This window comes from Micromonospora sp. NPDC053740 (assembly GCF_040677775.1).
GTDB classification, from domain to species: domain Bacteria; phylum Actinomycetota; class Actinomycetes; order Mycobacteriales; family Micromonosporaceae; genus Micromonospora; species Micromonospora alfalfae.
This window is the reverse complement of record NZ_JBFASO010000002.1, coordinates 767102-823710: the sequence shown is the minus strand read 5'-3', so window position 1 is coordinate 823710 and position 56609 is coordinate 767102. Positions and strand designations below refer to the sequence as shown.

Sequence of the window (56609 nt, the reverse complement as noted above, 5' to 3'; positions counted from 1 at the left end):
AGCAGAGCACCACGCACAGGGCGGCCAGCACGGCGTTCTCGGCACTGACCAGGCCGGCCACGCCGAGGACCAGCCAGGCGGCGGCGAACACGGCTCCCACCACTGCCAACGCCCGGGTGCGGCTGCGCCCCTCGATCCGCCGGATGACCAGCAGTTGCGCGAGCACGATCATCACGGTGTTGGCCGCGAGTGCCCAGGCCACTACCCGCGGGTTCACCTCGGCCACCCGCACCGCGTACGCGGCGAAGCCCACCTCCACCTGCGCGTAGCCGCAGGTGGTGAGGATCAGCCCGAAGATCACCAGCCGCCGGAACGGGCGGTCGCGGAGCACGGTCAGGTAGCCACCGGCTGACGGTTCGTCGACGCCTCGACGTTTGCCGAGTCGGTGGCCCACCCCGGGCAGGGTGAGCAGGATCAGCGCCGGCATCAGGTAGGTCACCGCGTCCAGCAGGTAGATCGCCTGGAAGGTGCCGGGCCGGGCGGTGTCGACGATCGCGCCGGAGGTCATGCCACCGATGCCGATGCCGAGGTTGAGCAGGGCGAAGTTCAACCCGAAGACGCGTTGCCGCTCGTCGTCGTCGGTCAGCGACGCGAGGATGGTGTTCTGCCCGGACCAGATCGCCGAGCTGCCGATGGCGATCACCGTCATCACCAGCAGGGCCGAGCCGGTCGAGTGGACCAGCGCCAACGAGCCGGTGCCGATCGCCTCGATCACGAGACAGGGCACCACCACCCGGCGGGCGCCGATCCGGTCGATCAGCGTCCCGCCCAGCGGCGACAGGGCCAGGGTGACCACGCCGTACCAGCCGATGACGAGCCCGGCGCGGGTGTCGGTGAGCCCGCGTACGTCGGTCAGGTAGATGAACAGGAACGGCAGGGTCAGACCCCGCCCGACCGCCGACAGCAGGGTGCCGAGGAGGAGTCGGCGAGCTTCCGAACGGCGGGGCAGGGCACGACGCAGCATGCCGGCATTCTGTGCGGTGGGTCTGACGCCGCGCGAACCGTTTTGGCCACGCCTCGCGGTCACCGGGATCAACTGGTGACCAATCCCACGTTGATCCACTGGCTGTGATGGCTGTCGGTCGGTGTCCGCCGGGTCTGCGATGCTGGCGCGATGACCGGCACCTGGCGACATCTGCCCGCTACCGCCCGCGCCATCGCGGTGACCGCAACGACGGCCGTCGCCGCCGCCCAGGCACGCGACGGTCAGGCGTACGACGAGGCGGTCGGCGGTCTCGCCGCTGACGAGCGTTCCGGCCTGGTGCTCGGTGCGGTGGTCCGGTTGCTGTTGGAGGAGAGCCATCCGGACGGGTTGACCGGCGACGACATCCGCCAGGTGTTGACCCGCTGCGTGCAGGAGTCGACGCGGTGGCGAACGGATGTCGACCCGCACGTGGTGCTCGTCCTGCTGGCCGGCGCGTTGGGCGTGTACGACCCCGACGGCGACGAGTCACCGCCGGACGCGTCGGCGCTGGCCCGACACGCCCCGCTGCTGGTGGCCGACCTGTTGGCGGCGACAAGTGTGCCCTTGGACGACTACCTGGCAGCCGCGTTCGCGGAGATCGAGCGCACCGAGCGGCAGGACTGAGATCGAGCGCACCGAGCGGCAGGACTGAGATCGAGCGCACCGAGCGGCAGGACTGAGATCGAGCGCACCGAGCGGCAGGACTGATCGGCCCGCGCCACCTCGACACGACGTGGCGCGGACGTGCATCAGGCCGGGTCGGGTGTCCGCCGCGCCACGACCTCCAGGTACTCCGCCGGAATGCGGACCGTGGCGTCGGTGGCGAGGTTGTGGGTGCGGGCCAGCTCCACCAGATCGGCGTGCAGGTCCGGGCGTCGCTCCTCGGGCAGCGCCTCGAACGCCTTCAACGTCGGCCCATAGTTGACCCGGAAGAAGTCGGCGAACTCCTCCGGTGTGCCGAAGCGGAAGACGAACACCCGGCGTACCGCCCGAAGTTCACCCACTGCCGGGCCGAGCAGTTCGCGGACCCGGCCCTCGTCGCCCCACTCCACCGGCGGGCGCAGCCCCGCCGGTGGTGGCACATGCCGCCCCACAGTGCGGAACAGGTCGCCGATGAAGCCCTGAGGTGTCCACGACGCCAGCGCCACAGTGCCGCCAGGCCGGCATACCCGGACCAGCTCGGACGCCGCCCGCTCCTGGTCCGGCGCGAACATCACCCCGACGACGGAGAGGACCGCGTCGAAGGACCCGTCGGCGTACGCCAGGCGCTCCGCGTCGCCGGCCACGAACGTGACCGGAAGTCGTTCCGCGGCGGCGCGGGCCTGGCCGCGTTCCAACAGTTCGGGTACGTAGTCGACCCCGGTCACGACGCAGCCGCAGCGGGCGGCGGCGATGGCGGCGTTGCCGGACCCGGTCGCCACGTCGAGTACGCGGGCGCCAGCGGAGAGGTCGGCGGCGCTCACCAGAAGCTCGGAGATCGGATGGATGAGCGCGGCGACCGCGCCGTAGTCACCGCTGGCCCACGTCACCTGCTGGCGTGCCTTCACGGCGATGAGATCGGGTGCGATGGTCATCGGTGGTCTCCCTCGGACAGTGTGGTGTGCCACTGACGTTAGGGGCGGCAGACCCTCGGGGGATCGGTAGAAACACCTATACCAGCAGGTGAAGGCTGTCGGTGCGTGTCCGAAAGGCGTCACCGCGCCAACGGTCACCTCGGACGCGGTCACTTCTCGTTCCAGCTGTCGAAACTGGCCTAGGGGCATCGAGGCGGTGCCAGGTCCCCAGGCCCGCTCGACGTCCTGTGGTCGCCGTTGGAACTGTGAGGGACATGGCGCCGCTGCGGACCGTGAATATGCGAGAGGGCACATCCATGAATCGGATGTGCCCTCTTACCTCTGGTCGGGGTGGCCGGATTCGAACCGACGACCTCTTCGTCCCGAACGAAGCGCGCTACCAAGCTGCGCCACACCCCGAGGCGTGCCGACAAATAGTAGCCCACCCGCCCCGATGGTCAAACTCGGTACCCCCGCCGCCCCGACAGTGCCGGAGAGGCCAAGATCCGCACAACTTCCGGGATGTTGCTGCCTCACGACGCGCCGAGGCAGCAACATCCCTGATGGTGCGCGAATCTCAAGCGGCCGGGGGGCCGGGCGGCCGGGCAAGCAGCGGGGCGCTGCGGTCAGCGGGGGATGAGGGTCAGGATGCTGGCCTCCGGGGGGCAGGCGAAACGGATCGGGGCGGTCGGGTGGGTGCCGAGGCCGGCGGAGACGTGCAGCCAGGAGTCCGAGCCCGGCCACCGGTGCAGGCCGCGCGCCATCGAGCGGGGCAGGCCGCAGTTGGTCACCAGCGCCCCGAAGCCGGGTACGCAGACCTGCCCGCCGTGGGTGTGCCCGGCCAGCAGCAGCCCGAAGCCGTCCGCCGCCATCTGGTCGAGCACCCGTGGCTCGGGTGAGTGCGTCAGCGCGATGGAGAGGTCTGCCGAGGACGACACCGCGCCGGCAACGGAGGGGTAGTCGTCGCGGTCGATGTGCGGGTCGTCGACGCCGACCAGGTCGAGCTGCCGACCGCCGGCCTTCAGCATGGTCCGGGCGTTGTTGAGGTCCGCCCAGCCGGCGCCGGTGAAGACCTGACGCAACTCTTCGTAGGGCAGGTCGACGCCCTCGGTGTACTCCCGGTCGGGCAGGAAGTAGGTGAAGGGGTTCTTCAGCACCGGCCCGGTGTAGTCGTTGGAGCCGAACACGAACGCGCCGGGGTAGTCCAGCAGTGGTTGCAGGGCCCGCAGCACCCCGGGCACCGCGCCTGGGTGCGCCATGTTGTCGCCGGTGACTACCACCAGGTCGGGGTCGAGGGCGGCCAGCGATGCCACCCAGCGCTGCTTGCGCGCCTGGTCGGGCATCATGTGCAGGTCCGACAGGTGCAGCACGCGCAGCGGCTCCGCGTCGGCCGGAAGCACCGGCACGTCGTACCGCCGGAGGGTGAACATGTTGCGCTCGATGAGCGACGCGTACGCGAGGGTGGCCGCGCCGATCGTGGCGGTTCCGGCGGCGAGCCGGAATAGTGTGCGCTTTCGCATGGCGTTCAGGGTAGTTTGACCGTCCATGAGCACGCTGAAGGACCGCCTCACTGCCGACATGCGTTCCGCGCTCAAGGCGCGCGACGAGCTGACCACCTCCACGCTGCGGATGGCCCTGGCCGCCGTCGGCACCGCCGAGGTCGCCGGCAAGGCCAAGCGCGAGCTCACCGATGACGAGGTGCTCGCGGTGCTGACCAAGGAAGCCAAGAAGCGTCGGGAGGCGGCCACCGCGTTCGCCGACGCCGGGCGCGCCGAGCAGGCCGCGAAGGAGAGCGCCGAGGGTGAGGTGTTGGACCGCTACCTGCCCAAGCAGCTCTCGGACGCCGAGCTGGCCGAGCTGGTGTCGGGGGCACTCGCCGCCGGCGGCTTCACCGGCAAGGCCCAGATGGGCCCGGCGATGAAGGCGGCCCAGGCCGCGGTGGCGGGCCAGGCCGAGGGTGGCCGGGTGGCAGCCGAGGTACGCCGACAGCTCGGTCTCTGACCCAGGAGGGTCAGCGGCACGCCGGGACGGTTGTCGCAGCGCTCGCTGGTCCGGACAGACGGAACGGGCGGGCACCCGAGGAGGGTGCCCGCCCGTTGTGTCCTACCGGTCGACTCAGCCGTTCGGACGGCCGTTGCCGGGGCGTCCGGGTTGGTTGCCGGGTTGGCCGCCCGGCGTGCCGTTGGTGTTGCCCGGCGTGCCGCCGCCGCTGCTGACCTGGATGGTGACCACGCCACCCTTGATCGTGCGTCCGTCCGGGCTGGTGCCGGCCGCGTCGCCCGCCTTGCAGGAGGACGGCACCTTCGCGCTGGAGACGACCGGCTCGAAGCCGGCGCCCTTGAGCCGGGACTTCGCCTGATCCACCGAAACGCACTTCACGTCGGGGATGCTGCGCTGGTCACCCTCGGAGATCTTCTGGCCCGGCGCCTCGAACTGGATCCGCGGTTTGCCCTTCATGGCATCCCGCAGGGTCTCGTACACCGGCGGGTTGATGCCGTCCTTCTCCTTGTGCTTCATCTTGACGTTCGTCTGCGGCCAGTCCGGGTCGGCCATGATGCCGGCCACCGAGTACTGCTTGGTCATGGCGACCAGGGCGGCCGTCTTCTCCGAGTCGGTGGTGCCGGACTTACCGGCCACCGGCGCGTCGACGATGCCCTTCACGACGGCGGCCGTACGGCTGCTACCGCACTTGCTGGTGCTGGAGTTGTCGCCGACCGGGCAACGGGCGGCGTCCACGGCGGCCCGGGCCACCTCGGTGCTGAACCGCTTCTCGCAGCGCGGGTTGGCGATGTCCAGCTTGTTGCCCTCCGGGTCCCGGATTTCCTGCACTGGGATCGGCTCGCAGTACTTGCCGTCGGCTGCCAGGGTCGCGTACGCGTTGGCCAGGTCGAGCGGGGTGGTGGAGGAGACACCCAGGGTGAAGGCGCCCCACTGGTGGGCATCGTTCTTGGTCGCGGCGAACTTGGCGTCGTTGCTCGCCCGGAACTGGATGCCGGCCCGCCGGGCGGCGTCGACCACGTTCTCCGCGCCGACCTGCTGCTGCAGTGGGACGAAGTAGGTGTTGACCGACTGGGCGAACGCGCTCCACATGTTCTGCACGCCGCCGGCCTTGAGGCCGGAGTTGGTCGGGCAGTAGAAGTGGGTGCCCTTGCAGGCCGCCGGGCTGCTGCTGTCGATGATGTATTCCGACTTGAACTGCTGCGGGGCGTTGAAGGTGTAGCTGAGCGGGATGCCCTTCTCCAGGGCGGCGACGATGCTGAAGATCTTGAAGGTCGAGCCGGCCTGGTAGCCGGTGATGCCGTTGCCGCCGGTGAGCAGCGGGTTGACCGTCGCCGGGTAGTTGCCCCGGATGCCCTTCCTGCTCTTCGCCGGATCGCTGGAGATCTTGTTCTTAGGGTTCTTCGGGTCGTCGAGCTTGAACTGCCTGTTGACCGCGAGCGCCCGCACCCGACCGGTGCCCGGCTCGACGACCGCGACCATGGCCGCTTCCTTGCTGTTCACGCTCTTGGCCTTACGGACCGCCTTGTCCGCGCCGCGCTGTGCCTGGACGTCGATCGAGGTCACGACGGTGTAGCCGCCGCTCTTCAGCCGGCGCTCCCGGTCGTACGTGGTCGAGCCGAACGTCTCCTGATCCATCCACCAGCGGTAGAAGTAGTCGCAGAAGAAGCCCCACTCGTTGACGTTGGCGGCGACGCAGCCGTTGGGGGTGCGCTTGTCCTTCACCACCAGCTTGGTCGCCTTGGCGACGTCCGCCTCCTGCTGGGTGATGGCCTTGATGTCGACCATGTTCTGGATGACGTAGTTGCGCCGATCCAGCGCCAGCGGGTAACCGGCCTCGGTGGTCGGGTCGTTCGTCGTCGGCGCCTTGACCATGCCGGCCAGCAACGCCGCTTCCTCGATCTTCAGCTTGCTCGGCGGCTTACCGAAGTAGACCTGGCTGGCGGCGTAGATGCCGTACGCGCCGTTGCCGAACGAGGCGAGGTTGAGGTAGCGGGTGAGGATCTCGTCCTTGGAGAACTCCTTGTCGACCTGGAGGGCCAACCGCATCTCGCGCAACTTGCGCGCGCTGGTGTCCTCGGTGGCCGCGACGACGTCTGCCGGGTGGGTGGCCGAGTAGGCGATGGCCAGCCGGACGTACTGCATCGTCAGCGTCGAGGCGCCCTGCCGGCCGGAGCCTTCGCTCTGGTTGTTGACGAACGCGCGGGCGACACCGTTGATGTCGACGCCGTTGTGTTTGTAGAAGTCATGGTCTTCGGCCGCGATGATGGCCTTCTGCATGGGCACCGAGATGTCGGGGAGCTTCACGTCCCGTCGGTTCTCGTCGTACATCGTCGCGAGCGGTGTCTTGCCGTCCGAGGCCAGCAGGTAGCTGATCTGTGGCGCGCGGGCCACCGTCAGCTCCGTGGGCAGGGCACCGAATGTCTCGGCGCCGGCCTTCGCGGCCAGGCCGGACATCGCTACCGCAGGGAAGGCCGCCGCAGCGACCACCACGCCGGCCAGCAGGCCACACACGGCTAGCGATGCGGCGTTGGTCAGCACATTGTGGTCACGTTTCCGCATCCAGGTCACCTCAGCAGGGTACGCGAGTAGGGAACGAGGGGCGCTGGGGCGTTCTTTCCCCATTTCCTGCGCGCGCTGCCCTCGTTGTGCTAAACGCACGACCCCCGGTGCTTGGTTGCGTGTGACCTGGCGTGAGTCTCCTCCGATTCAGTGAGGCGGCGCAGCGTTATCGCTGACCTCGGCGGGGTAACCGGCGGTCGAAGGCCCGGGAAGCCGGGAGTGTCCGGAATGATGGATTTCGTCGACAACGTTGCGTAATCAGTCGACTACAGAGCATGATGGGGGCGGCGACAGCGCCACATGTCGTCCGCGCCGCCTTGGGGAAGGCAGGCCGGGCGATCGGGGGGAATTGCCGGCTGACGTGCATAGACGAGGTCGGTAGGTACTGCAAGGGGGGACGTGTACACATGGGCATGATCACTGACTGGCCGTCACTGGCGGCATGTCAGAACGGGGACCCGGACGCGTTGTTCGTACAGGGTGCCGAACAGAACGTGGCGAAGCGGATCTGCCGGAGCTGCCCAGTTCGGTACGAGTGCCTGGCCGACGCGCTGGACAACCGGATCGAGTTCGGTGTGTGGGGCGGCATGACCGAACGCGAACGGCGGGCGCTACTGCGTCGTCATCCTCAGGTGACGAGCTGGCGCAAGATGTTCGAGGCCGCGATGAAGAAGAACAGCAAGGACAAGGCCGGCAAGGACAAGATTCTCGTCAGCGCGGCCAACTGACGCCGGTCACGGCCGGCTGATCGCCGCGCCGATCGTCCGCAGCCCGTCGACGTCGTGCACGTCGGCGGGCTGCGCAGTGACCGAAACCGCCGGCACGGCAGGGAACGCCTCGGTGAAGCGCGCGGCGACCTGCTGCTCGCGTACCGCCTGACGAGCCAACGCCGCGTGCGCCCGCAGCACGTCGGCGGTGGCCTCATGCCCACCCAGCTGGGTCAGCCGCTCTGCGGCGACCCGGCTCTGCTCGGCGTCCAGCTCAGGGACCGCCGGACGGTGCACCCGGTTGAGCACCAGGCCGGCCAGCGGCATCCGCTCGTCCCGCAGCCGGCCCGCGAAGTAGGCGGCCTCCCGGACCGCGTCCGGCTCCGGCGTCGCTACCAGGAGGAAGGCCGTCTCCCGCGCCTGCAGGATGCGGTACGTCTGCTCGGCGCGCTGCCGGAAACCACCGAACATCGAATCCAGTGCCGCCACGAAGCCGGACAGGTCGGTGAGCAGCTGCGCTCCGAGCACCTTCTGCACCACCTTCGAGAACATCCCGAACGAGGCCGTGACCAGGCTGAACATGCTCCGCCCGCCGCTGCGCGCCGGGGCCAGCAGCAGTCGCAGCATCCGGCCGTCGAGGAAACGGGAGAGCCGAGCCGGCGCGTCCAGGAAGTCCAGTGCCGAGCGGGACGGTGGGGTGTCCACCACGATCAGGTCCCACTCGCCCCGGGCATGCAACTGGCCCAGCTTCTCCATTGCCATGTATTCCTGCGTGCCGGCGAAGGTCGAGCTCATCGCCTGGTAGAACGGGTTCGCGAAGATCTCCGCGGCCTTCGTCGGGTCGGTGTGCTGCAACACCACGTCGTCGAAGGTGCGCTTCATGTCCAGCATCATGGCGTGCAGCTCGCCGCCGCTGCTCTCGACGTCGATCCCCTTGACCTGGCGCGGGGTGTTGTCCAGCTCGGTCAGGCCCAGCGACTGGGCCAGCCGGCGGGCCGGGTCGATGGTGAGCACCACAGTGCGCCGGCCGTGCTGCTCGGCGGCCCGCAGCGCCAGCGCCGCGGCGGTGGTCGTCTTTCCCACTCCGCCGGCACCGCAGCACACGACGATCCGCACGCCTGGGTCGGCGAGGATCTGGTCGACGTCCAGCTGCGGCGCCGCGTCTTCGGAAGGCACCAATCGAGCGTATCGGGCCGGTGGGTCCGTGCGCCCGTGCTGAGCTCAGGTGTGAGTCATTCGGCGCGGACGAGGGCCTGGGCCAGCGTCGCGAGCCCCGCCCGATCCACCCCGTCGGGCAGCAACGGCAGCTCGATCATCGGCAGCCCCAACTCCACCAGGTCGGCGCGGAGCGAATCTTCCAGTTCGCGTCGGATGAGCTGGTCACGCGCCTCATCGTGCAACCCGGCCACCATGTCCCGATCGGCCGACAGCCCGGCCGCGACCAGCCCGCGCTTCAACTCGGCGGCGGTGACCGCCGCTCCGGCGGGCAGCGGAGGTCGGACTCCGTTGACGAGCACCTTCCCGACACCGAAGCCGAGGGCGGTCAGGTCGGCGATCGCGTCGACCGTCTCCTGGATCGGCATCTCCTCCAGCAACGTCACCACGTGCACCGCCGTCATCGGGGACCGCAGCAACGCGGCGACCCCCTCGCTCTGGGTCTTGATCGGGCCCACCTTGGCCAGCCGGGCGGTCTCCGCCGTCACGTTGAGGAACCGGCCGATCCGCCCGGTCGGCGGGGCGTCCAGCACCACCGCGTCGTATGCGCGCCGCTGTCCGGTGGTGCGGGTGGTGGCCTCCTTCACCTTGCCGGTGAGGAGGACGTCGCGCAGGCCGGGCGCGATGGTGGTGGCGAAGTCGATGGCGCCGAGCTTGCGCAGTGCCCGGCCCGCCGCGCCCAGCTTGTAGAACATGTCCAGGTACTCGAGCAGCGCCTCCTCGGCGTCCACAGCGAGCGCGCGCACCTCACCGCCGTCCGGCGCGTCGGCCAGGTGCCGCTCCTCGTAGGGCAGCGGCTCGATGCCGAACAGCTGGGCGATGCCCTGCCGCCCCTCGACCTCGACCAGCAGGGTGCGCCGGCCGCCGGCGGCGAGCGCCAGGGCCAGCGCCGCCGCCACGCTGGTCTTACCGGTGCCGCCCTTGCCGGTCACCACGTGGAGGCGGGCGGGCCATCCGGTACCGGCCGGGTCGATCGGACGCTCAGCTGCACACACCAGTCGAGCCTATCCAGGCTTGACGGTCAGGCGACCTCGCAGACCCACCAACCCGTCTTCTGCACCACAGTGAAGCGCAACTCCTGGTCGGCCACCTTCTCGTCCGCGGTGGTCATGGTGAGCCGGGTGGAGACGGTGGCCCGTTCCCCGGTCTGGTTGTCCACCTTCGGGGTGGTCCACCGGAAGCGCGGGTTCTGGTAGGTGGAGGCGTACTTCTCCACCTCGGCCACCTTCGCGGCGATCTTGTCCTCGTCCCGGGAAGCGGCGCAGACGCGATCGGCAGCCTTTGTCGCGTCGCGATCCTTGTAGACCGCGGTGAGGAACTCGTCGACGGCGACCGCCGGCTCCTTGGCGCCCTCGCCGGTCTCGGCATTGCGCAGGGTCAGGAAGGCCACCACCCCGCCGCCCACGCAGAGCACCATGATCACGACCAGGGCGATCGCCGCGATCAGCAGACCGCGCTTCTTCTTCGGCGCGGCCGTGCCCGGGTAGGGCGGGTAGGCCGGTGGGGGCGGGGGGATCGACGAGGGGTTCGGGGTGCCCGGCTGCGTCGGTGCGGCGGACGAGCCGGGGCCGCCAGGCCCTTCCGGCTGGCCGGGGCCGCTGGGCTGGCCGGGGCCGCTGGGCTGGCCGGGGCCGCCGGACTGGCCGGGGAAGGCCGGTGAGGTGGGGGCGGCGGAGAGTGCCGGCTGGGTGGGGGAGGCGGGGAGGGCGAGCTGCCCGGACGGCGGAGCGGGGGTCGGCTGGCTGGGGATGGTCGGCGCGGGCTGACCGGCGGGATCCGGGTGGGTCGGCGGGTGAGCGGGTGTGCCGGCCTGGTCGCCGCTGGGCGGGTGGGTCATGTCGTTCCCCCAGGGGTGCGGCGCCCGCCGCCACCCCTGGCGCCGAGCGTGATCGAGCGGGCGGCCGGGCGCTGCGCGACCGTCCGACCGGAAGGGTAGCGGTCGATGACCGGATCGGTGTCGCCCCTGCCTGTCGAGCGGTCCAGCGATCCGGTGAGCGGTACCCGCGTCGGTTTCGGTGTCGGCCCCCCGACCTGCAGTGTGTCGCATATGTGACTGTTGGTGACCTCTTGTGCGCGTCCTGTTGGCGGGACCGCAGCCACAGACCTACCTTCGTCCCGGTGCGGGGGCCGGAACGGACGAATGGGTCCGGGCCGGAAGCATGGTCCGAGAGGTACGACCGGAGGCAGTGCATGCGCGACGCGGACAACATCCCTCGCACCCAGTTCCCGACGAACGACCGGCCCCGCCGGAGCGGGTCAGTGGTCGAGGCCGGCGGGCAGTTCACCAGCCAGCCGATCAACGAACGGTCGTACCGCCGGCAGCCGGAGCAGGCGGAGACGGCCCGGGTGCCGAGCCAGCCCGCCGAGCGGGCCCGCGAGGACGACGAGCCGGGCTTCGTCATCCACCTGCCGATCCGGGTGCCCAATCTGGCGGCGGCGACCGTGCTGGCCGGCCGGGTCGCGGTGTCGCTGGGCTTCCTGCCCGAGTTGGACGCCGGGGAGACAACAGTCTCCAACGCCGACGATCAGAACAACCGGCACCGGGTCTTCTGTGACCTGCTGCTGCCCGACCGGTCCCGCTGCCCCCAGGGGTACGAGCACGAAGGGCGCTGCGGGGAGCTGCCGGCCGCGCCGGAGCAGCGTCCCGTACCCCGTCCGGCCAGCGGACCGTAGGCTGTCCCTCGAACAATTCCGCACCGAGAGGGAGCCCTTCAGCGATGCAGAAGTGGGAATACTCCACGGTCCCGCTGCTGGTCCACGCGACCAAGCAGATCCTCGACAACTGGGGCGAGGACGGGTGGGAGCTCGTCGCCGTGGTCCCCGGCCCGAACCCGGACCAGCTGGTCGCCTACCTGAAGCGGCCCAAGGCGTGAGCAACGGTCCGCACGCGAAGCTCGCCGAGCTGGGTCTCGAACTGCCCGAGGTCGTGCCGCCGGTGGCCAGTTACGTCCCGGCCGTGCAGTCCGGGCAGCACGTCTACGTTTCCGGTCAGTTGCCGATGGCCGAGGGCAAGCTGCTCGCGACCGGCAAGGTCGGCGCGGGCATCTCCGCCGAGCAGGCGAAGGATCTGGCCCAGCGGTGTGCGCTCAACGCGCTGGCCGCTGTCGACTCGCTGGTCGGCCTGGAGAACGTGATCAAGGTGGTCAAGGTGACCGGTTTCGTGGCCTCCGCGCCCGGCTTCACCGGTCAGCCCGCCGTGATCAACGGTGCTTCCGACCTCTTCGGCACCGTCTTCGGGGAGGCTGGTCGGCACGCGCGCAGCGCCGTGGGTGTGGCCGAGCTGCCCCTGGATGCCCCGGTGGAGATCGAGCTGATCGTCGAGGTCGCCTGACGCGTCCCCATCGCCCCGCGATCTTGCACCTTCCGCTCGGACGAAAGCCCTGAACGGGGATGAATCAGGGGCCGCAAGTGCAAGATCGTGGGGTGTGGCGGGCGGGGTCGTACGATCGCAGCCATGAGCGGGCACGTGACGGGGGCGGTGGCGGCGCTTGCCGACAAGTTGCCCCGCTGGGTTTCACTGCTGCGTGCGCCGAACCCGGGGCCGATGACCCTCGACGGCACCAACACCTGGGTGCTGCGCGCCCCGGCAGCCGAGTACGCCGTCGTGGTCGACCCTGGGCCGGCGGACGAGGGGCACCTGACCGGGATCGCCGAGCACGGCCCGATCGGGCTGATCCTGATCACCCACGGCCACCCCGACCACACCGAGGGCGCGGCCCGGCTGAGTGAGCTGCTCGGCGGCGTGCACGTCCTGGCCGTCGACCCGGCGCACACCATCGGTGGCGAGCCGCTGACCGAACCGGGCGAGCACTTCGGCGGCTTCGGTCTGCACATCAGTCTGTTGCAGACGCCAGGGCACACCGCCGACTCGGTCTGCTTCCTGGTCGAGCACGGCGACGAGCGGGTGGTGCTCACCGGTGACACCATCCTCGGCCGGGGCACCACGGTGGTCGCCCACCCCGACGGCCACCTCGGCGACTACCTGAGCAGCCTCGAGCTGCTGTCCGCGTACCGGGGGATCCCGGCGCTGCCTGGACACGGCCCGGCACTGGCCGACTGCGCCGCCGCCGCCGACTTCTACCTCGCCCACCGCCGGGCCCGGCTCGACCAGGTCCGGGCGGCGGTGGTCGCCGGCGCCCACACCCCCGCCGACGTGGTGGCGACCGTCTACGCGGACGTGGACCGCTCACTCTGGTGGGCGGCCGAATGGTCGGTCCGGGCCCAGTTGGAGTATCTGGGCGTCGACACCGGGGAATCCGCGCCCGGGGTCAGTGGGTTGGAGCACATGTGACCTGCCCCGTGTGTGGAACCGTTGCCGTTCCCGGCGCGCGGTTCTGCCACAACTGCGGTGCCGCGCTGCCGGCCGCCGCAACGTTGCCGGCGGCCGAGCGTCGGGTGGTCACAGTGCTCTTCGGTGACCTCTCCGAGTTCACCTCCTGGTCGGAGGATCTCGACCCGGAACGCGTCGGCGCTGTCACCGACCGGGTGCTCGCCGCCCTCGCCGGTGCGGTGAAGACGTTCGGCGGGCACGTCGACAAGCTGACGGGGGACGGCATCATGGCCGTCTTCGGTGCCCCCGTTGCGCACGAGGACGACGCCGAACGCGCCGTCCGGGCCGCGTTGTCCATGCAACGGGCCGTCCGCCGGGTGCTCGACGACGAGCGGGGTGGCGGCGCGCCGCTCGGGCTGCGGGTCGGGCTGAACACCGGCGACGTCATCGCGGGCATCCAGGCCGCCATCGAGTACACGGTCATCGGCGACACGGTGAACACCGCGGCCCGGCTCGCCGACGCCGCAGCGGTCGGGGCCGTCTATGCCGGTGGACGCACCGCGGCGGCCACCAGGCACGTCGCTTCCTGGCGGGCGCTGCGCCCGCTGCGGCTCAAGGGCAAGCGTGAGCCGGTCGAGGCGTACGAGCTGCTGGGTCTGCTGGACGCGCCGGGCACCCGCTCGGGGCTCGGCGACGAGGCGCCGTACGTCGGTCGGGAGACTGAGATCGGCCGGGTCGCCGGCCGGCTCGCCGAGGTGATCGACCAGGGTGACCCACGGGTGCTGCTGATGACCGCCGAGGCGGGTATCGGCAAGTCCCGGTTCGCCGCCGAGGTGGAGCGCCTCGCCGCCGGTTACGACGTCGGTGCCGGCCGGTACGCGGCGCACACCGGAGCCCGGGTGCTCTCGGTGCGCTGTGCCGCGTTCGGGGAGCGGCGACGGCTCGCCCCACTGGCCGATCTGGTGCGGGCCGCCGTCGGTCTTCCCAGCGACGCGTCCACCGCGTTGACCCGCCCGGCCGTCGAGGAGCGGCTGCGCCGGCTCGGGCAGCGGCTCGCCCGCTCCGCTGCGGAGACCGCGCCGATCGCCACCGAGCAGCTGCTCGCCCTGCTCGGCTACGCCGAACTCCCGGCGCACGGCGGCACCGACAGCGGCGAGTGGGGCGGGTCGGGCACTCCGGCCGCCGATGCGGAGGTGGTGCCGAACGCGGTCGCCGACCTGCTCAGCGGGCTGGCCTCGGAGGCACCGCTGGTGATCGTTGTGGACGACCTGCACGATGCCACCGCCGAGACGATCAGTGCCCTTGGGTTGACCCTGTCCAGGCTCACCGGTCCGGTGCTGGTGCTGCTGCTCGGCCGCCCCGAGTTGGTGCGTACCGCCGGTGCGCTGACCCGGGTCGCGGACGCCGAGGTGCACTCGCTGCCGCCGCTGCGCGGTGCCGACGCGGCCCGGCTGCTCACCAGTTACCTCGGCGGCGGCAAGCTGCCACAGGCCGACGCCGACCGGTTGCTCGCCACCGCGCAGGGCAATCCGTTCTACCTGGCTGAGCTGGTCACCCTGCTGATCGAGCGGGGCGCGCTCACCACCGAGTCGGTGCGCGGTGCCGCGTCAGCGCGGGGTGCCGCGGCGGAGCGGCCCGGCTCCGGCGAGCGGGAGCAGAGCGGGGGGTCGGCGGGCTGGCGTCTGGTGCCGGGTTCGCTGGGCAGCCGGCTGCTCTCCCGGGACCTCGCCGCCGTGCTCGCGGCCCGGATCGACGCGCTGCCGCCGGACGCCCGTTCGGTGCTGCGCGACGCGGCGGTCACCGGTGACACGGTGCCGACCGGCGCCCTGGAGGCGATGCGGGAGCAGCGCGGTGGCCGCGACGGGCGGCCGTCGGCAGTGGTCGCCGTCGAGCTCGACCGGGCGGTCGAGGAGTTGCTGCAACGCCGGATGCTGCACCGCTCGCGTGCCGGCTACGCGTTCGCGACACCGCTCATGCGGGAGGCCGCGTACGCCGGGGTGAGCAAGGCCGAGTTGGCCGAGCGGCACGCCGCGCTGGCCCGCTGGGCGGCGCCGGTGGACGAGACCACTGTCAGCACTGTGGGCGGGTTCACCGACGAGGCCCGGGACGACTTCGTGGCGACGCACGTCGAGCGGGCCGCCACGCTCGCCGACGCGGTGAAGCTGCGCCCGGACGCGCCGGCCCGGGCTGTGGTTCCGCTCGGCATCGCCGCGCTCGGTCGGGCCGCCCGCCGGTCGCTGTCCGCCGGTGAGCCGGCAATGGCCGTCGAGTACGCCGAGCGCGCCACCGAACTGGCCCGCGACGGGGTGCCGGCAGCCGATCGGGTGGTGCACGCTCGGGCGTTGCTCCAGGTCGGCCGGGTCGGCGACGCTTTGGCGTACGCCGAGAAGATCGCCGCGAACGCGGGGGACGAGGCCACCCGGGTCAGTGCTCTGCTGCTGGCTGGGCAGGCCCAGGAGACCCTCGGTGACCAGGGCCGGGCGGTGACCGCCTGGCAGGAGGCGTTGCAGGTGGCCACCGAGGGTCGGCTGCCCACACAGCGCGCCACGGCGATGCGCCGACTCGGCATGGCCGATTTCGTGGCGGGGCGGCTGAGTCAGGCGAGCAGCCGGTTGGCGGCCGCGTACCAGGTCAGCCTCGGCGCGCAGGATCGACGCGGGCAGGCGTGGTCCCTGCAGAACCTGGCCTGGGTGACCACCACCCGGGGTGACTTCGCCGGCACCGACGCGGTGCTCGGCCGGGCCGCCCGGCTCTTCGCCGAGCTGAAGGACCCGTACGGGCGGGCCTGGCTGCGCGGCACGACGGCGTTCGCCCGGCTGCTCGCCGGCCGACTGCGCGAGGCGTGTCGGATGGCGCAGGTGTTCCTGCCGTTCGGCGAGCGGGTCGGTGAGGCGTGGGCGGTGGGCACGTTGCGCGCTGTGGCGGCGTTCGCCACGGCCGAGCTGGGTGACCTGGCCGAGGCGGACCGGGAGGCCCGGCGGGCGTACCGGGAGTTCGCCGCCGCCTCCGACGACTGGGGGCGCGGGTTCGCCCTGGTGGTCCGGGCGGTGGTTGCGCGCGGCCTGGGCGAGCCGGAGCACGCGGCGGACCTGCTCACCGACGCCCTGGCGTACGCGGAGCGCACCTCGCATCCGCTGCTCACCGGGATGGCCGGCACACTGCGTGGCTTCGTCGCGTTGGACATGGGCGACTGCGAGACGGCCGAGCGGATGGCCCGCTCGGTGCTGACCGCTGTGGAGCCGCACAACCCGCAGGCCCCGGCGCAGGTGGCGCCCCGGGTGTTGTTGGCGACGGCCCGTCTCGCCGTCGGCGACTCGGCGACAGCGGTCGGGCTGCTCGCCCCGGTGGCCACTGCCGCCGCGAACGCACCCTCGCTGCTCTTCTCCCGCCGCCAGACGATGGCCCAGTACGCTGCGGCGCTGCTCGCCCACGGTCAGCGGGAGCAGGCGTTGGACTGGGCCCGTCGAGCGGTCACCGCACCGGCCGAGGACGTGCGTAGTCAGGTGATCGCGGCGAGTGTGCTGGCCGAGGCGTTGGCCGCCTGCGGTCGTCCGGCGGAGGCGCTGTCCTGCGCGCAGGAGGCGGTCCGTCTGGCGTACGCCACCGAGCAACGCAGCGAACGCGCCGCAGCCGACGCCCTCCACGCCCGCCTGACCGCCCTGGTCTGACCCCCTTCGTCGCCGTTGATCATGAAGTTATTGCCTCGACACGCCGACGTGCAGGGCAATAACTTCATGATCAACGGGTTTGTGGCAGGGGGTGCAGGGTTTTGCCGGTTCCGGGGATGTGGTGGTCTCGGGGAGCGGCTAGCGTGTCACCACCGCGTACGGGTCCACAGTGGTGACCGTCGCCGTGCCTGGGGAGGCCCTTCATGAAGCTGCCGCGATCCATCGCGGGCTGGACCATCGCGGTCTTCGGCGTGTTGGCGCTGGTGATGGGCGCGGTCGGGCTGCTCTGGCCGGAGGCGCAGCTGCGCATGCTCGGCTTCGAGGTGCCGGCGACGCGGGCCGTCGGTGATCACACCGGGACGTTCCTGCTGGCGTCCTCGATGGCGGCGTTCAACATGGGCGTCTACTACCTGCTCGCCACTGTGACCGAGTGGCGGGCGTTCTACCGGTTCACAGTGGTCTTCCGGCTGGTCACGTTCACCGTGTTCACCATCGCGGTGCTGGCCGACATCGCTCCCGACCGGTTCTTCGGTGTGGCGGCGTGGGAAGGGCTGGGGGCCGTGGCCACCGCCATCGGCCTGCGTCTGGATGCCCGGCGGGGCATCCCGGCCGGCGGGGTCGGATCGTCCGAGGGTGCCGGGACGACTGCGGTCGCCGAGGAGGGTACCGGTCCCGCCGGTGCGGCTCCGGCGGACGCGGTGCGCTGAGCCATCGGTCGGGTTGGGTATTTTCGAGCGGTGACCGACACCCCGACCGGCGGCCTGCCAGTGCCGATCGTGCCCGGCCTGACTGATTTGCGGGTCTTTGCCCGGGGCGGGTACGCGACCGTCTACCAGGCCACCCAGATCTCCGTGGGTCGCGAGGTCGCCGTCAAAGTGGAGAACCGGACGCTGGACAGCGAGCGCGATCAGGCCCGCTTCCTGCGCGAGGCGCGGGCGGCCGGCCGGATGTCGTCCCACCCGCACGTGGTGGACCTCTTCGACGTGGGGGTCACAGTCGATCAGCACCCCTACCTGATCATGGAGCTGTGCGACGGCTCGTACGCCGAACGGATGCGCACCTCGCCGCTGGGCCCGGTGGAGGCCCGCGACCTCGGCATCAAGATCGCCGACGCGCTGGCCCACTCACACGCCGCCGGGGTGCTGCACCGGGACGTGAAACCGGCAAACATCCTCCACTCGCACTTCAACTCGGCGGTGCTCGCCGACTTCGGGCTCGCCGTCCTCGCCGAGCACCGGGACGCCTCGGTCACCCTGGAGGTGCTCACCCCGGCGTACGCGCCGCCGGAGATGTTCAGCCACAGCCCACCGTCACCGGCCGTCGACGTGTACGCGCTCTGCGCCACCCTCTACGCGGTGATGCACGGCCGGCCACCGCGCTGGCAGTCCGAGCGCAACCCGAGCCTGGTCACAGTGCTGGAGATGTTCAACCAGCCGCTCCCCGCCCTGCCCGGGGTGCCGGACGAGCTCATCGACGTGCTGCGCGTCGGCATGGCAAACGATCCGGGAGAGCGTCCCTCCGCCCTGGAATTGCACGACCTGCTCACCAATCTGCCACTCGGCTCGCCGACGGCACCTGTCAGCGGCGCTCCGGTCAGCGGTGCCGCGACCCTCTCCGGCCCGTACGCGGCCAGCCAGCCGGTGCCCCGAGCGCCCATCGAGGACACTCAGCGAACCCTCCCCGCCGGTCGTCGGTGGCGGCGCTGGCTCTTCGGTGGCGCCGGGGTGCTCGCGCTCGCTGCCTCCGCGACCGCCGGGGCCTGGGTCGCCGACCGGGCGCCACCACCCACCCCGTACCCGTCGGCCACCCAGATCGCCGCACCGGCGACCGGGCCGTTGCCCGGCTGCGCGACCGGCACCGGTGCGCCCACCGCCCTGCCCGAGGGTGCCCGGTGCCTGCCCGAGCTGGAGTGCTTCGGCCCGATGCGGATCCGCGGCAGCCGCGCCGAAGCGGCTCGGCTGTCCTGCGCCGGCCGACACACCTGGGAGACGTACGCCGAGGGCATCCTGCCGGTGTCGCTGGTCGGCGCCGACTACGACGAGGTGGCCGCCGCTGAGCCGGTGCGGCAGGTGTGCAGCGCCAGGACGTTCCGGTTGACCACCGGCATCGCCGAGGCGACCGGCTGGCACCTGGAGGTGCTACCGCCGGTCGACGGCAGCATCGACCGGACCTACCGGTGTCTGGCGGGGCGCGGTGCGGACGCGCTCTCCGCGCCCACGCTCACCGGCCGCTGAGCCCGTTCGACCCGCGGCGGCGGTCACGCACCGCACGCAACGCGTCCCGGGGGTCCAGGGCGTCGAGGGTGTCCGCGTCGATCCCGTACGGCATCAGCTCGGGCGGCCCGATGACTGCCGACCGGTCCGCCGGCTCCGGATCGTCGACCTGACGGGCGGCGGAGACCGCGACCCCGGCGACCATCGTCATTAGCACGCAGAGCAGCGCGAGGACCACGCCGAGGAGGTCCTGTCGGCGCCACACGACCAGCATGACCAGCGGCGCAAGGGCTCCCAGCGCCGCGAGCACCGCCACCGTGCGCGCATCGGGTCTGGACAATCGGCTCACCCGTCCAGCATGTCGTGACTAGGCCGGCTGTCAACCGCAGAGCCGACCGCCGCGCCGATCGACGTCGATCCGAGCCCCGCATTCGACAGGCCCCACCGCACGCACACGGATTGGACAAGAACCGCTACTCTCGGTGTTCCGCAGGCCCTTCCGGTAGCGAGGTCGCCCATGAACCCAGGCAGTTCGCAGTCCCGGCTCCGCTCGGTCGCGTCGACGCTGGCCGTCGCTCTGACTCTCGTGCTCGCCGCCGCGGCCGGTTGCGACAGCAGGCAGGAACCGGCCCTGTCCTCCGTGCAGGAGAAGATGCGTGAGACACACATCTACGGTCAGTCGAAGCTGCGGATCGGTGTCGCCACGAACGAGCCGCTGATGGGTGAGTTGCGAAACGGTCAGCACGTCGGGTTCGACGTCGAGATCGCCAGGTACATTGCGGCCTCCCTCGGCTACGAGGGGGAACAGCGGCTGGAGTTCGTGTCCGTCGCCACCGAGGACCGCATCCCGTCGCTGCAAGGCGGCACCGTCGACCTGGTGGTGTCCAGCTTCTCCATGACCGAAGACCGGAAGCAGTTGGTGAGCTTCGCCGGGCCGTACTTCGTCACCACGCAGGAGGTGATGGTGCCGGTGCGACTCAAGGACAAGATCCGCACCATTGAGGATCTGCGCGACCCGGCGTACAAGGTCTGCACCAGCGGCGGATCCACCACCGAGGCTGAGTTGGAGAAACACCAGGTCAAGACGTTCGTCGTCAAGAACGTCGGCGACTGCGTCGATGGCATCCGGAAGGGGCGGTACGACGCGGTCAGCTCCGACGAGTCGATCCTTGCCGGTTTCCTGGCCAGCTTCCCCAAGGAGTTCGAGATCGTGGACATGCCGTTCGGCACCAGCGAGTTGCTGGGCATCGGCGTGCCGATCGGTGATCCCGCGCTGCGCGACCTGGTCGCGTTCTTCCTGCAGAAGAGCTATGTGCAGGGGCGCGACGGAGATGCCAGCCCCTGGCAGACCGCGTACAACCGGACCCTGGGCCCCTGGCTGAAGGCCGAGAAGCGCCAGCCGCAGCCGCTGGAGGTGCCGAAGCTTGTCGACTTCGACGACAAGGCGCCCGCGAAGTGAGCGCGGCACCGACCGCCACCAGCGGCGACGGGCCGGTCCCGCCGCCGCGCACGTCAGTGCCCGCCGCCGACTCGCCGACAGTCGACGGCACGGCGGCCGGCGCGGGAGGTGAGGTTGCCTGGCCGGCCGCAGTGCCGGTCGCCGAACCGGCCGAACCGGTCGTCGCCGAGGTCGAGCCGGGGCGGGTCCGCTGGGATCCGGCGGAGCGGCGCGCCCGCGCCAGCCAGTCGTTCTGGACGGCAGTGGTGGGCGTGCCGGCGATCTTCTCGGTGCTCCGCCTCGGCGTGGAGGCCGGCGGGGAACTCCAGACCACGCTGCTGCTGGTGGCCAACGTGGGGCCGGTCAACCTGCTAGCCGGCTTCCTGACCACCGCCGCCCGGCTGCTCTCCACCGGGCTGGTCGCCGTCTTCGCGCTCGGCGCGGTACTGGCCGTCAGCGCGGATCGACTTCCACCGGGCACCCGTCGCCGCCCGCTCTTCGCCCGCTGGGCCGACATCACCCCGGCCTGGGTGGTGCTGGCCAGCTTCCTGCTCGCCCTGATCACCTGGCCGTTGCTCTACCTGCCGTTGCTGTTGCCGGCGTTCGTGGCGGCGTTCCAACTGCGCCCGGCGCGACTGCACGAGCGGGTCGTGCCTCGGCTGCTGCTTATCGGCGCGCTGCTCGCCGGGTACGGCTGGCTGATGCTGCCGACGATGCGCGACGCGATGCGGCAGGGCGACGAGTGGCTGGTGCTGGCGCTCATCGTGGTGCCCCCACTGCTGGCCCTGTTCATCGCGGGGCCGCTGCCGGGCCTGGTGATCCGGCCGCTGGCGTCGGTGACCGAGGTGGCGGTGCTCGCCACCCTGATCTGGGCCGCGGTGCCGGTGATCACCACACCGGTGTTGCCGCTGACCGTCACCACAGTGGGCCCGGAGAGCGGGCCCACCGAGGACGTACGCGGGCACGTGGTCACCACCGACGACGTCAACATGGTGATCCTTCAGGAACGGGGCGGCGTCCGGTACGTCCCGGTCGACCTGGTCCGCGCCCAGGTGCTCTGCCCCAGCGAGGAGGAGTTGCCCCGCCACCAACTGCGCATTCACGACTTCCACGTCGAGGATTCCCTGTTGGAGGGGATGGGTCGCCGGGTCCGTCCGGTCCACCGCATCGACGCTGCCTGCCGTACCCCAGCCTGATGCCGCAGGGGAACGGTTCCCGTATATACAGTCGCGCGGTATATGCTGTGGCGATGGCGAAGGCTTCCATGCACGAGTCCACCTATCTGATCCTCACCGCGCTCGTCGAGGCCCCACGGCACGGGTACGCGCTCCTCGACGAGGTCCGTCGAATCTCCGACGGGCGTGTCGACCTGCGCGCCGGCACCCTCTACGCAGCCCTCGACCGGCTACGAACCGAGGGCCTCGTCGACATCGATCGCGAGGAGCAGGTGCAGTCCAGATTGCGCCGGTACTACCGACTCACCGCCTCCGGGGCGCAACGGCTCGCCGAGGAATCCGCGCGTCTGCGCAGCAACGCCGACGCGGCGAGCGTGCGACTGCGCCGTGCCGGTCTCATCGTCGACGGCGGTGCGGCATGACGCTGGAACACGGTTACCGGTGGCTGCTGGCCTGCTATCCCCGCGCCTACCGCCGGCAGTACGAGGACGAGATGGTCGGCGTGTTGCTGGACGACGCGGCCCCGGGCCAACGCAGGCCCGCCGCGCGAGACGTGCTCGCCCTGCTCGGCGGGGCGTTCCGGGCGCATGCCCGCCAGGCGGGTGCGCGATTCTCGGCCGACGCGTGGCGGGAGGCGGCGCAGGCGCTCGCACTGATCGCCGCGCTGATGTTGTTCGTGCGCGCTGCCCGCGTACCGGTGCTGCACCTTGCCATGCTCGCGCAGAGCTACCCCGGCGGGATCGGGGAGCCGGTCGTCCTCTGGCCGGGTGGCCCGGTGGCGGTGCTGTGGCTCATCGTGGCGGTGTTGGCCGTGGTCGGCTGGGCCCGGGCGGCAGCCGCGGTCGCCGTTTGCGGAGCGACGTTCGAGGTGGTTCGGGTCGCTGCGGACTACGGACAATATTCGACTGTGTTCCATCTGTGGCCCGCCGTGCTCGCTGCGATGGTCCCGCTGGCGCTCGTGGTCCGCCCTCCCCGGTCCGCCGGGGCGGCCCTCGCGCGCTGGCAGCTTGGCACACTGGTGGCAGCGACGCTGGTCAGCGTTGCTGCTCCGAGTGTCGCCTTGGTGACGGGTGCTGATAACGCGACGGCCCCCATCTACGGCACGTGGATCTTCACCGCCGGTGTCGGCCGGATCGAGGCGATCCTGCTGACGGCGGGATACCTGCTCTTCGCCCTTGCCATCCTGTCGACGCCGGTGGTGCTGCGGCGGCGCCTGCTCGCACTGGTGGTTCCGGTGGGTGTCACGCTGCTGCTCACCCGGGTGGGCTTCGGCTCCACGGGGACGTTCCGGGAGCGTTCCACCCACGACGGTGTCCTCGCCGCGCTCACCCCGACGCAGTGGCTGGTGCTGGCACTGGTGCCCACGCTGTTCTTCGCGGTGGCCGTGGCGATCCTGCACCACCAGGAGCGGCCGGCCGGTCGAGGAGCGTGAGGCCGCATAGCCTCGGCAGAGATCGACTCGGTTTTCAGGAAGTCGGGGGGTTGTTGGTCCTTGGACCCCCGGATTCAAGAAGACCGAGTCGATCTTGCGGCAGGCCAGCAGGCCGGGCGGCGTCAGTACGACTTGTCCTGGCCGAGGACGTGTTGGGCCACGAAGTTGAGGATCATCTCGCGGCTGACCGGTGCGATCCGGCCGGCCCGGACCGCGCCGAGCAGGGTCGCCACCCCGTACTCGGTGGTCATGCCGGCCCCGCCGAGCACCTGCACCGCGGTGTCCACGGCGAGCGCGGCGGCCTCCCCGGCCGCGTACTTGGCCATGTTGCCGGCCACCCCGGCCTCCAGGTCGCGACCGGCGTCGTACAGGGTGGCCGCCTTCTGGATCATCAGGCGGGCCAGTTCCACCTGCACCGCCGCGTGTGCCAGCGGATGCGACACCCCCTGGTGCGAACCGATGCTCCGACCACCCCAGACCTTGCGGGTGGCGGTGTACTCACTGGCCCGCTCGATGGCGTACCGGCCGGTGCCGGCGCCCATCGCGGCCACAGTGATCCGCTCCGGGTTGAGCCCGGCGAAGAGCGCCGGCAGCCCGGCGTCCAGCGACTCACCGAGCAGCGCGTCGGCGGGCACCCGCACGTCGTCCAGGTAGAGCAGGAACTGGTTCTCCGGGGACACGATCTCCATGTCCAGCTTGGAGCGGGTCAACCCGGCCGCATCGGTCGGCACCAGGAACAACGCCGGCTTGAGCTTCTGCGGAGACGCATCCGCTGAACCGGCTGGGCCGTCATCGACGGCGACACGGGCCACCACCAGCACGTGACCGGCCTCGTCGACTCCGGAGATGTAGCACTTGCGGCCGTTGAGCAGCCAGCCGTCGCCGTCGCGGCGAGCCACAGTGCCGAGTCGGTGGAAGTTGGAACCGGCCTCCGGCTCGGTGATCGCGAAAACGATCTTCTGGGAGCCGTCGGCGAGGCCCGGCAGGTGCCGCTTGCGCTGGTCCTCGGTGCCGTGCCGACTCAGCACTGTCGCCGCGATGGCGGGGGAGACCACCAGCAGCAGCAACGGGCAACCCGCCGCCGCCAGCTCCTCGCAGACGATGGCCAGCTCGGTGATGCCGCCGCCCCCGCCGCCGTACTCGGTGGGGATGTTGACCCCCAGGTAGCCGAGCCGTCCGGCCTCCGCCCAGAGTTCGGTGGTGTGTTCGCCGGCCCTCGCCTTCTCGACGAAGTAGGAGTGACCGTAGCGGCGGCCCAACGCCCGCACGGCGTCGCGCAGCTGGTCCTGCTCGGGGGTGAGGTCGAAGGTCATCGGGGGTCCTTTTCGTCGACAACTGCCAACACGGCGCCCGTCTGCACCTGACCGCCGGTCGGCACCGGCAGTTCGGCGACGATGCCGTCGATCGGGGCGAGCACGGGATGTTCCAGCTTCATCGCTTCCAACGTGAGCAGCGGATCGCCGGCCGCGACCCACTGGCCGACCTGGACGTGCACCCGGGTCACCATGCCGGGCAGCGGCGCGAGCAGCGACCCGGCCGCCACCGCCGCGGTGGGCAGCGGGAGACGCGGCAACTCGGCCAGGCTCGCCGCGCCGTCCGGGCCGTCCACGAAGACAGCCGACCCCACCCGGTGTACGCGGTACGCGCGCCGAAGCCCGTCGACGTCGAGCACCACCCGCTCCGGGGTGGCCTCCACCAGCGCCACTGCCGGCGGCTTCGCCTCCGACGCCGCCGGGTCGCCGGGCAGCGCCGCTGACCAGTCGGCGAGTCCACCGGTCCGGTCCAGGCGGTAGCGGACCTCGATCTCGTCGCCGTTCGGCCCGGTCAAGCGGCTGACCTGCGCGACGGCGGGCACGTTGCGCCAGCCGGAGGGGAGCCCACCCAGCACCGGCGCGGTCGCTCGGCGCTGGGCCGCACCCGCCAGCGCGGCGGCCAGGGCGGTCAGCGGAAGCTGGTCGGCGGGCAGCAGTGGCGCGAAGACCTCCGGGTGCCGGTCCAGGAATCCGGTGTCGATCTGCGCAGCCGCGAACTCCGGGCTGCGCAGCACCCGGACCAGGAGGTCGCGATTGGTGGCCACCCCGTGCAGCTCGGCTCGGGTCAGCGCGCCTGCCAGGGCCCGGGCCGCCTCGCCCCGGGTCGGCGCCCAGGCGATCAGCTTGGCGAGCATGGAGTCGTAGTGCACGCTCACCTCGGATCCCGTCTCGACGCCGGAGTCCAGCCGCAGGCCAGCGCGTTGGAGGCCACCGAACTCCCGGTCGACCCCCGGAATCGCGAACCGGCTCAGCACGCCGGTCGCGGGCAGCCAGCCCTGCGCCGGGTCCTCGGCGCACAACCGCACCTCGATCGCGTAGCCGCGTGCGCCCGGCTCGTGCAGGTGCTCCAGCAGTGGTACGCCCTCGGCGACCAGCAGTTGCCACCGGACCAGGTCGAGACCGACGGGGACGGTCAGCTCGGTGACCGGGTGCTCCACCTGCAGCCGGGTGTTCATCTCCAGGAAGAAGAACTCACCGGTCGGGGCCAGCAGGAACTCCACGGTGCCAGCGCCCACGTAGTCGACGGCACGCCCGGCGGAGACCGCCGCCTCGTTGAGCGCCGGGCGCAGCTCCCCCGGGAGCACCCCGGGGGCCTCCTCGATGATCTTCTGGTGTCGGCGCTGGATCGAGCACTCGCGCACCCCGAGGGCGGCCACCGTGCCGTGCGAGTCGCCGAGGATCTGCACCTCGACGTGCCGGCCACGCTCGACGTACCGCTCGATGAAGACAGTGCCGTCGCCGAACGCGGCAGCCGCCTCCCGGCTGGCGCTGGCGACGGCCTCGGCCAGCTCGTCAGCGTCCCGCACGATCCGCATGCCCCGGCCACCACCGCCGGCGGACGCCTTGACCAGCACCGGGAAGTCGGTGACCTCGTCGGGGTCGGTCCAACTCGGCAGCATCGGCACGCCCGCCTCGGCGAGCAGCGCCTTCGCCGCCAGCTTGTCGCCCATCGCGGCGATCACAGCCGCCGGCGGCCCGACCCAGGTCAGCCCTGCGTTGGTCACCGCCGCGGCGAACTCCGCGTTCTCGGCGAGGAACCCGTAGCCGGGGTGGACGGCGTCCGCACCGCTGCGCCGGGCCGCGTCCAGGATCAGCTCCGCCCGCAGGTACGTCTCGGCCGGCGAACTCCCCGGCAGGCGTACGGCCAGGTCGGCCTCGGCCACGAACGGCGCGTCGGCGTCCGCGTCCGAGTACACGGCAACCGTCTCCACGCCCATTGCGCGGCAGGTGGCGAAGACCCGGCGGGCGATTTCGCCCCGGTTGGCCACGAGCAGTCTGTTGATCATGGTCCCCTGAGCCTGCCTTTCGTTCGCGACTGCGGGACTCCGCCTCGCTGCGTTCCTCGCGCTCACGGCTTACATCCGGAAGACGCCGAAACCGTCGGCGCCCTTCACCGGTCCGTTGTGGATCGCCGAGAGGCAGAGCCCGAGGACGGTCCGGGTGTCCCGCGGGTCGATCACCCCGTCGTCGTAGAGCCGGCCGGAGAGGAAGAGCGCGCCGGACTGCGACTCGATCTGCTGCTCGACCATCATTCGCATCGCCGCGTCGGAGTCCTCGTCGTAGTCGCGTCCCCGCGCGGCAGCCGCCTGTCGGGCCACTATCGACAGCACCCCCGCGAGCTGCGCCGGGCCCATCACCGCCGACTTCGCGTTCGGCCAGGTGAACAGGAACCTCGGCTCGTACGCCCGGCCGCACATGCCGTAGTTGCCGGCGCCGTAGGAGGCGCCCAGGTTCACAGTCAGGTGCGGCACCGTCGAGTTCGACACCGCATTGATCATCAGGGCGCCGTGCTTGATGATGCCGCGCTGCTCGTACTCGGTGCCCACCATGTAGCCGGTGGTGTTCTGCAAGAAGATCAATGGGGTGTCCGAGGCGTTCGCGAGCTGGATGAACTGGGCCGCCTTCTGCGCCTCCGCACTGAACAACACCCCTCGGGCGTTCGCCAGGACACCCACCGGGTACCCGTGCAACTCGCCCCATCCGGTGACCAGCGCGTCCCCGTACGCCGGCTTGAACTCGTCGAAGTCGCTGCCGTCCAGGATCCGGGCCAGCACCTCCCGAGGGTCGAACGGCACCTTCAGGTCGGCGCTGGTGATGCCGAGCAGCTCCTCCGGGTCGTACTTCGGTGGCTGCGGCACCGCCGTCCGCGGCGACGGGCCCTGCTTGCGCCAGTTCAGTCGACGGACGCACTGCCGGGCCAGGCGGATGCCGTCCCGTTCGTCGGCGGCCAGGTAGTCGGCGAGCCCGGACGTGCCGGCATGCATCGCCGCGCCACCCAGCGACTCGTCGTCGGTGACCTCGCCGGTCGCCATCTTCACCAGCGGCGGACCGGCCAGGTACACCTGTGACCGGTCCCGAATCATGATCACGTGGTCGGACATTCCCGGCACGTACGCGCCACCGGCAGTGGCGTTGCCGAAGACCACGCTGACAGTGGGGATGCCAGCCGCCGAGAGCCGGGTGAGGTCACGGAACACCCGACCGCCGGGGATGAAGATCTCCGCCTGGGTGGGCAGGTCCGCCCCGGCGGACTCCACCAGATTGACCATGGGCAGCCGGTTGGCCAGGGCGATCTCGCCGGCCCGCCGGGTCTTCGCCAGCGACCACGGGTTGACGGCGCCGCCGCGTACCGTCGGGTCGTTGGCGACGATCAGGCACTCCACGCCCTCGACCACCCCGATGCCGGTGACCACGCTGGCACCGACCGGGAAGTCCGAGCCGTACGCGGCGACCGGCGACAACTCCAGGAAGGGACTGTCGGCGTCGACCAGCAGCTCGATCCGCTCCCGGGGGAGCAGCTTGCCGCGCGCGTGGTGCCGGGTCACGTACTTGTCGCCACCACCCGCGCGCGCCTGGTCCAGCGCGGCGTCCAGCTCGGTCAACCGCTCCAGCAACGCGGCCCGGTTCGCCAGGTACGAGGCCGCGGACGGGTCGACAGCGCTGCCCAGTGTGGTCACTGTGCCTCCTTCGTTCGCGACTGCGGGGCTCGCAGGCCCGGCTCACTCCTCGCGCTCACAGGCCCATGCCCTTCGCGATGATCTCGTTCATGATCTCGGTGGTGCCGCCGCCGATGCCGAGGATCCGCGCGTCGCGGTAGTGCCGCTCCACCTCGGCGTCGCGCAGGTAGCCGAATCCGCCGTGCAGCTGCAACGCCTGGTCGACGACGTGGTCGCAGGCGGCGACTGCGACGTTCTTCGCCATCGCCACCTCTGTCACCACCGGCTCGCCGGCAGCCACCCGGTTGGCCACCTCGTGCACGTACGACCGGGCCGCCTCCGCGCGGGTGTGCATCTCGGCCAACCGGTGCCGGATCAGCTGCCGGCTGGCCAGCGGACGCCCGAAGGTCTCCCGGTCCCGGCACCAGCGCACCGCCAACTCGACGCAGCGCTGCGCTGTCGCGTACGCCTGGGTCGCCAGCGACAGCCGTTCCGCCGCGAAGTGCTGCATGATCGCCAGGAAGCCGGTGTTCTCCGCGCCGATCCGGTTGGCCACCGGCACCCGCACGTCAGCGAAGGACAGCTCGGCGGTGTCCGAGCAGTGCCAGCCCAGCTTCTCCAACCGGCGTCCCACAGTGAACCCGGGCGACCCCTTGTCGATGACCAGCAATGTGAGTTCACCGCTGCCGGGGAAGTCGGTACACACCGCCGTTGTCACGAAGTCGGCCCGGTGCCCGCTGGTGATGTACGTCTTCGACCCGTTCACCACGTAGTGGTCGCCGTCGCGGCGGGCGGTGGTGCGGATTCCGGCAACGTCCGAGCCGCCGTCCGGCTCGGTGATGGCCAGCGCGCCGATCATCGTGCCGGACAGCGTGGGCCGCACGTACCGCTCGATCAGGCTGTCGTCGCCCGGAGACGAAACGCCACCGAGCCGCCCGCCCAGCGAGCCACCGGTACGGGCACCGGCCGCCGCGACCATGTGCGGCAACGCGATCCCGTGCGTGAACAGGGCCGCCACCAGCCCGGACGAGCCACCGGAGCGGATCAGCTCCTCGGTCACGATGATCGAGTCGAGTAGGTCACCGCCGCTGCCACCCACCGACTCCGGGAAGCCGATGCCGAGCAGGCCGAGCTTCGCGGCGGTCGCGTGCAGCGTCCGGGGCACCTCGCCGGCCCGCTCCCAGTCGTCAAGGTGCGGCAACACCTCCCGGGTCACGAACGCCCGGGTCAGCTCGCGCAATTGCCGGCGCTCCGGGGAGTCCACGATGCTCATCGGGACGCCCCGGTCGGTAGGTCAGCAGGCAGGTCGACGACCCGGGCGCGCAGCAGCTCGCCGAGTGCCTTGGCCTGCGGGTCGAACCGGGTGGACGCGGCCACCCCGGCGCCGAGCAGGCCCTCGATCACGAAGTTGACAGCGCGCACGTTCGACAACTCGTAGCGCCGCACCGACAGCGGCGCGGTCTCCGGCACCAGCTCGGCCAGCCGTTCGACTGTCAACCAGGTCCGCAGCCACGCGTACCCGGCGTCGGAACGCGCCCAGACACCGAGGTTGGCGTCGCCGCCCTTGTCCCCGGAACGTGCGCCGACCACATCGCCGAGCGCCCCGCGCCGGGTCGGGCCGTCGACAACCGCGTCGCCACCCGCTGTCGACTCGTCCTGCGAGGTGCTGGCGGTGCGGATCGGCGGGGCGATCGGCACCCGCTCGCCACCGGGTAGCACCGCGACGTGCGCCACCGCGTCCTGCGGCACCGCGTCGGCGGTGAAGACGCCGTACGGTGTCGCGTCGCCCGGCACTGTGGTCAGGGTGCAGCCCGGGTACGAGGCCAGGGCCAACTCCACAGCGGCGGCCGAGAAGGCCCGCCCGGCCCGCGCCTTGTCGCCGTCCCGCAGGTGTACGTGCAGCAGGGCACTGGCCGCCTCGGTGTCGACGGCGTCCGGATGGTCGGTCCGGGCAAGGGTGAACTCCAGCCCGTCAGTGCCCACCGCCTCCTCGATCTGCCCCCGGACCACTGCCGCCTTCGCCTCGATGTGCAGACCGCACAGGACGAACGTCATCGAGTTGCGGAAGCCGCCGAGGTTGTTGACGCCCACCTTCAGCGTGGGAGGTGGCGGCGTGCCCCGCACGCCGGAAACCCGGACCCGGTCCGCCCCCTCGGCGTGAAGCGTCACAGTGTCCAGTCGGGTGACCACGTCCGGCCCGAGGTACGCGGGCCCGCCGATCTCGTAGAGCAGTTGGGCGGTGACCGTCTCCACTGTGACCGCGCCGCCGGTGCCCGGATGCTTGGTGAGCACCGATGAGCCGTCGGGGTACACCTCGGCGATCGGGAACCCGGGCCGGTGGCCGCCGTCGGGCAGCTCGGTGAAGAAGCTGAAGTTGCCGCCGGTGACCTGCGCGCCGCACTCGACGAGGTGCCCCGCGACGGTGGCCCCGGCCAGCTCGTCGAGGTCGTCGCGGCCCCACCCGTACCGGGCGATGGCCGGGCCGACCACCAGCGACGCGTCGGTGACCCGGCCGGTGACCACCACATCCGCGCCTGCGTCGAGACAGGCGGCGATCCCGAACGCGCCGAGGTAGGCGTTCGCGCTCAACGCGTCCGGTCGCTGGATCGTGTCGCCCTCGACGTACCCGACCCGGGTCGGCAGGCCGAGCCGGTGGGCGAGCTTCTCAATGGCGGCGGCCAAGCCGGCCGGGTTCAGCCCGCCGGCGTTGGTCACGATCCGCACCCCTCGGTCGAGGGCGGTGCCGAGGCAGGTCTCCAGTTGCCGCAGGAACGTCTTCGCGTAGCCCAGGTCGGGGTCGCGCATACGGTCCCGGGCCAGGATCAGCATGGTCAACTCAGCGAGGTAGTCGCCGGTCAGCACGTCCAGCTCACCGCCGTCGAGCATCTCCCGCCAGGCGGTGAACCGGTCGCCGTAGAAGCCGGAGGCGTTGCCGATGCGGATCACGCCCCTGCCCCGATCCCGCCGTCCGGCCGCCGGCCGTCGCCCGGCGGCCCGGCGAAGGCCTGCGCCACGTCGAGCCATTCGTCGGCGACCGACCCGGTGGCGACCAGAGCGAGGTCCGCGCGGTGTCGGCGCTGGGTGACCAGCAGGCAGAAGTCCCGAGCCGGGCCGGTGACCCGGTCGGCGGCGTCCGCCGGACCCCAACTCCAGGCCTCCCCGCCGGGCCCGACCAGCTCGACCCGGACCGGCGCCGTCGGTGCCTCCCGGCCGTGCGCGGCGAAACCGTGCCCGAGGGTACGCACGCCCAGGTGCGCCACGTGCCGGATTCGGTGGCTGTCGGGGCGGACCACGTCGAGGGCATCGGCCACGTCCGCTCCGTGCGCCCAGGTCTCCATGATCCGGGCGGTGGCCATCGAGGTGGCCGACATCCGGGTGCCGTACCAGGGCAGTTTGCCGCCGGCCGGAACGGCGGCCAGCGCGTCGACGAGCGCGGTGCGCCCGGCCCGCCAGCGGGCGAGCAACTCGGCCGGCGGGGCGAGGAACTCCTCGGCGCCGACGTCGACGAGGCGGGTCACGTCCGGCGCTGCGGTGACCGTCGCGTAGAACGCCTCGGGATCGGTCGCGGCCAACAGCGCGACGTGGTCGGTCCAGGCGAGGTGGGCGATCTGATGCCCGATGCTCCAGCCCGGGGCCGGGGTCGGCCTCGCCCAGTCGGCAACGGGTAGTGGCGCTACCAGGGCGTCCAGCTGGGCGGACTCGTCGGCCAGGTCCGTGAGCAGATCGCTGAGGTCGACCATGGTGCCTCCGGTCGGTGGTGGCCGGTGCGGCCGGCGGTCAGGGCGTGAGCAGGGTGGCGAGCTGGCGCTTCCAGGTGGTCAACAGGGCGGCCCGACGGGCGGAGTCGTCGCTGAGCAGGTTGGCCACCCCGAGCCCACGGAGCAGATCGAGCGTCGCCTGCACCGCTTCGCGGACACCGGGTCGACGTTCGTCGACACCGAGCAGGGCGACTGTGAGCCGGTGCATCTCCCGCCCGACCGTCGCCTCCAACGGCACCAGGGCGTCCCGCAGTTCCCGATCGGTGCGGGCGGCGACCCAGAGCTCGAGCGCGGCCACGAACAGCGGCCCGGTGAACGCCACGGCGAGCAGGTCGACGACCCGGTCCAACCGCTGCGGACCAGCCGGCAGCGCCTCGGCCTCGGTGCGCAACTCGTCGGCCCGGCGCTCGGCCAGATGGGCCACCGCGGCTGTCACCAGCGCCGCCTTCGTCGGGTAGTGGTGCAGCTGTGCCCCACGCGAAACACCGGCCCGCGCCGCGACGACTGTGGTGGTGGTGCCGGACCAACCGTGCTCGATCAGGCAGTCGACTGTCGCCTCCAGCAGCCGGGCCTGGGTGGCGCGGCTGCGTTCCTGCTGCGGGACGCGCGTCGATGCGGTGGGCACTGAGACAGCCTGCTGCCTACGAAACAAACAGTCAAGACTGACTTTTTCTGAGCCCGCGACGCCCGGGTGGGCTCGCGATGGTGCGGCGCGGGAGGAGGGCCTGGGTTGCTCGTCTCGCTATGGAGCTGATGTCACAAACGAATCGCCCGTCGCCCGCGACCGTGCCCGTCGCCCGCGCCCGTGCCCGTCGCCCGCGCCCGCGCCCGTCGCCCGCGCCCGCGCCCGTCGCCCGCGCCCGCGCCCGTCGCCCGCGCCCGTCGACCGCGTTCGCGGTTCGGCCTGCCGATCACCTACTGCTGATGCCGCAAACGATTCAGCTCCAAAGGCTCCCTGACCGGTATCCCGCCTGCCGCCTGCCGCCGCCTGCCGCCTGCCGCCTGCCGCCTGCCGCCTGCCGCCGCCCGCCGCCTAGCGGCCGCCTGCCGTCCGGGGGCCGGCTCAGCGGCCGTCGCGGGGGCCGAAGGCGGTCAGCGCGTCGGCGTCGCTGTGCCGGGAGCGCAGGTACTCGTCGGCCCAGGCGGCGGCGTCGGGGAAGGTCGACTCGGCAGCCACCCGGGCGCAGGCCGCGTCCACGTCGAAGGCGGTGCGGCGCAGTTGGACGCCCGGCCCGAGCAGCGCCCACCACGCGCCCGCGCCCCCGTACGGCATGCCGATGCTGCCCGGGTTGACCACCAGACGCCGGTCGACCAGCCGGGTGAACGGCATGTGCGTGTGGCCGCAGACCACCGTGGAAACCTCGGCGGGGAGACCGTCGAACACCTCGGCCCAGCGCGCCATCCGGGAGTCGACGAGCACGACCTCCTCGTCGTCACGGGGCGTGGCGTGGCAGAACAGCGTCGGCCCGAGGCCGTCGATCTCCAGCGTCACAGTCGCCGGCAGCGCGGCAAGCCGGGCCACCTGGTCGTCGCGCAACTGGCCGGCGGCCCAGTTCGACACCTCGATCGACGCCGGGCGGCCGGCCCGGGCCTCGACCAGCTCGCGTTCGCAATTGCCGCCGACCCAGCACACCCGGTCGCCCAGCTCGGCGAGCACGTCCAGCACCTCGACCGGCTGCGGGCCGGCGGCGATGTCGCCGGTGAGCACGATCAGATCGGCGGCGGCGACGTCCGGCTCGGCCAGTACGGCCTCCAGCGCCGGCAGGACACCATGGATGTCGGAGAGCACCGCAACTCGGTTCATCATGGGCCCCAGCCTCACCAGCGGCACCGCCTCCACACCAGCGATTCTGCGTCGGGCAGACGGCAGAAACGTCCCCGCCCACCGTCGGTGACGGTGGGCGGGGACGTCTGGTGCTGCTCAGACGCGGGCGCGACGGGCCAGGCGCTCCGGGTCCAGGATGATGATGCTCTTGCCGTCCAACCGCAGCCAGCCGCGCGAGGCGAAATCGGCCAGCGCCTTGTTGACCGTCTCCCGGGAGGCGCCGACGAGCTGGGCGATCTCCTCCTGGGTGAGGTCATGGGTCACCCGCAGAACGCCGCCGTCGCGGGTGCCGAAGCGGCCCGCCATCTGGAGCAGGTTCTTGGCGACCCGGCCCGGCACGTCCGTGAAGATCAGGTCGGCGAGCGAGTCGTTGGTCCGGCGCAGCCGCCGGGCGAGCACCCGGAGCAACTGCTCGGCGATCTCCGGGCGGTTGTTGAGCCACGGCCGCAGCGCCTGCTTACGCAGCCGCACCAGCCGGGTGTCGGTCACCGCGGTGGCGGTCGCCGTACGCGGACCCGGGTCGAAGAGCGACAGCTCACCGACCATGTCCGACGGCCCCATCACCGCGATGAGGTTCTGCCGGCCGTCCGCTGCGCGGCGACCAACCTTGATCTTCCCGGACAGCAGGATGTAGAGGCTGTCACCGGGCTCGCCCTCATTGAAGACGATCTCGCCCTTGCGGACCTCGATCGTCTCCATCTCCTTGGCAAGCGCCTCGGCAGCTTCCGGGTCAACACCCTGGAAGATCCCGCTGCGGGCCAGTACCTCGTCCATTGCGCACCTCCGGTTGCGCGTGCCGTCCGTCGGCCGGGGCCGCCGTCCGCTGATCCCCTCGCGCGCCGCCAAGTCTAGGCGCACGTGAGCATGAATCAGAGGTCGCCCCTGGAATCGTGATCGCAGGGCGTAACCTGCCCGACGTGCTGAACGAGCCGACTCTGACCAGCCGCCCCGAGGACGGGCGGCACGTCCCGCTGCTCGTCTGGCGCGCGGACGTGCCCCTGCGGGCGGTCAGCAGCGCTCCGCTGGGCGGTGGCATCGGGGTCCGGCGGTGGGTGTTGAACGCGACTGTACCGATGTCGTACGACCGGGAGGACCCGGCGGCGCACCTGGCCTCGCTCGCCGCCGAGCTGGCCCTCGACGGGCCCGGGATCGGTCTGCTGACCGGCGTCGATGTGACCGAGGTGGTGGCGCGAACCGACGCCGGAGTGCGGGCCTGGGCGACGGTCGGGCTCGGCACGCCGGTGCCCGCGGCCGCGCCGACGCCGGCCGCGCTCACCCAACGCGTCGGCACTGTCAACATCGTGGTGTACGTGCCGGCCCGGCTCGCCGACTCGGCGCTGGTCAACGCGGTGGCCACCGCTACCGAGGCGAAGACCCAGGCGATCACCGAGCTGGGGGTTCCGGGGACCGGCACGCCCACCGACGCTGTCACAGTGCTCTGCCCGGTGGACGGGCCGGAGGCCGCGTACGGCGGACCGCGCTCCACCTGGGGCGCCCCGCTCGCCCGAGCGGTGCACGCGGCGGTGCTCGCCGGTGGTTCCCGGCCGGTCGTGCCGTGGTCCGACCAGCTCACTGGCGCAAAGTCCACCCGATCGGCTGTCGTTGGCGTGTTTAACGACCGGTAGGGTCGCGGGCGATGTATGCTCCCGCCCCCCTCGCGTCCCGCCCGCGCCGCCGCGTCGCCCTCGGCCTCGCCGCGCTGCTGGCCGCCCTCCTCGTGGCCGGCTGTGCCGACCCCGGTGGTGAGGCACCCGTCTGGCAGCCCGGCGCGGGAGGTGGTGGCACCGGCGCGCCGGTCTCCACTGCCGGCCCGAAGGCCACCGGGTCCGCATCGTCCGGTCAGGGTGGCGCGATCTCGCTCTCCGCCACCGGCGACATCATCATGGGCAACGCGCCCGCTCGGCTGCCCGCCGACGGCGGCAAGGGCTTCTTCAACTCGGTCACCGCGGCCCTCAAGGCCGACCTGGTGATGGGCAACCTGGAGGAGCCGCTGACTGTCGACACCGGCACCGGCAAGTGCGGGGCGAACTCCACCCGCTGCTTCCAGTTCCGCGCCCCGCCGGAGTATGCCGCCCACCTGCGCGACGCCGGCTTCGACGTGCTCAACCAGGCCAACAACCACGGCTACGACTACGGGCCCAAGGGCTACGAGAACACCCAGAAGGCGCTGAAGAAGTACGACCTGGAGCACACCGGCGCACCGAACGAAATCACAGTGGTCGACGTCAAGGGCGTCAAGGTCGCCGTCGCCGGGTTCTCGTCGTACGTCTGGTCCAACAGCCTCGTCAACATCGACAAGGCGAAGGCGGTGGTCGCCAAGGCCGCCACCATGGCCGACCTGGTCGTGGTGCAGGTGCACATGGGTGGCGAGGGCGTCGACAAGACCCGGGTGAAGCCGGGCACCGAGATGTTCCTGGGCGAAAACCGGGGCGACCCGGTGAAGTTCTCGCACGCCATGATCGACGCTGGCGCCGACCTGATCGTCGGGCACGGCCCGCACGTGTTGCGCGGGATGGAGTTCTACCAGGGGCGCCTGATCGCGTACAGCCTGGGCAACTTCGCCGGCGGCGGCAACTCGCTGAGCAACGACGGTCGCCTCGGCTGGGGCGGGGTGCTGAAGGTGTCGCTCAAGCCGGACGGCAGTTGGGCCGGCGGCTCGTTCACCTCCACGTACATGAACTCGGCGGGCAAGCCGACGATGGACCCGGATGATCGGGGCCTGGGCCTGGTCACCGAGTTGAGTCGCGCCGACTTCCCGAAGGGCGGCGCTCGCCTCGATGGGCAGGGGAAGATCTCGGCGCCGACCGCCGGCTGACCCGAGGAGAAGCGTCCGGGGTGCGACGTAGGCTGACCGTCGTGACCAGTAGCCCTCCCGGTGCCAGCGAGACCGATCTCGGGCGCAAACGCCGTGCCCGCAAGATCGGCCGGGTGCTGGCCGAGACGCATCCCGACGCGCATTGTGAGCTGGACCACTCCAATGCCCTGGAGCTGGCCGTCGCCACGATCCTGTCCGCACAGTGCACTGACAAGAAGGTCAACGAGGTCACCCCGAAACTCTTCGCCCGCTACCCGAGCGCTGCCGCGTACGCCGCCGCAGACCGGGGCGAGATGGAGGAGCTGATCCGGCCCACCGGCTTCTACCGCAACAAGACCGACTCACTGCTCAAGCTCGGTCAGGCCCTCCTCGACCGGTACGACGGCACGGTCCCGGGTCGGCTCGTCGACCTGGTGACGCTCCCCGGCATCGGCCGCAAGACCGCCAACGTGATCCTGGGCAACGCCTTCGACGTCCCGGGCATCACTGTCGACACGCACTTCCAGCGGCTGGTCCACCGGTGGCGGCTGACCACCGAGACCGACCCGGTCAAGATCGAGCACGCGATCGGCGCCATGTACGACAAGCGCGACTGGACCATGCTCTCGCACCGGATCATCTTCCACGGGCGACGGGTCTGCCACGCCCGCAAGCCGGCCTGCGGTGCCTGCACGCTCGCGAAGCTCTGCCCTTCGTACGGCACCGGGCCGACCGAGCCGGCGGCCGCCGCCAAGCTGCTCAAGGGCCCTCGGGCGCGCGACCTCGCGGTGGCTGCCGGGGTCGATCCGGAGCTGGTCCCGGCGCAGGCGATCGCGGCGGAGGTGCCGTGAACCGCCGACGCCTCGCCCTCGCCGTCCTGCCGCTGCTGCTGGCGGCCACCGGTTGCACCAGCGGCGCGGCCGACGACGAGCCAGCCCCCCGCCCGGCCGCCGCCGAGCGTCCGTCCCCGTTCCGGGACTGCGCCGCGCTGAGCACGGCACCCACTGCCGCGGCACAGGGCTCCGGGACGGCGACCCCGGCAACGGCGATCCCGGCGTCGCCCGGCTCAGGCCCGACGGCCCCCGGAACGCCCGGCCCGACGGCCCGCGCCGCTGGCGGGTCGGCGCTGCCGGAGCTGACGCTCTCCTGCTTCACCGGCGGTGCCCCGGTCGTGCTGCGGGAGGTGGCCGGGCCGGCGGTGATCAACGTGTGGGCTTCCTGGTGCCCGCCGTGCCGCAAGGAGCTGCCCGCCTTCCAGCGCCTCAGCGAGCGGGCCGCCGGTCAGCTCCAGGTGGTCGGGGTCAACAGTCGGGACAGCCGGGGCGGCGCCCAGTCCATCGGTGAGGACTTCGGCGTCCGGTTCCCGATCCTTGTGGACCAGGGCGAGGCGCTCCAGCGCGAGCTGAAGCGCAACGCGATTCCGCTGACCCTCTTCGTCGACGCCGACGGTCAGGTCCGGCACATCGACGCCAGCGGCGCTCTCGACGACGCGAAGCTCGCCAAGCTGGTCGGCCAGCACCTGGGCCTGGCGGTGCCGGCGTGACCCGTCGGCCCCCTGAGTGGATCGAGCCGTTGCTGACCCGGCTGGGCACCGCCCGCGCCGAGGACTTCACCAGGCTGGTCACGCCCGCCGAGGGCGGTCGGGAGAGCGCCGTGCTGGTGCTGCTCGGCGAGCAGCCCGGCGCGGGCCCCGACGTGCTGGTCCTGCAACGCGCCGCCACCCTGCGCAACCACGCCGGCCAGCCCGCCTTTCCCGGTGGTGCGGCCGACCCGGAGGACGCCGACGTCCGCGCCACCGCCCTGCGTGAGGCGAACGAGGAGGTGGGCCTCGACCCGGCCAGCGTGACAGTGCTGGCCGAGCTGCCGAAACTGTGGATCCCGGTCAGCGACTTCGTGGTCACGCCCGTGCTGGCCTGGTGGCACGACCCGCACCCGGTGCACCCACGGGAGCCGGCCGAGGTGGCTCACGTCGCCCGCCTGCCGGTCAGCGAGCTGGTCGATCCGGCCAACCGACTGTTGGTCCGGCACCCGAGCGGCTGGATCGGGCCGGCGTTCTCGGCGCGCGGGATGCTCGTCTGGGGTTTCACCGCCGGGGTGCTCGCCACCCTGCTCGAGATGGGCGGCTGGGCCCGTCCGTGGTCGCGCGGCCGGGTGGTGGAGCTTCCGCCGACCGGTGCCACACCGGCCCCGTCCGCCGGCACCGACGAGGCTGACGAGAACGCCCTGCGCTGACCGCACGGTCACCATCCGCAAGCGATGGTCATCCGGTGGGCACACTGCCCGTACGCTTGACCCGTGTCCGTCGTGGATCTCGTCCTGCTGCTGCTCATGCTCGTGTTCGCGATCAGCGGATACCGCCAGGGTTTCGTCATCGGCGTCACGTCGTTGTCCGGCTTCTTCCTGGGTCTGCTGCTGGGTCTCCAGCTCGGGCCGCTGTTCGCCAGACAGTTCGTCGACGCCGGCACCCGTGTGCTGATCTCGCTGGTGGCCATCTTCGGGCTGGCAGTTGTCGGGCAGGCACTCGCCGGTTGGCTCGGCTCGCACCTGCGTAAGACGATCACCAGCGACGTCGGCAAACGGGCCGACGACGTCGGTGGGGCGCTCGTCTCGCTGTTCGCGGTGCTCCTGCTCGCCTGGCTGGTCGCCGTGCCGCTCGGCTCGTCCTCGGTGCCCTGGCTCGCTGCCTCGGTCCGCAACAGCGCGTTGATCACGGTGGTCAACCAGGTTCTGCCGGAGCAGGCCCAGCAGCTGTCCACGGCGCTGGAGGACACCGTCGACACCGACGGGTTCCCGGACGTCTTCGGTGACCTCGCGCCCACCCGGGCCCGGCAGGTCGATCCGCCGGACCCGGCTCTGGCCGGCTCGCAGGTGGTGGTCAGCGGTCAGCAGTCGGTGGTGAAGGTGCTCGGCTCCGCGCCCAGCTGCTCACGCCGGATCGAGGGCTCCGGCTTCGTGTACGCGGACGACCGGGTGATGACCAACGCGCACGTGGTGGCCGGCACCCGTTCGGTCGCCGTGGAGCTGGGCGGCGAGCGGTACGACGGCAAGGTGGTGGTCTACGACCCGAACCGGGATCTGGCGGTGCTGCTCGTGCCCGGGCTGCCCGGGCCGTCCCTGCGGTTCGCCGCCGGCAACGCGGGCAGCGGCTCCGACGCCATAGTGCTCGGCTTCCCGCTCGACGGCCCGTACAACGCGCAGTCGGCGCGGGTCCGGGACGTCGACCGGATCAAGGGACCGGACATCTACTCGTCCAGTGAGGTGACCCGGGAGATCTACACGATCCGGGCGCTGGTTCGCAGCGGCAACTCGGGCGGTCCGCTGCTCTCCGCCAACGGCCTGGTGCTCGGCGTGATCTTCGCGGCGGCGTCCGACGACCCGAACACCGGCTTCGCCGTGACGGCGGCCGAGGCCCGCCCGGTGGCGTTGGCCGGTGCCGAACGCAACCGGCAGGTCGCCACCGGTGAGTGCACCTGAGCGTCGCTGCGCGGCCAGCTCAGCCCTGAGCCGGCAGGGGGCGACGCCCGACGGTCGGTAGCTTCGCCCGTCCCCACCGCAGCCCCCGGTCCAGCACGGCACGGGCCATGATCGCGACGCACGTGCCGCCGTTGAGGAAGGACGCCACCACGTCGCTCGGGTGGTGCATTCCCCGGTACATCCGGGTCACCGCCACGCCCAGCGGCACCATCAGCAGCAGCGTCCACCAGGCGACCTTCGCGCCGGTGCTCCGTGCCCGCAGCGCCAGCAGCACGGCGATGCCGACGTAGAGCGCCACCGCCGCCGAGGTGTGCCCGGACGGAAAGCTCGACGTCGGTGGCGAGACGTCCATGTGCTCCACAGCCGGCCGCCGCCTGTCGATTGCCAGCGTGGTCAGCAGGAATACCAGTGCCTGGGCGGTCACCGCCGCGCACAGGAACAGCGGCTCGCGCCAGCGCTTCAGCCAGAGCCGCAGCGCCAGCGCCACCAGCACCGTGACCGCGACGATCATCTGGGTGCTGGCCAGCGTGCTGAACACCAGCGAAACGTTGTTCCAGTCGCCGGTGCGGTCGGCGGCCAACTCCCGGTTCACCGCGTCCTCCACGGTGAACGGCCAGGTCCGGGCGAACACCCGAGTGACCAGCACCCCGAGCAGCACCATGAGCCCGAGCAGGAGGGACACCGGCAGCAGCACCCGCCGGAGGATCTGGACCACGGTCTCGGACATGAATCGGCCAGTACCCGGCCGGCCGCGTCGTCACTCCTCAGGCTGCCCCCGGATGCCGCTCGACCTCGGGAGCGATGCCGTCGCGGGTCGGTCGGACCGGCCGGAGACCTGTGTGTGCCCGCCAACTGGTGAACGCGGCGGTGGTAGCCGCGACCACCGCCACACCGAGCAGCCATCCACCCACCACGTCACTGGTGAAGTGCACGCCCAACGTCACCCTGCTCAGCCCGGTCACCACTGTGAGCAGGACCGCCGCCACCCAGAGCGCGGCCCGCGCCAAACCCCGCCCGGTGTACGGCAGCAGCACCAGCAGCAGCACCCCGGCGGCCAGGGTGGCGTTCAGCGCGTGCCCGGAGGGGAACGAATAACCGGCGGCCCGAGCCACCGGGTCCAGCAACTCCGGCCGGTCCCGGCCGACCAGCAACTTGAGCAGCGGACCGATCAACCCGCCGACGACCATTGTGGTGGCCGCCCAGAGGGCCAGCCGGCGGGCTCCCCGGCGCAGCAGCAGGACCACCAGGAGCAGGGCGACGGCGCGCAGTGGCATCGGTGCGAACACCTCGGTCCAGACCCGCATCAGCATGACCCACGCCGGGTGATCCTGGGCGTAGCTGTGCAGCGCGTCGGTGACCGCCGCGTCCAGCCGGTGCAGTGGCGCCCAGGCACCGAGCACCAGCAGTGTGAGCAGCGCGAACGGCACCAGCACCAGGAACGCCGCCGTCGCGGCGAGAGTGAGCCGCAGACCCAGCGCATGGTCCGGGTCGAATCGGCGGCGCCGCCAGGACGGCTGGCCGGTGGGGGCGAGGGTGGGCGGCCGGTGCGTACTCATGGGTCCGTTCTACCCGGCCGGGCGGCCGGTCAGGCCTGCCGGCCGGTCACGATCAACGGGTCCGCTGACGCAGCCGGCGCACCATCAGGGCCGCGCCGCCGACCAGAGCGACGAGGAGCACGACAGTGGTCCACAGCTGCTCCGGCGCGGAGGTGTCCTGACCGCCCGCCGCCCGAGCCGTCCAGCGGCTGTGCTGACCGGATGCGGCGAGACCGAGTGGATCGCTACCGGCGCCGGCCACCGGATCGTCGTCGACCGAGCCGGGCGCCGGACCGAAACCGGTGACGCCCGGCGACGTCTGGTCGTCCAGCGGGTTGGCGGTCACCGACGGCACCTGAGCGGTCAACGCGGCCACCGGGTCGACCACCCCGTACCCGAAGCGGTCGTCCCGCCCGGTCGGGCCCAGGTCACGGGCGGTGGCCAACAACCGGTTGACCACCTCACCCGCGGGCATCTGCGGATAGCGGGACCGGACCAGCGCGGCGGTCGCCGCCACCAGTGGCGCGGCGAAGCTGGTGCCCTGCACCCGCCAGTACCCGCCGGGAGGCTTGGCGCCGACCAGGCCGCTGGCGGGAGCGGTGAGCACCGTCGCCCGGCCGGTGATCGAGCCGGACCACAGGTTGTCGCTGCTGCGTTCGAGACCGGACACCGCGATCACACCAGGCTCCCGAGCCGGGTACCAGACCTTGGTGCTGGTGGAGGTGGCCAGGTTGCCGGTGCAGGCGATCACGACCACGTCCCGGACGAATGCGTAGTCCAGGGCGGCGGCCAGGGCCGGGCTGTCACCGCTACCGCCCAGCGACAGGTTGATCACACGGGCGCCGTTGTCGACCGCCCAGCGGACCCCCTGGGCGACGATCAGCGCGTCGTCGTACCGATTCTCCTCGTCCAGCACGCGGACCGGCAGGATCCGGGCGTCCGGTGCGAGACCGACCACGCCCCGCTTGTCGTCGTTGCGCCCTGCGATCAGGCCGGCGACAGTGGTGCCGTGACCCACCGGGTCCGGGCCCGGCGCACCACCGGGGCCGACCAGGTCCTTGCCGGGCAGCACCTGGCCGACGAGGTCGGGGTGGTTGCCGTCCACTCCGGAGTCGACCACCGCCACCGTCACTCCCCGGCCGGTCGAGCTGCGCCACGCCGTCTCGGCCTGCAACTCGTCGAGCTGCCACTGCTCGTCGCGGACCTGGTCGGTGCGGGCGACGGCGTCACCGGGGGCGAACGCCATCGGCGCGCCGGCGAGCTGTCCACCGTTGGTGGGCGCGGCGACCGGCACGGCTGCCGCGGTCGGCGCCACGACAGCAAGCGCCGCTGCCACGCCGAGCAGCGCCCCGCCGGTCGCTCGTCGGGCCGCTGACGGACCGCTGTACCGCACCCCAGTCACATACCCAGCCATTCATCCCGACGGAACCATGACGATCGGAGATTACCGGTATCCCCACCCGTCACGGGAAGAACCGGCGAGTCAGGTCATTGCGGTGGCAGTTGTGCCAGCTGAACAAGGCGTACGCCCTCCCGCCGGGTGACCAACCGACCACGCCCCGGCGGCAGCGGTCCGGGTCGCACCGGCCCGACGAGTGCGCCCTCCTCGGGGCTGCCCGCCATCACCAGGCCGGCCGTGGACAGCTCCCGCAGGCGCTGCACGATCGGCTCGTACTGGGCCCGGCTCGCCCCACCGGAACGGCGGGCCAGCACCAGGTGCAGCCCGATGTCCCGGGCGTGCGGCAGGTGCTCCTCCAACGCGCGCAACGGGTTCGCCGGCCCGGCCGCCACCAGGTCGTAGTCGTCCACCAGCACGAACAGCTCCGGCCCGGACCACCAGGACCGGTCCCGCAGCTGCTGCGGGGTGACCTCCGGCCCGGGAGCCCGCCGCTCCAGGTAACCGGCGGCCGACTCGACCAGGTCAGCGGTGTGTGCCGCCGCGGTGCCGTACCCGATCAGGTGTGGCGTCTCGATGGCACCGAGCAGGCTGCGCCGGTAGTCGACGAGGATCACCCGGGCCTGCTCGGGAGTGAACCGGGTGATGATCGACGTGGCCAGCGCGCGCAGGAACGACGACTTGCCGCACTCCGAGTCCCCGAAGACCACGAAGTGCGGCTCGGTGGCGAAGTCGAGCAACACCGGTCGCAGGTCCGCCTCCGCGATCCCGATCGGCAGCCGCAGCCCGGTCGTCGAGGTGAGGTCCAGATCGGCGTACGGCAGCACCGGCGGGAGCAGCCGCACCCGGGGCGCCGGGGCACCCGCCCACCCATCGGCGGCCCGCTTGACCAGGTCGGCTGTGTCTCCACCGGCGGTCCCGAGCTGGGGCAGCGCGGTGAGGAAGTGCAGGCCCTCCGCGGTCACGCCTCGGCCGGAGCGCTCCGGCACGTTGGCTGCCGCGCGCCGGGCCACCAACGAGTCGGCCGGGTCACCGAGGCGCAACTCCAGCCGGGAGCCGAACAGGTCCCGGATCGCGGGGCGGAAATCCAGCCAGCGCAGCCCGGTGGCGACCACGTGCAGCCCGTACGACAGGCCCCGGGTGGCCAGATCGGTGACGAGTGGCTCCAGGTCGTCGTACTCGCCGCGGATGGTGGTCCACCCGTCGATCACCAGGAACACGTCGCCGTACGGGTCGGTGCCCGGCTGGCCCACCGTCCCCGCTGCCGCCCGGCGCTGCCGGTAGGCGGCCATCGACTCCACGCCCAACTCGGCGAAGCGGCGTTCCCGGTCGACCAGCAGGGTGGTCATCTCGCCGACCGTGCGTCGTACGGCGGTCGGGTCGGCGCGGCCGGTCACCCCGCCGACGTGCGGAAGGTCGCGCAGCGCGGCCAACCCGCCGCCACCGAAGTCGAGGCAGTAGACCTGCACCTCGGCCGGTGTGTGGGTGAGCGCCAGCGCGCAGATCAGCGTGCGCAGGGCTGTGGACTTGCCGCTCTGCGGCGCACCGACCACAGCGACGTGCCCGGCAGCGCCGTCCAGTGCCAGCCAGAGCAGGTCCCGGCGCTGCTCCAGTGGTCTGTCCACCACCGCCATCGGCACGCCGAGTGCCCCGTGCAGCTCAGGGTTGCCAACTGTCAGCCCGCGTTTCGGGTGCACCTCGACCGGACCGAGCAACTCGTCCAGGGCCGGCGGCTGGCCGAGCGGCGGGAGCCAGACCTGGTGCGCCGGCGGGCCCTGCCCAACGAGCCGGTCCACCAGCAGGTCGAGCAGCGTCCTGGTGCCCTCCTTCTCCGCTACGACGGGCACCACCGGGACCGCCGGCTCGGGCACCGGTACGACGTGGGTGGTGAAGGTCAGCAGCCGCGCACCCCCCTCGGCGTTGACGCCGCCCGGCGCGGCCCGACGGCGGACGGCCCCGGAGACGTACGCGGCCTTGAACCGGGCCAGCGGGTCGGTGCCGGCACGCAGGTAGCCGTGGCCCGGTGAGCGGGGCAGCTCGTGCGCGTCCGCCACGCCGAGCACCGTCCGGGACTCCAGCGCCGAGAAGGTGCGCAACCCGATCCGGTACGAGAGGTGGGTGTCCAACCCGCGGAGCCGGCCCTCCTCCAGGCGCTGGCTGGCGAGCAGCAGGTGCACGCCGAGAGACCTGCCCAGCCGGCCGATCTGCACGAACAGGTCGATGAAGTCGGGCTTGGCGGAGAGCAGCTCCGAGAATTCGTCGCAGATCAGCAGCAACGACGGCAGCGGGGCGAGAGGGCTGCCGGCCGCCCTGGCCCGCTCGTAGTCGCGCACGCTGGCGAAGTTTCCGGCCCGCCGCAGCAACTCCTGGCGGCGGACCAACTCACCGTTGATCGCGTCCACCATGCGATCGACCAGGGGCAACGCGTCGGCCAGATTGGTGATCACGGCTGCGGTGTGCGGCAGCCTGTCGAACGAGGTGAAGGTGGCGCCACCCTTGAAGTCGACGAGCACGAAGTTGAGCTGCTCGGAGCTGTGCGTGGCGGCGAGCCCCAGTACCAGCGTGCGGAGCAGCTCCGACTTGCCGGAGCCGGTCGCCCCGATGAGCAGGCCGTGCGGGCCCATGCCGTCCTGGGCGGACTCCTTGAGGTCCAGCTCGATGGCGCCGCCGTCCGTGCCCACGCCGATCGGCACCCGCAACCGGTCCCGTGCCGAACGCGGCAACCAGCCCTGTTCCGCGGTGAAGCTCTCCGGGTCACCGAGACCGAGCAGCTCGGGGAGGCCCAGGTCGGCCTGGAACGGGGCGTCCGGCCCTCTGGCCGCGCCGGCGAGCCGCAGCGGCGCTAACCGTCGGGCGACCGCCTCGGCGTCGGCCAGCTCCACCTGGTCGGCGGTGCCCACCTCGGCGTGCCCGTCGGACGACAGCGAGTGCAGCCGCCGGCCGTGCAGCTCCAGCAGCAGCGCGTACCGGTCCAGCAGTCGGGGCGGCGGGGTGTCCAGGTCCAGCACTGTGACCGCGTCGATGCCGCCGTCGCCGGTCAGGTCACTGGCACCGGTCAGGTCGCCGCCGTCGAGGACCACCACCACGTGCGGGCCGTCGGTGGCCGGGCCGGCAGGGCTGAACCGGGACCGGGTGGCCAGCACGTCGGCCAGCAGCGACTCCAACTCGGCGGCCGAGCTGGTGACCAGGCGTACCGGGCCGAGCGCGTCGGTGCGGCCGGGATGGTGAGCGTGCGGGAGCCACTTCACCCACTCCCAGCAGGCGCGGCGCTCCGGCCCGGCGCAGACCGCGACGAGCAGCTCGTCGGGGGCGTGGAAGACCGCCAGCTGGGTCAGCACGGCCCGGACCAGCGCCTGCGCCGCCGGGTCGCCGGTCGGTGGCCCGCCGGTGGTCGGGGTGGTCGCCCGGCCGCGGCCGGCGGATCGTACGTGCACCCGGGCGAAGCTGCGCAGCGACAGCGCCACCGGCAGGTCCGGCACCACGGAGTACGCGTCCAGGAAGCGGCGTAGCGCGCCGGCGGTCATCGGCTCGAGTTCCTCCAGCGGCCGGGTGACCGGTGGGACCAGTGGGGTGGCCAGTGTCTGCGGCCCGACGGCGACCCGCACCACAGCGAAATCGGGGTCGGCGGGGCGCCGCTCCCAGACCCGGTGGCTGTCCACCGTCGACCAGAGCCGGCCCGGATCCGGGTGCCGGTAGTAGAGCCCGGCCCGTTGCTGGCCCGCGGTCCGCCGGACCCGCCGCCGCAGCGTGGCCAGGTGGCGTAGGTACTCCCTGCGGGCGGCCATCATCTCGGACTTCTTCGGGGTGCCGGAGGCGCTGCCCCAGGACGTCACGAGCATCGCCAACGAGGAGAGCCCGAACATGCCGCCCACCACGTACGAGTAGGCCCCGCCGCCCCGGCCGAACATCATCGCCATCGCGACAGTGCCGCCGAGCATGGGCAGCAGCATGAGCATCTGCTGCCACCGCCCGCCGGTCACCACGGGGATCTCCGGCGGTGCGTCGACCGACAGCTCACCGGCGGGAATCTCCGGCGCTGGTCGACGCGGTGGCCGCTTGATGACGACTGTGGACACTCGGCCTCCTGACAGCGCTGGGTAACCCGAGCCTGGCTCATGGTAGGTAAAGTCCACTCGTCCGCGCAGCCTCCGATCCCCCTCGATATGGAGACCAGTCGATGACTACCGGGCTGGCACGCGTCACCATCAGCGCGCCGCAACGACGGGTGGACGTCGCCCTGCCGGAGCAGGTACCCCTGGCCGAGCTGCTGCCCGACGTGCTCCGGCACGCCGGTGTCGGGCTCGCCGACGACGGCGAGCAGCACGGCGGTTGGGTGCTCCGCCGCACCGACGGGGCGTTGCTGGTGACCGCACAGGCGCTGCTGCCGCAGGGAGTCCGCGACGGTGAGGTGCTGTACCTCGTGCCGGCCCGCGCGCACTGGCCCGAGTTGGAGTACGACGACGTCATCGAGGCGATCGCCGACGGTGCTCGCCGCCGCGGCGGCGCCTGGTCGCCCACCGCCACCCGGGCAGCCGGTCTGGCCGGTGCCTCCGTCCCGCTCGCGGTCGGCCTGCTCGCGCTGCTCGCCGGCGGCCCGACGCACCGAGCCGGTTGGCTGGCGGCCGTCACTGTGGCACTGGTGCTCACGGTGGCCGGCACTGTCGCCTCCCGCGCCAACGGCGACGGCGCCGCCGGGGCGACGCTCGGCGGCTACGCGCTGCCCTACGCGTTCACGGCCGGTGCCCTGGCCGTCGGCTCCGGCGACCCGGTCGGGCCGATCGGCCCGGCCCGCTGGGTCGGCGCTCCCGAACTGCTGGCCGGCTCGGTAGCGCTGCTGCTGGCGGCGTTGATCGGTCTCCTCGGGGTGGCCAGTCGACTGCGGGTCTTCGTGGCCGGTGTCACTGTCGGCCTGATCGGCGCGGCGGCCGCGCTCGGTGGACTGCTGATGACCACGGCCGGTACGGCGGCGGTTCTGCTCAGCGCACTGGTCTTCGCCGTCGGCGTGATCCCGCTGCTGGCCATCCGACTGGGCAAGCTGCCCCTGCCGCCGATCACCCTGCCGGCCGCCACCTCCGCGGAGGAGCCGGCGCGGGTGCGGGACCTGCCGGACCAGGGCCGGGTGCACGCTGCGGTGATCCGCACCGAGGAGACGCTCACCGGGATGCTGATCGGCCACGCGCTGCTGGTGGTGGCCACAGCGGGCGTACTCGTGATCGTCGGTGGCACCGCCGGTCGGGTGCTGGTGGCGGTCACCTCGGCCGTGCTGCTGCTGCGGTCGCGGCTGTTCGTGGCGCTGCGACACCGGGTGCCGACGGTGCTCGCCGGGCTGGCCGGCTACGCGGCGCTGGGTGCCGTGCTGGTCGGCCGGGCCGACGAGACCGGGCGGTTGGTGCTGGTTCTGGGCGGGGCGGCGCTGGCCCTGGTGGCGGTCGCCAGCGGCACCGGGTACGCCCGCCGGCCGGTCTCGCCGTACCTCGGGAGGGTTGCGGACCTCACCGACACGGCCCTGGTGGTCGCCGTGGTGCCGATCGCCTGCGCGGTGCTCGACCTCTACGAACGGGCCCGAGGGTTGCTCGGATGAGCGACCCTCGGGCCCGGTGCGTCAGCAGTCGTCAGTGGGCGGATTCGCCGCGCGCCTCGGCGTCGCGGGCCCGCTTGTAGGAGGCGTGGATCTCGGCCTCGGCCTCGGTGCGGCCGACCCAGGTCGCGCCCTCCACCGACTTGCCGGGCTCCAGGTCCTTGTAGACCTCGAAGAAGTGCTGGATCTCCAGGCGGTCGAACTCGCCCAGGTGGTGGATGTCGCGCAGGTGCTCCTGGCGGGGGTCCTCGTAGGGCACGCAGAGGACCTTGTCGTCCCCGCCCTTCTCGTCGGTCATCCGGAACATGCCGATGGTGCGGCAGCGGATCAGACAGCCCGGGAAGGTCGGCTCGGGGACCAGCACGAGGGCGTCCAGCGGGTCGCCGTCCTCGCCCAGAGTGCCCTCGATGAACCCGTAGTCGGCCGGGTACTGGGTGGAGGTGAAGAGGGTGCGGTCCAACCGGATCCGGCCGGTCTTGTGGTCCACCTCGTACTTGTTCCGGTGACCTTTGGGGATCTCAACCGTCACGTCGAAATCCATCTGCACGCTCCCTCGTCTGCCCACGCTGGCTAACGGAACCACTGGCGGCCCCTCCGGACAGGTGAATGCCCACCCGCCGACTCCGGCCGCCGCATAGTCTTCGGACCGAAGTAGTGTCACCCAAGCCGATTTTCGCTGGGGGAGGAGGGGGTCGTGGGGAGGGAAGATTCACACTACCGCCCGGACGGGGGCTCCGCGCACGGTACCGGACGATCCGGCTCCGGCAGTGCCAAGGGGCGGGTCCCGGTGCCGGAGGCGCACCTTCCACGGGCTCCCGAAGCACCGACCCCGGCACCGGAGACGGTGCCCGAGCGGCCCCCGCCGCTGCCCTGGCGCCCACCGGTCGGCCCGGCGTCGCCCGCTCCGAACGCGGGTCACTTCCCGGTGGCCGGCGGTGAGCAACCGGTGAGCGGCCCGCCACGCGGCAGTGCCACGGTCCCGGTCAGCCCTGCGCCGGTCAGCCCGTCGTTCGGTCCCGGGCCGACCGCCCCCACACCGGGCGGGGTCCCCCCGGTGGGCCCGCCGATCTCCGCGTTGCCGGCACCCGCCGACGCCGCGCCCGCACCCGCCGCGCCGCGCCGCCGGAGGCGGCTGCCGGTGGTGCTGGCCGCCGTGCTCCTGCTGGTGCTCGCCGGCGTCGGAGTCGTGATCACCCGTCCCGGCCCGGTCGCCGGATGGTTGGGCGACGACGCCGGGTCCGGGCCGAACGCGGTCGGCGTGACTCCGGAACCTGCCCCGTCGGACGTGCTGGGCGGCCCGGATTCCAACGCCCCGCTGCCCACCCCGGACGGGGTTCGTGCCGTGCTCGATCCACTGGTCGGCGTCGCCGCCTTGGGCGACCGGGTGAACGTCTCAGTCGCCGACGTGATCACCGGTCAGACGCTGTTCGCCAAGGGGGCGGACGACGGCACAGTGCCCGCCTCGGTGACGAAGCTGGCGACAGCCGTGACAGTGCTGGCGGCCCGCGGGCCCGGCTACCGGATTCCCACCCGTGCCGTGGCCGGCGCGAAGGCCGGCGAGGTGGTGATCGTCGGGGGCGGCGACCCGACCCTCGCGATCAACAAGAAGGGTTACTACCCGGGCGCGGCGCGCCTCGACGACCTGGCCGCCCAGGTGCGTACCGCGCTCGGCGGCACGGCCCCGACCAGCGTCACCGTCGACGGTTCGGTCTACTCCGGCCCGGTCTACGGCCCTGGCTGGGACGACGACATCCCCACCGGCGGTTCGGGCGGCGCGGTGACCGCGTTGATGACCGACGGCGCGCGTACCGACCCGGGCGTCGAGCACGGGTCCGCCCCGCGGTTCGCCGAGCCGGACCTCGCCGCAGGCAAGGCGTTCGCCCGGTTGCTCGGGGTGCCGACCGACTCGGTGAAGCGGGGCGCGGCCCCGCCTCAGGCGGCGGCCGGTGCCAGCCCGGTACCCGGTACCGAACTGGGCGTGGTGCAGTCCCCGCCGATGATTCGTCTGGTCGACGTCATGATCAGCGAGAGCGACAACCTGGTGGCCGAGGCGCTCGCCCGGCAGGTCGCGTTGGCCCGCGGTCAGCCCGCCTCGTTCGACGGTGGCGCCGCCGCCATGGACGCCGAGGTGGCGGAGCTGGGCCTGCCGGCCGACGAGATCAGCGTCTCCGACGGCAGCGGCCTGTCCCGGCTCAACCGGATCAGCCCGTCGCTGCTGACCGATCTGATCCGCTTGGCCGCCAGTCCGGACCACCCGGAGCTGGCCGGCGTCTTCGGTGGTCTGCCGGTGGGCGGTTGGTCCGGCACCCTGAACGAGCGCTACCGCACCGCTGCGGGCACCGCCGCGGGCGCGGGCAGCGTCCGGGCCAAGACCGGCACCCTGACCGGGGTGCACTCCGTCGCGGGCCTGGTCACCACCGCCGATGGTCGGCTGTTGACCTTCGCGGTACTCACCGACAAGGTGCCGGGGGACCGGGACACCGCCCAGCCGGCCCTGGACCGGATCGCCGCAGCGCTGGCCGGTTGCGGCTGCGGCTGACCGTCGCCGGTTCGGGAGTGACGCTGTCGCCATCGGCGTCGATCGAGGGCGCGAGCCCGGGCCGGGGTGTCGCGGCGCGGGTACGGTGGGTTCATGGCGCAGTTCGTGGACTGGGATCTGGCCGCCGCCACCGCGGGGGCGTTGAGCAAGTCTGGCCCCCGCGTGTCGTACGCGGAAGCCACCGACGTGGTCGGCGACCTGCGCCGGCTGACCGACGAGGCGGCCGGGCACGTGGCCGACTACACGGGGTTGCGGGCGCAGGTGTCGCATCCGCCGGTCCGGGTGGTCGATCGCCGCGACTGGGCCGCTACCAACATCGCCGGTCTCCGCGAGGTGATCACTCCGCTGGTGAGTCGGCTCTCCGGCGACAAGCAACCGGGCGCGTTGACCGAGGCGATCGGGTCCCGGCTCACCGGGGTGCAGGCCGGGACGGTGCTGGCCTACCTCTCCGGCCGGGTGCTCGGCCAGTACGAGGTCTTCTCGGCTGACCCGGGCCAGTTGCTGCTGGTCGCACCGAACATCGTCGAGGTGGAGCGCAAGCTCGGCGCCGACCCTCGGGACTTCCGGCTCTGGGTGTGTCTGCACGAGGTCACCCACCGCACCCAGTTCACGGCCGTGCCGTGGATGCGTGCCTATTTCCTCAGCGAGGTGCAGGCGTTCGTCGACGCCTCGTCCAGCGGAAGTGAGCACCTGGTCGAGCGGTTGCGGCGCGGGGTGGCCACGTTGTCCGACGCGGTCCGTGATCCGGAGAGCCGCACCAGCGTGCTGGACATCGTGCAGACCCCGGCGCAGCGGGCCGTACTGGACCGGCTCACCGCGTTGATGACCCTGCTGGAGGGGCACGCCGAGTTCGTGATGGACGGCGTCGGCCCGCAGGTGATCCCGAGCGTGGAGCGGATCCGGGCGTCGTTCAACCGACGCCGGGAGGCGGGCAACCCGCTGGAGAAGGCGATCCGCCGGCTGCTCGGCGTGGACGTCAAGATGCGCCAGTACGCCGAGGGGCGCAAGTTCGTGCACGGGGTGGTGGAACGCGTCGGCATGGACGGGTTCAACTCGATCTTCAACTCACCGCTGACCCTGCCTCGACTGTCGGAGTTGGGTGACCCGGACGCCTGGGTCGCCCGGGTGCACGGCCCGGCCGGCACCATCCCGGCCGCTGGCTGACCACCCGCCGGTGGCCGCGCTCGCTCCGCCGGTGGCCGCGATGCGGGTGGCGGTCCGCCGCGCCCTGACCGGTCTGCCGTCCGGCGGCCCGGTGCTGGTCGCCTGCTCCGGTGGCGCCGACTCGCTCGCGCTCGCGGCGGCCACCGTCTTCGTGGCGCCGCGGCTGGGCCGCGCCACGACGCTCGTCACCGTCGACCACGGCTTGCAGGACGGCTCCGCGGAGCGCGCCGAAGCGGTGGCCACCTGGGGGCGAGGGGTCGGGTTCGCGTCGGCGACGGTGGTCCGGGTGGAAGTGGCCGGGCGTCCGGGCGGGCCGGAGGCGGCCGCCCGCGAGGCCCGCTACCAGGCGCTGACCGAGGCGGCCCGGCAGCAGAACGCCGTCGCGGTGCTCACCGGGCACACCCGCGACGACCAAGCGGAGACGGTGCTGCTCGCGCTCGCCCGGGGCGCCGGCCCACGAGGGCTGGCCGGGATGCCCGCCCGGCGCGACCTGGGCGGTGTGCCGCTGCTGCGTCCGCTGCTGGAGATCGGTCGGGAGCAGACGCGCGCCGCCTGCGCCGTCCTCGGCCTGAACCCGTGGCAGGACCCGCACAACAGCGACCCGTCGTACGCCCGGTCGAGGGTGCGAAGCGACCTGCTGCCGGCGCTGGTGCGGGCGCTCGGGCCGGGCGTGGTGGACAACCTGGCGCGTACCGCCCGGTTGGTGGCCGCCGACAACGCCGCGCTCGACGAGTTGGCGGGGACGGCGCTGGCGGCGGCCCGGTGCCCCGACGGAGGGCTGTCAGTACCGGCGCTGCTCGGCCTGGTACCCGCCGTACGCGGCCGGGTGCTGCACTCCTGGGCTCGCGAGTTGGGCGCGCTGCCCGGTGCCCTGTCGCACCGGCACGTCGCCGCTCTGGACGCCCTGGTGACCGATTGGCACGGTCAGGGCCCGGCCGACCTGCCCGGCGGTGTCCGGGTGCTCCGCCGTGACGGGCGGCTGGCATCCGTGCGCCCCGCCTGACCTGCCCGGCCTCCTTTGCTCTGCTTCAACCCGCGCAACACCGCGGGCCGTCGGGTGTTTCCTGGAGTGAAGCAGAGCAAAGGCCGTGTCCGTGCTGCTCGGCCGGCCGGTCTCAGCCGCTGTGCGCCCGGTCCCGGAAGGTGGTCCGGTAGCTGTGCGGGGTGGCACCGACCCGGCGACTGAAGTGGTGACGCAACGCTGCCGCATCGCCGAAGCCGGACTGGTCGGCGACCGCCTCCACGCTCAACGGGGTTTCCTCCAGCAACCGCCGGGCGAGCAGCACCCGCTGGTTGGTGAGCCAGTCGTGCGGGGTGGTGCCGGTCTCGGCGCGGAACCGGCGGGCGAACGTGCGAGGTGCCATGCCGGCGCGGGCGGCCAACTCCTCCACTGTGATCGTCCGGTCCAGGTGACCCATCAGCCACTCCAGCACCGGTTCGAGGGTGGGTGCCTCGGGCGCCTTCGGGATGGGCGCCTCGATGTACTGGGACTGACCGCCGTCGCGATGCGGCGGGACCACCATCCGCCGGGCCAGCCGGGTCGCGGTGGCCGAGCCGTGCTCCTGGCGGATCAGGTGCAGGCACGCGTCGATGCCGGCCGCCGTGCCGGCGCTGGTGAGCAACCGACCGTCCTGGACGTAGAGCGAGTTGCACAGCACCCGGGCGCGCGGGTGCCGGCGTTGCAGCTCGTCCACGTACCGCCAGTGGGTGGTGCACTCGCGGTCGTCGAGCAGCCCGGCCTCGCCGAGCAGGAAGGCTCCGGAGCAGACGCTGAACAGGTGCGCTCCGCGGGCGTCGGCCCGGCGGAGCGCGTCGAGCACCGGGCCGGGGACCGTGGTGCCCTGGCTGTGCGCGGGGATGGCCACCAGGTCGGCCTCGTCGACCGGGCCGAGGTCGGCGTGCGGGGTGAGGTGGAAGCCGGACGAGGTACGCACGGGAGCGCCGTCCGGGCTGCACACCTGGAAGCGGTAGGCGGGGAAACCGTCCGCTGTCCGGTCGGTGCCGAACACCTCGGCGAGCACGCCGAGCTCGAAGGGAGCGACCTGGTCGAGGGCGAGGACGGCAACGGACCGCAGCATGTGACGAGGGTAACCCGACAGGTGGCAGTAAATCGATGACCAATGGCATTCCTGCCACTGTCCGGTCGCTTCGTGAGGTCGCAGACTGGTCTCAGTCCGGTGCGCACCGGCGGCGAAACCGACAGCAATCATGCGAAAGCGAGCGCCGCCATGGAGTTCCTGTTCATCCTCCTGTTCCTCGTCCTCCTCGCTGCCGCCTCGGCGGCCGGCCTCACAGTCGACAGCCACGATTCGGCCGACTGGAAGCCGAGCGACGATGGCCGCCGCTGGCGGTCACGCACCAACTGATGTGATTAGCGTTGTTTGCGCAGAAAATCCTCGGCGGGACCGCGCCAAAAGGTGCGGCCCCGCCGACGGAGGCCATCCGACGTACGGCAGGCTAGGAGTCATGGCTGACGGCTCCTGGTACGACGCCGACATCGACCACGTGATCATCTCCGAGGCGCAGATCCGCGAGAAGACGGCGGAGCTGGCCAAGCAGGTCTCCGCCGACTACGCCCACGTGGGCGACGGGCTGCTGCTGGTGTGCGTACTCAAGGGCGCGGTGATGTTCATGGCGGACTTCGCCCGGGCGCTGGGCCGCAACGGCCCGCCGGCGGAGCTCGACTTCATGGCCATCTCGTCCTACGGCCAGGGCACCACCTCCTCCGGGGTGGTCCGCATCCTCAAGGATCTGGACCGGGACATCGCCGGTCGGCACGTGGTCGTCGTCGAGGACATCGTCGACTCCGGGCTCACGCTCTCCTGGCTGCTGCGCTACCTCGAGTCGCGCTCGGCGGCGAGCGTCGAGGTGGTCGCCCTGTTCCGCAAGCCGGACGCGGTGAAGGTGCCGGTTCCGGTGAAGTACGTAGGCTTCGACATCCCCACCGAGTTCGTGGTCGGGTACGGCCTCGACTTCGCCGAGCGCTACCGGGAGCTGCCGTACGTCGGGGTGCTCAAGCCCGAGGTCTACGCCCGCTCCTGACGCCGGGCCCGACCCGTCGCGACGGCCCGCCGGTCGACATGAGCTGTACTTGTATCGGCATCCATCAAGCCGACGTTCAGCGCGCTCTCAGCTGATGCGGTTACCGTGTAGCACGGTGGCCCGGAGGTTCCTCCGCGCTCGACCCTCTCGATCGCGTGACCGGGCGCTCGGGTGGCCGAGCCGGACTCCCCGCCACGCCGGCTTCCACCCGGACTCGCCGTACGTTGGCTGCGGGGCTGGTGGGCCTGCCCACGGGGCGTGTCGTCGATGTCGAAGGCGCGCAGAGTGCGGAGGCTCGCAGGTTCGCTGTTGGCGTACATGGTCTTTTGATGGTGCACGACTGCGGGGCTCGCAAGCTCACTCCTCGCGTACACGGTGTACCGTCGAATGACCGCGGCGCGGTAGTTTTCGCGCCTCGGGGTCGAGGCCGGCCCGCACGGCGGCTCCGGCCGCCGCTCAACGCGGCGACACCATCAGACGGTCAGGACGTCGATCAGGAGGATGCGGGCGCTCCGGCGCTCGACAACAGTATGGAACGTACGCGTTTCTTCCGCCGACCGGTGGTCTGGATCATCCTGGTCATCCTCGGCGCCGTTGTGCTCAGTCAGCTGTTCACCAGTGGTCCCAGCTACCACCGCGTGGACACTTCCGTTGCGCTCGATCAACTGCACACCGCCAAGATCAACAAGGTGGTCTTCCAGGACAAGGAGCAGACGCTCCAGCTGGACCTGGCCCAGAAGACCAAGTTCGGCAAGACCGAGACCAACAAGATCGAGGCCCAGTTCCCGTACCAGGCTGGCGACCAGATCTGGAACGAGGTGCTGGACGCCAAGGCGAACAACCGGGTCACCGGCCCGGCCGACGCCAAGGTCTCCTCGGACAGCATCTGGGTGAGCCTGCTGGTCAACCTGCTGCCGATCGCGCTGCTCGTGCTCCTGCTGCTGTTCTTCATGTCGCAGATGCAGGGCGGCGGCTCCCGGGTGCTCAACTTCGGCAAGTCCAAGGCCAAGATGATCACCAAGGACACTCCGAAGACGACCTTCGCGGACGTCGCGGGTGCCGAGGAGGCCGTCGAAGAGCTGTACGAGATCAAGGACTTCCTGCAGAACCCGGCCAAGTACCAGGCCCTGGGCGCCAAGATCCCGAAGGGCGTGCTGCTGTTCGGCCCGCCCGGCACCGGCAAGACGCTGCTGGCCCGCGCGGTCGCCGGCGAGGCCGGGGTGCCCTTCTACTCCATCTCCGGCTCCGACTTCGTGGAGATGTTCGTCGGCGTCGGCGCCAGCCGGGTCCGTGACCTGTTCGAGCAGGCCAAGACGAACGCCCCGGCGATCGTCTTCGTC

At 71.9% G+C, this 56609-nt stretch carries 49 protein-coding genes, 1 tRNA gene and 1 pseudogene (2 of these 51 running past the window's edge); 27 read left to right on the top strand and 24 right to left on the bottom strand.

Annotated features, from left to right (window positions below; all coding sequences use genetic code 11):
• Positions 1-964: the 5' portion of an MFS transporter gene (locus tag AB0K35_RS08465; protein WP_238667266.1), read on the bottom strand. The gene continues 320 nt to the left of window position 1, outside the view; 964 of the gene's 1284 nt are visible here — the first part of the coding sequence; its start codon is at positions 962-964; the stop codon falls past the left edge of the window.
• Between the two features lie 150 nt (positions 965-1114).
• Between AB0K35_RS08465 and AB0K35_RS08460 the strand changes: the two genes are divergently transcribed.
• Positions 1115-1588: a hypothetical protein gene (locus AB0K35_RS08460; RefSeq protein WP_238667265.1), complete on the top strand. Its 474-nt coding sequence runs from the start codon at positions 1115-1117 to the stop codon at positions 1586-1588.
• Positions 1589-1713: 125 nt separating this feature from the next.
• On the opposite strand, the gene AB0K35_RS08455 is transcribed toward AB0K35_RS08460, so the two are convergent.
• The 3 genes from AB0K35_RS08455 to AB0K35_RS08445 all read right to left on the bottom strand — a co-directional run bounded on the left by AB0K35_RS08455 (position 1714) and on the right by AB0K35_RS08445 (position 4037).
• The gene (locus tag AB0K35_RS08455) at positions 1714-2538 is read right to left on the bottom strand and encodes a class I SAM-dependent methyltransferase (RefSeq protein ID WP_363884408.1); all 825 of its coding nucleotides are present in this window, start codon (positions 2536-2538) and stop codon (positions 1714-1716) included.
• Between the two features lie 322 nt (positions 2539-2860).
• Positions 2861-2937: transfer RNA gene (locus tag AB0K35_RS08450), tRNA-Pro, on the bottom strand.
• A 206-nt stretch (positions 2938-3143) separates the two neighbouring features.
• Complete coding sequence (locus tag AB0K35_RS08445) at positions 3144-4037, bottom strand: metallophosphoesterase (protein ID WP_363884406.1); 894 nt, start codon at positions 4035-4037, stop codon at positions 3144-3146.
• 25 nt (positions 4038-4062) lie between these two features.
• Between AB0K35_RS08445 and AB0K35_RS08440 the strand changes: the two genes are divergently transcribed.
• Positions 4063-4518, top strand: coding sequence for a GatB/YqeY domain-containing protein (locus AB0K35_RS08440; RefSeq protein WP_238667262.1), 456 nt, complete (start codon positions 4063-4065; stop codon positions 4516-4518).
• 114 nt (positions 4519-4632) lie between these two features.
• On the opposite strand, the gene AB0K35_RS08435 is transcribed toward AB0K35_RS08440, so the two are convergent.
• The gene (locus AB0K35_RS08435) at positions 4633-7077 is read right to left on the bottom strand and encodes a transglycosylase domain-containing protein (protein WP_363884404.1); all 2445 of its coding nucleotides are present in this window, start codon (positions 7075-7077) and stop codon (positions 4633-4635) included.
• Between the two features lie 407 nt (positions 7078-7484).
• On the opposite strand from AB0K35_RS08435, the gene AB0K35_RS08430 reads away from it, so the two are divergent.
• Positions 7485-7805 carry a WhiB family transcriptional regulator gene (locus AB0K35_RS08430; RefSeq protein ID WP_030328078.1) on the top strand — a complete coding sequence of 107 codons (321 nt, stop codon included), beginning with the start codon at positions 7485-7487 and terminating at the stop codon, positions 7803-7805.
• A gap of 6 nt (positions 7806-7811) precedes the next feature.
• Here the strand turns inward: AB0K35_RS08430 and AB0K35_RS08425 are convergent, their stop codons facing one another.
• The 3 genes and pseudogenes from AB0K35_RS08425 to AB0K35_RS08415 form a co-directional block, all read right to left on the bottom strand.
• Entirely contained in the window at positions 7812-8963 is a 1152-nt protein-coding gene (locus AB0K35_RS08425) for an ArsA-related P-loop ATPase (protein WP_363884402.1), read from the bottom strand.
• A 53-nt stretch (positions 8964-9016) separates the two neighbouring features.
• Positions 9017-9994 (bottom strand): ArsA-related P-loop ATPase, encoded by a 978-nt coding sequence (locus AB0K35_RS08420; RefSeq protein WP_357363126.1) that lies wholly within the window; start codon positions 9992-9994, stop codon positions 9017-9019.
• Positions 9995-10020: 26 nt separating this feature from the next.
• Positions 10021-10623 (bottom strand): annotated as a pseudogene (locus AB0K35_RS08415) (hypothetical protein); the annotation flags it as partial.
• Positions 10624-11189: 566 nt separating this feature from the next.
• On the opposite strand from AB0K35_RS08415, the gene AB0K35_RS08410 reads away from it, so the two are divergent.
• The 7 genes from AB0K35_RS08410 to AB0K35_RS08380 all read left to right on the top strand — a co-directional run bounded on the left by AB0K35_RS08410 (position 11190) and on the right by AB0K35_RS08380 (position 19171).
• Positions 11190-11672 carry a hypothetical protein gene (locus tag AB0K35_RS08410; RefSeq protein ID WP_238667259.1) on the top strand — a complete coding sequence of 161 codons (483 nt, stop codon included), beginning with the start codon at positions 11190-11192 and terminating at the stop codon, positions 11670-11672.
• Between the two features lie 44 nt (positions 11673-11716).
• Entirely contained in the window at positions 11717-11872 is a 156-nt protein-coding gene (locus AB0K35_RS08405) for a DUF4177 domain-containing protein (protein WP_007466198.1), read from the top strand.
• Complete coding sequence (locus AB0K35_RS08400; protein ID WP_357285030.1) at positions 11869-12330, top strand: RidA family protein; 462 nt, start codon at positions 11869-11871, stop codon at positions 12328-12330. Before AB0K35_RS08405 ends, AB0K35_RS08400 begins: the two co-directional genes overlap by 4 nt.
• A gap of 123 nt (positions 12331-12453) precedes the next feature.
• Positions 12454-13290: an MBL fold metallo-hydrolase gene (locus tag AB0K35_RS08395; protein WP_238667257.1), complete on the top strand. Its 837-nt coding sequence runs from the start codon at positions 12454-12456 to the stop codon at positions 13288-13290.
• Complete coding sequence (locus AB0K35_RS08390; RefSeq protein WP_363884399.1) at positions 13287-16937, top strand: adenylate/guanylate cyclase domain-containing protein; 3651 nt, start codon at positions 13287-13289, stop codon at positions 16935-16937. The genes AB0K35_RS08395 and AB0K35_RS08390 overlap by 4 nt, the downstream gene beginning before the upstream one ends.
• Positions 16938-17140: 203 nt before the next feature.
• Positions 17141-17644, top strand: a complete 504-nt coding sequence (locus AB0K35_RS08385) for a hypothetical protein (RefSeq protein WP_354940006.1) — start codon at positions 17141-17143, stop codon at positions 17642-17644.
• A gap of 30 nt (positions 17645-17674) precedes the next feature.
• On the top strand, positions 17675-19171 hold the full coding sequence (locus tag AB0K35_RS08380) for a serine/threonine-protein kinase (RefSeq protein WP_238667254.1): 1497 nt from the start codon (positions 17675-17677) through the stop codon (positions 19169-19171).
• On the opposite strand, the gene AB0K35_RS08375 is transcribed toward AB0K35_RS08380, so the two are convergent.
• The gene (locus AB0K35_RS08375; protein ID WP_238667253.1) at positions 19158-19499 is read right to left on the bottom strand and encodes a hypothetical protein; all 342 of its coding nucleotides are present in this window, start codon (positions 19497-19499) and stop codon (positions 19158-19160) included. The genes AB0K35_RS08380 and AB0K35_RS08375 overlap by 14 nt on opposite strands.
• Positions 19500-19667: 168 nt before the next feature.
• Between AB0K35_RS08375 and AB0K35_RS08370 the strand changes: the two genes are divergently transcribed.
• Genes AB0K35_RS08370 through AB0K35_RS08355 form a run of 4 tightly spaced genes read left to right on the top strand, consistent with a single transcriptional unit; the run spans position 19668 to position 23195 of the window.
• Positions 19668-20609: a transporter substrate-binding domain-containing protein gene (locus tag AB0K35_RS08370; protein WP_238667252.1), complete on the top strand. Its 942-nt coding sequence runs from the start codon at positions 19668-19670 to the stop codon at positions 20607-20609.
• Positions 20606-21784, top strand: coding sequence for a hypothetical protein (locus AB0K35_RS08365; RefSeq protein WP_238667251.1), 1179 nt, complete (start codon positions 20606-20608; stop codon positions 21782-21784). Before AB0K35_RS08370 ends, AB0K35_RS08365 begins: the two co-directional genes overlap by 4 nt.
• A 53-nt stretch (positions 21785-21837) precedes the next feature.
• Entirely contained in the window at positions 21838-22185 is a 348-nt protein-coding gene (locus tag AB0K35_RS08360; protein ID WP_238667250.1) for a PadR family transcriptional regulator, read from the top strand.
• Positions 22182-23195: a hypothetical protein gene (locus AB0K35_RS08355; protein WP_363884395.1), complete on the top strand. Its 1014-nt coding sequence runs from the start codon at positions 22182-22184 to the stop codon at positions 23193-23195. The genes AB0K35_RS08360 and AB0K35_RS08355 overlap by 4 nt, the downstream gene beginning before the upstream one ends.
• A gap of 122 nt (positions 23196-23317) precedes the next feature.
• Here AB0K35_RS08355 and AB0K35_RS08350 read toward each other — a convergent pair whose 3' ends face one another.
• From AB0K35_RS08350 to AB0K35_RS08310, 9 genes are all read right to left on the bottom strand, one after another.
• Positions 23318-24508 carry an acyl-CoA dehydrogenase gene (locus tag AB0K35_RS08350; RefSeq protein WP_238667248.1) on the bottom strand — a complete coding sequence of 397 codons (1191 nt, stop codon included), beginning with the start codon at positions 24506-24508 and terminating at the stop codon, positions 23318-23320.
• Positions 24505-26514 (bottom strand): biotin carboxylase N-terminal domain-containing protein, encoded by a 2010-nt coding sequence (locus AB0K35_RS08345; RefSeq protein ID WP_363884392.1) that lies wholly within the window; start codon positions 26512-26514, stop codon positions 24505-24507. Before AB0K35_RS08345 ends, AB0K35_RS08350 begins: the two co-directional genes overlap by 4 nt.
• Before the next feature lie 69 nt (positions 26515-26583).
• A complete protein-coding gene (locus AB0K35_RS08340; RefSeq protein ID WP_363884390.1) occupies positions 26584-28185 on the bottom strand; it encodes a carboxyl transferase domain-containing protein in 1602 nt (533 codons plus the stop codon).
• 55 nt (positions 28186-28240) lie between these two features.
• Positions 28241-29437: an acyl-CoA dehydrogenase family protein gene (locus AB0K35_RS08335; RefSeq protein WP_238667245.1), complete on the bottom strand. Its 1197-nt coding sequence runs from the start codon at positions 29435-29437 to the stop codon at positions 28241-28243.
• A complete protein-coding gene (locus AB0K35_RS08330; RefSeq protein ID WP_363884388.1) occupies positions 29434-31110 on the bottom strand; it encodes an acyclic terpene utilization AtuA family protein in 1677 nt (558 codons plus the stop codon). The genes AB0K35_RS08335 and AB0K35_RS08330 overlap by 4 nt, the downstream gene beginning before the upstream one ends.
• Complete coding sequence (locus AB0K35_RS08325; protein WP_363884386.1) at positions 31107-31904, bottom strand: TIGR03084 family metal-binding protein; 798 nt, start codon at positions 31902-31904, stop codon at positions 31107-31109. The genes AB0K35_RS08330 and AB0K35_RS08325 overlap by 4 nt, the downstream gene beginning before the upstream one ends.
• Before the next feature lie 37 nt (positions 31905-31941).
• Positions 31942-32547: a TetR/AcrR family transcriptional regulator gene (locus AB0K35_RS08320; protein WP_091403316.1), complete on the bottom strand. Its 606-nt coding sequence runs from the start codon at positions 32545-32547 to the stop codon at positions 31942-31944.
• Between the two features lie 438 nt (positions 32548-32985).
• On the bottom strand, positions 32986-33729 hold the full coding sequence (locus tag AB0K35_RS08315; protein WP_238667243.1) for a metallophosphoesterase family protein: 744 nt from the start codon (positions 33727-33729) through the stop codon (positions 32986-32988).
• A gap of 114 nt (positions 33730-33843) precedes the next feature.
• Positions 33844-34521, bottom strand: coding sequence for a Crp/Fnr family transcriptional regulator (locus tag AB0K35_RS08310; protein WP_007466162.1), 678 nt, complete (start codon positions 34519-34521; stop codon positions 33844-33846).
• 143 nt (positions 34522-34664) lie between these two features.
• On the opposite strand from AB0K35_RS08310, the gene AB0K35_RS08305 reads away from it, so the two are divergent.
• The 6 genes from AB0K35_RS08305 to AB0K35_RS08280 all read left to right on the top strand — a co-directional run bounded on the left by AB0K35_RS08305 (position 34665) and on the right by AB0K35_RS08280 (position 40015).
• Positions 34665-35372, top strand: a complete 708-nt coding sequence (locus AB0K35_RS08305; RefSeq protein WP_238667242.1) for an adenosylcobinamide amidohydrolase — start codon at positions 34665-34667, stop codon at positions 35370-35372.
• A gap of 11 nt (positions 35373-35383) precedes the next feature.
• Complete coding sequence (locus AB0K35_RS08300; protein WP_238667241.1) at positions 35384-36562, top strand: CapA family protein; 1179 nt, start codon at positions 35384-35386, stop codon at positions 36560-36562.
• A gap of 41 nt (positions 36563-36603) precedes the next feature.
• A complete protein-coding gene (gene nth, locus AB0K35_RS08295) occupies positions 36604-37392 on the top strand; it encodes an endonuclease III (protein WP_357363149.1) in 789 nt (262 codons plus the stop codon).
• A complete protein-coding gene (locus AB0K35_RS08290) occupies positions 37389-38084 on the top strand; it encodes a redoxin family protein (RefSeq protein WP_363884383.1) in 696 nt (231 codons plus the stop codon). The genes nth and AB0K35_RS08290 overlap by 4 nt, the downstream gene beginning before the upstream one ends.
• On the top strand, positions 38081-38773 hold the full coding sequence (locus tag AB0K35_RS08285; RefSeq protein ID WP_363884381.1) for a CoA pyrophosphatase: 693 nt from the start codon (positions 38081-38083) through the stop codon (positions 38771-38773). Before AB0K35_RS08290 ends, AB0K35_RS08285 begins: the two co-directional genes overlap by 4 nt.
• A 63-nt stretch (positions 38774-38836) precedes the next feature.
• On the top strand, positions 38837-40015 hold the full coding sequence (locus AB0K35_RS08280) for a MarP family serine protease (RefSeq protein WP_091403296.1): 1179 nt from the start codon (positions 38837-38839) through the stop codon (positions 40013-40015).
• 19 nt (positions 40016-40034) lie between these two features.
• Here AB0K35_RS08280 and AB0K35_RS08275 read toward each other — a convergent pair whose 3' ends face one another.
• From AB0K35_RS08275 to eccCa, 4 genes are all read right to left on the bottom strand, one after another.
• On the bottom strand, positions 40035-40742 hold the full coding sequence (locus AB0K35_RS08275; protein ID WP_238667237.1) for a phosphatase PAP2 family protein: 708 nt from the start codon (positions 40740-40742) through the stop codon (positions 40035-40037).
• Positions 40743-40779: 37 nt separating this feature from the next.
• Complete coding sequence (locus tag AB0K35_RS08270; protein WP_363884379.1) at positions 40780-41571, bottom strand: phosphatase PAP2 family protein; 792 nt, start codon at positions 41569-41571, stop codon at positions 40780-40782.
• A gap of 52 nt (positions 41572-41623) precedes the next feature.
• Positions 41624-42964: a type VII secretion-associated serine protease mycosin gene (mycP, locus tag AB0K35_RS08265; RefSeq protein ID WP_363884377.1), complete on the bottom strand. Its 1341-nt coding sequence runs from the start codon at positions 42962-42964 to the stop codon at positions 41624-41626.
• A gap of 74 nt (positions 42965-43038) precedes the next feature.
• A complete protein-coding gene (gene eccCa, locus AB0K35_RS08260) occupies positions 43039-47022 on the bottom strand; it encodes a type VII secretion protein EccCa (protein WP_363884375.1) in 3984 nt (1327 codons plus the stop codon).
• 101 nt (positions 47023-47123) lie between these two features.
• Here eccCa and eccD point away from each other — a divergent pair, with 101 nt between their 5' ends.
• Positions 47124-48527: a type VII secretion integral membrane protein EccD gene (gene eccD, locus AB0K35_RS08255; protein ID WP_363884373.1), complete on the top strand. Its 1404-nt coding sequence runs from the start codon at positions 47124-47126 to the stop codon at positions 48525-48527.
• A gap of 31 nt (positions 48528-48558) precedes the next feature.
• On the opposite strand, the gene AB0K35_RS08250 is transcribed toward eccD, so the two are convergent.
• Positions 48559-49065: an inorganic diphosphatase gene (locus AB0K35_RS08250; protein WP_196920121.1), complete on the bottom strand. Its 507-nt coding sequence runs from the start codon at positions 49063-49065 to the stop codon at positions 48559-48561.
• A gap of 534 nt (positions 49066-49599) precedes the next feature.
• On the opposite strand from AB0K35_RS08250, the gene dacB reads away from it, so the two are divergent.
• The 3 genes from dacB (at position 49600) to tilS (ending at position 53230) form a co-directional block, all read left to right on the top strand.
• Positions 49600-51063, top strand: a complete 1464-nt coding sequence (gene dacB / locus AB0K35_RS08245; RefSeq protein ID WP_274525260.1) for a D-alanyl-D-alanine carboxypeptidase/D-alanyl-D-alanine-endopeptidase — start codon at positions 49600-49602, stop codon at positions 51061-51063.
• A gap of 93 nt (positions 51064-51156) precedes the next feature.
• On the top strand, positions 51157-52227 hold the full coding sequence (locus tag AB0K35_RS08240; protein WP_091403614.1) for a zinc-dependent metalloprotease: 1071 nt from the start codon (positions 51157-51159) through the stop codon (positions 52225-52227).
• Between the two features lie 10 nt (positions 52228-52237).
• The gene (tilS, locus tag AB0K35_RS08235; protein WP_238667231.1) at positions 52238-53230 is read left to right on the top strand and encodes a tRNA lysidine(34) synthetase TilS; all 993 of its coding nucleotides are present in this window, start codon (positions 52238-52240) and stop codon (positions 53228-53230) included.
• A gap of 112 nt (positions 53231-53342) precedes the next feature.
• On the opposite strand, the gene AB0K35_RS08230 is transcribed toward tilS, so the two are convergent.
• Entirely contained in the window at positions 53343-54305 is a 963-nt protein-coding gene (locus AB0K35_RS08230; protein WP_238667230.1) for a helix-turn-helix domain-containing protein, read from the bottom strand.
• A 42-nt stretch (positions 54306-54347) separates the two neighbouring features.
• On the opposite strand from AB0K35_RS08230, the gene AB0K35_RS08225 reads away from it, so the two are divergent.
• The 3 genes from AB0K35_RS08225 to ftsH all read left to right on the top strand — a co-directional run.
• Entirely contained in the window at positions 54348-54593 is a 246-nt protein-coding gene (locus AB0K35_RS08225) for a hypothetical protein (protein ID WP_238667229.1), read from the top strand.
• A 100-nt stretch (positions 54594-54693) separates the two neighbouring features.
• Complete coding sequence (hpt, locus tag AB0K35_RS08220; RefSeq protein ID WP_112582849.1) at positions 54694-55269, top strand: hypoxanthine phosphoribosyltransferase; 576 nt, start codon at positions 54694-54696, stop codon at positions 55267-55269.
• 530 nt (positions 55270-55799) lie between these two features.
• Positions 55800-56609, top strand: partial view of an ATP-dependent zinc metalloprotease FtsH gene (ftsH, locus tag AB0K35_RS08215; protein ID WP_238667228.1) — the 5' end (the start) only. Its footprint extends 1209 nt past the window's final position; 810 of the gene's 2019 nt are visible here — the first part of the coding sequence; it begins with the start codon at positions 55800-55802; its stop codon lies beyond the right edge, outside the window.

What these genes read in the sequence shown, in the direction of transcription:
- AB0K35_RS08460 (WP_238667265.1), top strand. Translation starts at nt 1,115, where the DNA reads ATGACCGGCACCTGGCGACATCTGCCCGCTACCGCCCGCGCCATCGCG.
- AB0K35_RS08455 (WP_363884408.1), bottom strand. Translation starts at nt 2,538, where the DNA reads ATGACCATCGCACCCGATCTCATCGCCGTGAAGGCACGCCAGCAGGTG.
- AB0K35_RS08445 (WP_363884406.1), bottom strand. Translation starts at nt 4,037, where the DNA reads ATGCGAAAGCGCACACTATTCCGGCTCGCCGCCGGAACCGCCACGATC.
- AB0K35_RS08440 (WP_238667262.1), top strand. Translation starts at nt 4,063, where the DNA reads ATGAGCACGCTGAAGGACCGCCTCACTGCCGACATGCGTTCCGCGCTC.
- AB0K35_RS08435 (WP_363884404.1), bottom strand. Translation starts at nt 7,077, where the DNA reads ATGCGGAAACGTGACCACAATGTGCTGACCAACGCCGCATCGCTAGCC.
- AB0K35_RS08430 (WP_030328078.1), top strand. Translation starts at nt 7,485, where the DNA reads ATGGGCATGATCACTGACTGGCCGTCACTGGCGGCATGTCAGAACGGG.
- AB0K35_RS08410 (WP_238667259.1), top strand. Translation starts at nt 11,190, where the DNA reads ATGCGCGACGCGGACAACATCCCTCGCACCCAGTTCCCGACGAACGAC.
- AB0K35_RS08405 (WP_007466198.1), top strand. Translation starts at nt 11,717, where the DNA reads ATGCAGAAGTGGGAATACTCCACGGTCCCGCTGCTGGTCCACGCGACC.
- AB0K35_RS08395 (WP_238667257.1), top strand. Translation starts at nt 12,454, where the DNA reads ATGAGCGGGCACGTGACGGGGGCGGTGGCGGCGCTTGCCGACAAGTTG.
- AB0K35_RS08385 (WP_354940006.1), top strand. Translation starts at nt 17,141, where the DNA reads ATGAAGCTGCCGCGATCCATCGCGGGCTGGACCATCGCGGTCTTCGGC.
- AB0K35_RS08370 (WP_238667252.1), top strand. Translation starts at nt 19,668, where the DNA reads ATGAACCCAGGCAGTTCGCAGTCCCGGCTCCGCTCGGTCGCGTCGACG.
- AB0K35_RS08360 (WP_238667250.1), top strand. Translation starts at nt 21,838, where the DNA reads ATGGCGAAGGCTTCCATGCACGAGTCCACCTATCTGATCCTCACCGCG.
- AB0K35_RS08355 (WP_363884395.1), top strand. Translation starts at nt 22,182, where the DNA reads ATGACGCTGGAACACGGTTACCGGTGGCTGCTGGCCTGCTATCCCCGC.
- AB0K35_RS08350 (WP_238667248.1), bottom strand. Translation starts at nt 24,508, where the DNA reads ATGACCTTCGACCTCACCCCCGAGCAGGACCAGCTGCGCGACGCCGTG.
- AB0K35_RS08345 (WP_363884392.1), bottom strand. Translation starts at nt 26,514, where the DNA reads ATGATCAACAGACTGCTCGTGGCCAACCGGGGCGAAATCGCCCGCCGG.
- AB0K35_RS08335 (WP_238667245.1), bottom strand. Translation starts at nt 29,437, where the DNA reads ATGAGCATCGTGGACTCCCCGGAGCGCCGGCAATTGCGCGAGCTGACC.
- AB0K35_RS08325 (WP_363884386.1), bottom strand. Translation starts at nt 31,904, where the DNA reads ATGGTCGACCTCAGCGATCTGCTCACGGACCTGGCCGACGAGTCCGCC.
- AB0K35_RS08315 (WP_238667243.1), bottom strand. Translation starts at nt 33,729, where the DNA reads ATGATGAACCGAGTTGCGGTGCTCTCCGACATCCATGGTGTCCTGCCG.
- AB0K35_RS08310 (WP_007466162.1), bottom strand. Translation starts at nt 34,521, where the DNA reads ATGGACGAGGTACTGGCCCGCAGCGGGATCTTCCAGGGTGTTGACCCG.
- AB0K35_RS08300 (WP_238667241.1), top strand. Translation starts at nt 35,384, where the DNA reads ATGTATGCTCCCGCCCCCCTCGCGTCCCGCCCGCGCCGCCGCGTCGCC.
- AB0K35_RS08275 (WP_238667237.1), bottom strand. Translation starts at nt 40,742, where the DNA reads ATGTCCGAGACCGTGGTCCAGATCCTCCGGCGGGTGCTGCTGCCGGTG.
- AB0K35_RS08270 (WP_363884379.1), bottom strand. Translation starts at nt 41,571, where the DNA reads ATGAGTACGCACCGGCCGCCCACCCTCGCCCCCACCGGCCAGCCGTCC.
- mycP (WP_363884377.1), bottom strand. Translation starts at nt 42,964, where the DNA reads ATGGCTGGGTATGTGACTGGGGTGCGGTACAGCGGTCCGTCAGCGGCC.
- eccD (WP_363884373.1), top strand. Translation starts at nt 47,124, where the DNA reads ATGACTACCGGGCTGGCACGCGTCACCATCAGCGCGCCGCAACGACGG.
- AB0K35_RS08250 (WP_196920121.1), bottom strand. Translation starts at nt 49,065, where the DNA reads ATGGATTTCGACGTGACGGTTGAGATCCCCAAAGGTCACCGGAACAAG.
- AB0K35_RS08240 (WP_091403614.1), top strand. Translation starts at nt 51,157, where the DNA reads ATGGCGCAGTTCGTGGACTGGGATCTGGCCGCCGCCACCGCGGGGGCG.
- AB0K35_RS08230 (WP_238667230.1), bottom strand. Translation starts at nt 54,305, where the DNA reads ATGCTGCGGTCCGTTGCCGTCCTCGCCCTCGACCAGGTCGCTCCCTTC.
- AB0K35_RS08225 (WP_238667229.1), top strand. Translation starts at nt 54,348, where the DNA reads ATGGCATTCCTGCCACTGTCCGGTCGCTTCGTGAGGTCGCAGACTGGT.
- hpt (WP_112582849.1), top strand. Translation starts at nt 54,694, where the DNA reads ATGGCTGACGGCTCCTGGTACGACGCCGACATCGACCACGTGATCATC.